At 65.8% G+C, this 57671-nt stretch carries 50 protein-coding genes (1 of these 50 running past the window's edge); 26 read left to right on the top strand and 24 right to left on the bottom strand.

Annotation, left to right across the window (positions count from 1 at the left end):
- The 10 genes from ACRCUN_RS14895 to ACRCUN_RS14850 form a co-directional block, all read right to left on the bottom strand.
- A protein-coding gene (locus tag ACRCUN_RS14895) for a diflavin oxidoreductase (RefSeq protein ID WP_462142420.1) crosses the window boundary here: on the bottom strand, positions 1-23 show its 5' portion. It extends 1711 nt beyond the left edge of the window; the window shows 23 of its 1734 coding nt (coding positions 1-23); the start codon lies at positions 21-23; its stop codon lies off the left edge, out of view.
- Positions 20-5563, bottom strand: coding sequence for a glutamate synthase-related protein (locus tag ACRCUN_RS14890; RefSeq protein WP_462142419.1), 5544 nt, complete (start codon positions 5561-5563; stop codon positions 20-22). Before ACRCUN_RS14890 ends, ACRCUN_RS14895 begins: the two co-directional genes overlap by 4 nt.
- Positions 5564-5789: 226 nt before the next feature.
- Complete coding sequence (locus ACRCUN_RS14885; RefSeq protein WP_462142418.1) at positions 5790-8657, bottom strand: MMPL/RND family transporter; 2868 nt, start codon at positions 8655-8657, stop codon at positions 5790-5792.
- A 118-nt stretch (positions 8658-8775) separates the two neighbouring features.
- Positions 8776-9537, bottom strand: coding sequence for an SDR family NAD(P)-dependent oxidoreductase (locus tag ACRCUN_RS14880; protein WP_462142417.1), 762 nt, complete (start codon positions 9535-9537; stop codon positions 8776-8778).
- A gap of 27 nt (positions 9538-9564) precedes the next feature.
- Entirely contained in the window at positions 9565-10578 is a 1014-nt protein-coding gene (locus ACRCUN_RS14875; RefSeq protein WP_462142416.1) for an acetamidase/formamidase family protein, read from the bottom strand.
- Between the two features lie 67 nt (positions 10579-10645).
- Positions 10646-11107, bottom strand: coding sequence for an SRPBCC family protein (locus ACRCUN_RS14870; protein ID WP_462142415.1), 462 nt, complete (start codon positions 11105-11107; stop codon positions 10646-10648).
- Between the two features lie 30 nt (positions 11108-11137).
- On the bottom strand, positions 11138-12166 hold the full coding sequence (locus tag ACRCUN_RS14865; protein WP_462142414.1) for a terpene synthase family protein: 1029 nt from the start codon (positions 12164-12166) through the stop codon (positions 11138-11140).
- Positions 12167-12193: 27 nt separating this feature from the next.
- Complete coding sequence (locus ACRCUN_RS14860) at positions 12194-13540, bottom strand: cytochrome P450 (protein WP_462142413.1); 1347 nt, start codon at positions 13538-13540, stop codon at positions 12194-12196.
- A gap of 382 nt (positions 13541-13922) precedes the next feature.
- Complete coding sequence (locus ACRCUN_RS14855) at positions 13923-15848, bottom strand: ABC transporter ATP-binding protein/permease (protein ID WP_462142412.1); 1926 nt, start codon at positions 15846-15848, stop codon at positions 13923-13925.
- Between the two features lie 227 nt (positions 15849-16075).
- A complete protein-coding gene (locus tag ACRCUN_RS14850) occupies positions 16076-16282 on the bottom strand; it encodes a hypothetical protein (RefSeq protein WP_462142411.1) in 207 nt (68 codons plus the stop codon).
- Between the two features lie 65 nt (positions 16283-16347).
- Here ACRCUN_RS14850 and fmdA point away from each other — a divergent pair, with 65 nt between their 5' ends.
- Both fmdA and ACRCUN_RS14840 read left to right on the top strand, forming a co-directional pair.
- Positions 16348-17604: a formamidase gene (gene fmdA, locus ACRCUN_RS14845; RefSeq protein ID WP_462142410.1), complete on the top strand. Its 1257-nt coding sequence runs from the start codon at positions 16348-16350 to the stop codon at positions 17602-17604.
- A 237-nt stretch (positions 17605-17841) separates the two neighbouring features.
- Positions 17842-19407 (top strand): serine/threonine-protein kinase, encoded by a 1566-nt coding sequence (locus ACRCUN_RS14840; RefSeq protein ID WP_462142409.1) that lies wholly within the window; start codon positions 17842-17844, stop codon positions 19405-19407.
- Positions 19408-19418: 11 nt separating this feature from the next.
- Here ACRCUN_RS14840 and ACRCUN_RS14835 read toward each other — a convergent pair whose 3' ends face one another.
- Positions 19419-19931, bottom strand: coding sequence for a GNAT family N-acetyltransferase (locus tag ACRCUN_RS14835; RefSeq protein ID WP_462142408.1), 513 nt, complete (start codon positions 19929-19931; stop codon positions 19419-19421).
- 244 nt (positions 19932-20175) lie between these two features.
- Here ACRCUN_RS14835 and ACRCUN_RS14830 point away from each other — a divergent pair, with 244 nt between their 5' ends.
- The 4 genes from ACRCUN_RS14830 to ACRCUN_RS14815 are packed head-to-tail and all read left to right on the top strand — an operon-like array spanning position 20176 to position 22887.
- Entirely contained in the window at positions 20176-21408 is a 1233-nt protein-coding gene (locus tag ACRCUN_RS14830; protein WP_462142407.1) for an aromatic ring-hydroxylating oxygenase subunit alpha, read from the top strand.
- Complete coding sequence (locus tag ACRCUN_RS14825) at positions 21401-21916, top strand: nuclear transport factor 2 family protein (protein ID WP_462142406.1); 516 nt, start codon at positions 21401-21403, stop codon at positions 21914-21916. Before ACRCUN_RS14830 ends, ACRCUN_RS14825 begins: the two co-directional genes overlap by 8 nt.
- A 12-nt stretch (positions 21917-21928) precedes the next feature.
- Positions 21929-22249: a hypothetical protein gene (locus tag ACRCUN_RS14820; RefSeq protein WP_462142405.1), complete on the top strand. Its 321-nt coding sequence runs from the start codon at positions 21929-21931 to the stop codon at positions 22247-22249.
- Complete coding sequence (locus ACRCUN_RS14815; RefSeq protein WP_462142404.1) at positions 22246-22887, top strand: SAM-dependent methyltransferase; 642 nt, start codon at positions 22246-22248, stop codon at positions 22885-22887. Before ACRCUN_RS14820 ends, ACRCUN_RS14815 begins: the two co-directional genes overlap by 4 nt.
- Here the strand turns inward: ACRCUN_RS14815 and ACRCUN_RS14810 are convergent.
- Entirely contained in the window at positions 22884-23540 is a 657-nt protein-coding gene (locus tag ACRCUN_RS14810) for a GntR family transcriptional regulator (RefSeq protein ID WP_462142403.1), read from the bottom strand. The genes ACRCUN_RS14815 and ACRCUN_RS14810 overlap by 4 nt on opposite strands.
- Before the next feature lie 153 nt (positions 23541-23693).
- On the opposite strand from ACRCUN_RS14810, the gene ACRCUN_RS14805 reads away from it, so the two are divergent.
- The 10 genes from ACRCUN_RS14805 (at position 23694) to ACRCUN_RS14760 (ending at position 33870) form a co-directional block, all read left to right on the top strand.
- Complete coding sequence (locus tag ACRCUN_RS14805) at positions 23694-24131, top strand: VOC family protein (RefSeq protein ID WP_462142402.1); 438 nt, start codon at positions 23694-23696, stop codon at positions 24129-24131.
- Between the two features lie 2 nt (positions 24132-24133).
- Positions 24134-25519, top strand: coding sequence for a gamma-glutamyltransferase (locus ACRCUN_RS14800; RefSeq protein WP_462142401.1), 1386 nt, complete (start codon positions 24134-24136; stop codon positions 25517-25519).
- A complete protein-coding gene (locus ACRCUN_RS14795; protein ID WP_462142400.1) occupies positions 25516-26280 on the top strand; it encodes an aspartate dehydrogenase domain-containing protein in 765 nt (254 codons plus the stop codon). Before ACRCUN_RS14800 ends, ACRCUN_RS14795 begins: the two co-directional genes overlap by 4 nt.
- Entirely contained in the window at positions 26277-27581 is a 1305-nt protein-coding gene (locus ACRCUN_RS14790) for an amidohydrolase (protein WP_462142399.1), read from the top strand. Before ACRCUN_RS14795 ends, ACRCUN_RS14790 begins: the two co-directional genes overlap by 4 nt.
- A gap of 122 nt (positions 27582-27703) precedes the next feature.
- Positions 27704-28516 (top strand): ABC transporter ATP-binding protein, encoded by an 813-nt coding sequence (locus ACRCUN_RS14785; protein ID WP_462142398.1) that lies wholly within the window; start codon positions 27704-27706, stop codon positions 28514-28516.
- A complete protein-coding gene (locus ACRCUN_RS14780) occupies positions 28513-29340 on the top strand; it encodes an ABC transporter permease (protein WP_462142397.1) in 828 nt (275 codons plus the stop codon). The genes ACRCUN_RS14785 and ACRCUN_RS14780 overlap by 4 nt, the downstream gene beginning before the upstream one ends.
- A gap of 59 nt (positions 29341-29399) precedes the next feature.
- Positions 29400-30446 carry an ABC transporter substrate-binding protein gene (locus ACRCUN_RS14775; protein WP_462142396.1) on the top strand — a complete coding sequence of 349 codons (1047 nt, stop codon included), beginning with the start codon at positions 29400-29402 and terminating at the stop codon, positions 30444-30446.
- A 7-nt stretch (positions 30447-30453) separates the two neighbouring features.
- Entirely contained in the window at positions 30454-32598 is a 2145-nt protein-coding gene (locus tag ACRCUN_RS14770) for a xanthine dehydrogenase family protein molybdopterin-binding subunit (RefSeq protein WP_462142395.1), read from the top strand.
- Positions 32588-33364 carry an FAD binding domain-containing protein gene (locus tag ACRCUN_RS14765; RefSeq protein ID WP_462142394.1) on the top strand — a complete coding sequence of 259 codons (777 nt, stop codon included), beginning with the start codon at positions 32588-32590 and terminating at the stop codon, positions 33362-33364. The genes ACRCUN_RS14770 and ACRCUN_RS14765 overlap by 11 nt, the downstream gene beginning before the upstream one ends.
- Positions 33364-33870, top strand: a complete 507-nt coding sequence (locus ACRCUN_RS14760; protein WP_462142393.1) for a 2Fe-2S iron-sulfur cluster-binding protein — start codon at positions 33364-33366, stop codon at positions 33868-33870. Before ACRCUN_RS14765 ends, ACRCUN_RS14760 begins: the two co-directional genes overlap by 1 nt.
- 4 nt (positions 33871-33874) lie before the next feature.
- On the opposite strand, the gene ACRCUN_RS14755 is transcribed toward ACRCUN_RS14760, so the two are convergent.
- Complete coding sequence (locus ACRCUN_RS14755; protein ID WP_462142392.1) at positions 33875-35455, bottom strand: adenylate/guanylate cyclase domain-containing protein; 1581 nt, start codon at positions 35453-35455, stop codon at positions 33875-33877.
- A 113-nt stretch (positions 35456-35568) separates the two neighbouring features.
- Here ACRCUN_RS14755 and ACRCUN_RS14750 point away from each other — a divergent pair, with 113 nt between their 5' ends.
- Complete coding sequence (locus ACRCUN_RS14750; RefSeq protein WP_462142391.1) at positions 35569-36387, top strand: universal stress protein; 819 nt, start codon at positions 35569-35571, stop codon at positions 36385-36387.
- A 13-nt stretch (positions 36388-36400) separates the two neighbouring features.
- Here ACRCUN_RS14750 and ACRCUN_RS14745 read toward each other — a convergent pair whose 3' ends face one another.
- Positions 36401-37039 carry a flavodoxin family protein gene (locus tag ACRCUN_RS14745; protein WP_462142390.1) on the bottom strand — a complete coding sequence of 213 codons (639 nt, stop codon included), beginning with the start codon at positions 37037-37039 and terminating at the stop codon, positions 36401-36403.
- The gene (locus ACRCUN_RS14740; RefSeq protein ID WP_462142389.1) at positions 37036-38082 is read right to left on the bottom strand and encodes a LacI family DNA-binding transcriptional regulator; all 1047 of its coding nucleotides are present in this window, start codon (positions 38080-38082) and stop codon (positions 37036-37038) included. Before ACRCUN_RS14740 ends, ACRCUN_RS14745 begins: the two co-directional genes overlap by 4 nt.
- A gap of 225 nt (positions 38083-38307) precedes the next feature.
- Between ACRCUN_RS14740 and ACRCUN_RS14735 the strand changes: the two genes are divergently transcribed.
- The 5 genes from ACRCUN_RS14735 to ACRCUN_RS14715 all read left to right on the top strand — a co-directional run bounded on the left by ACRCUN_RS14735 (position 38308) and on the right by ACRCUN_RS14715 (position 44684).
- Positions 38308-39570, top strand: a complete 1263-nt coding sequence (locus tag ACRCUN_RS14735; RefSeq protein ID WP_462142388.1) for a YlbE family protein — start codon at positions 38308-38310, stop codon at positions 39568-39570.
- Positions 39567-40949 carry a glutamine synthetase family protein gene (locus tag ACRCUN_RS14730; RefSeq protein WP_462142387.1) on the top strand — a complete coding sequence of 461 codons (1383 nt, stop codon included), beginning with the start codon at positions 39567-39569 and terminating at the stop codon, positions 40947-40949. The genes ACRCUN_RS14735 and ACRCUN_RS14730 overlap by 4 nt, the downstream gene beginning before the upstream one ends.
- Entirely contained in the window at positions 40946-41623 is a 678-nt protein-coding gene (locus tag ACRCUN_RS14725; protein ID WP_462142386.1) for a gamma-glutamyl-gamma-aminobutyrate hydrolase family protein, read from the top strand. Before ACRCUN_RS14730 ends, ACRCUN_RS14725 begins: the two co-directional genes overlap by 4 nt.
- A gap of 67 nt (positions 41624-41690) precedes the next feature.
- The gene (locus tag ACRCUN_RS14720; protein ID WP_462142385.1) at positions 41691-43160 is read left to right on the top strand and encodes a purine-cytosine permease family protein; all 1470 of its coding nucleotides are present in this window, start codon (positions 41691-41693) and stop codon (positions 43158-43160) included.
- 204 nt (positions 43161-43364) lie between these two features.
- Entirely contained in the window at positions 43365-44684 is a 1320-nt protein-coding gene (locus ACRCUN_RS14715; protein WP_462142384.1) for a glycoside hydrolase family 183 protein, read from the top strand.
- 7 nt (positions 44685-44691) lie between these two features.
- On the opposite strand, the gene ACRCUN_RS14710 is transcribed toward ACRCUN_RS14715, so the two are convergent.
- The 6 genes from ACRCUN_RS14710 to ACRCUN_RS14685 form a co-directional block, all read right to left on the bottom strand.
- Entirely contained in the window at positions 44692-44940 is a 249-nt protein-coding gene (locus ACRCUN_RS14710; protein ID WP_462142383.1) for a DUF1918 domain-containing protein, read from the bottom strand.
- A gap of 78 nt (positions 44941-45018) precedes the next feature.
- On the bottom strand, positions 45019-45756 hold the full coding sequence (locus ACRCUN_RS14705) for an SDR family NAD(P)-dependent oxidoreductase (protein ID WP_462142382.1): 738 nt from the start codon (positions 45754-45756) through the stop codon (positions 45019-45021).
- Positions 45757-45759: 3 nt separating this feature from the next.
- Positions 45760-47325, bottom strand: coding sequence for an ABC transporter ATP-binding protein (locus tag ACRCUN_RS14700; RefSeq protein ID WP_462142381.1), 1566 nt, complete (start codon positions 47323-47325; stop codon positions 45760-45762).
- The gene (locus ACRCUN_RS14695; protein ID WP_462142380.1) at positions 47322-48200 is read right to left on the bottom strand and encodes an ABC transporter permease; all 879 of its coding nucleotides are present in this window, start codon (positions 48198-48200) and stop codon (positions 47322-47324) included. Before ACRCUN_RS14695 ends, ACRCUN_RS14700 begins: the two co-directional genes overlap by 4 nt.
- The gene (locus tag ACRCUN_RS14690; RefSeq protein WP_462142379.1) at positions 48197-49153 is read right to left on the bottom strand and encodes an ABC transporter permease; all 957 of its coding nucleotides are present in this window, start codon (positions 49151-49153) and stop codon (positions 48197-48199) included. The genes ACRCUN_RS14695 and ACRCUN_RS14690 overlap by 4 nt, the downstream gene beginning before the upstream one ends.
- Positions 49150-50679 (bottom strand): ABC transporter substrate-binding protein, encoded by a 1530-nt coding sequence (locus ACRCUN_RS14685; RefSeq protein WP_462142378.1) that lies wholly within the window; start codon positions 50677-50679, stop codon positions 49150-49152. Before ACRCUN_RS14685 ends, ACRCUN_RS14690 begins: the two co-directional genes overlap by 4 nt.
- A gap of 143 nt (positions 50680-50822) precedes the next feature.
- Between ACRCUN_RS14685 and ACRCUN_RS14680 the strand changes: the two genes are divergently transcribed.
- Positions 50823-51341, top strand: coding sequence for a hypothetical protein (locus ACRCUN_RS14680; protein WP_462142377.1), 519 nt, complete (start codon positions 50823-50825; stop codon positions 51339-51341).
- Entirely contained in the window at positions 51317-52405 is a 1089-nt protein-coding gene (locus tag ACRCUN_RS14675; protein WP_462142376.1) for a glycoside hydrolase family 183 protein, read from the top strand. The genes ACRCUN_RS14680 and ACRCUN_RS14675 overlap by 25 nt, the downstream gene beginning before the upstream one ends.
- 3 nt (positions 52406-52408) lie before the next feature.
- Here the strand turns inward: ACRCUN_RS14675 and ACRCUN_RS14670 are convergent, their stop codons facing one another.
- On the bottom strand, positions 52409-53152 hold the full coding sequence (locus tag ACRCUN_RS14670; RefSeq protein ID WP_462142375.1) for an SDR family oxidoreductase: 744 nt from the start codon (positions 53150-53152) through the stop codon (positions 52409-52411).
- A gap of 55 nt (positions 53153-53207) precedes the next feature.
- Between ACRCUN_RS14670 and ACRCUN_RS14665 the strand changes: the two genes are divergently transcribed.
- Together ACRCUN_RS14665 and ACRCUN_RS14660 are read left to right on the top strand one after the other, a co-directional pair.
- Complete coding sequence (locus ACRCUN_RS14665; RefSeq protein WP_462142374.1) at positions 53208-54293, top strand: NAD(P)H-dependent amine dehydrogenase family protein; 1086 nt, start codon at positions 53208-53210, stop codon at positions 54291-54293.
- A gap of 64 nt (positions 54294-54357) precedes the next feature.
- Positions 54358-56133 (top strand): Hsp70 family protein, encoded by a 1776-nt coding sequence (locus ACRCUN_RS14660; RefSeq protein ID WP_462142373.1) that lies wholly within the window; start codon positions 54358-54360, stop codon positions 56131-56133.
- Here ACRCUN_RS14660 and ACRCUN_RS14655 read toward each other — a convergent pair.
- Positions 56130-56999: an alpha/beta fold hydrolase gene (locus ACRCUN_RS14655; protein ID WP_462142372.1), complete on the bottom strand. Its 870-nt coding sequence runs from the start codon at positions 56997-56999 to the stop codon at positions 56130-56132. The two genes, ACRCUN_RS14660 and ACRCUN_RS14655, sit on opposite strands and share 4 nt — an antisense overlap.
- Positions 56996-57421: a helix-turn-helix domain-containing protein gene (locus tag ACRCUN_RS14650; RefSeq protein ID WP_462142371.1), complete on the bottom strand. Its 426-nt coding sequence runs from the start codon at positions 57419-57421 to the stop codon at positions 56996-56998. The genes ACRCUN_RS14655 and ACRCUN_RS14650 overlap by 4 nt, the downstream gene beginning before the upstream one ends.
- Positions 57422-57671 lie beyond the last annotated feature (250 nt).

Here is a 57671-nt window from a genome sequence, read left to right as displayed (position 1 = left end):
TCGGGGATGTAGGCGATCTTCATGCGCTCGTCACGGGGTCCGTTGTGGTGGGTGTGGTGGCCGCGAAGGACGCCGCGATGACGGGAATCACCTGATGGGCGAACAGTTCCTCGAACGAGGGCAGGCGGCCGATCTTGTCGACGTTCTTGGCGTCCTGGTGCAGTATCCAGCCGTAGGTGCCCAGGCTGTCGGTCGAGAGCACGTTGCGCTGCGCGAGTGCCTGCTTGTAGTCGGTGATGCGTTTGTTGGCGATCAACACGGCGAGGTCTTCGTCGCTGAATGCGTCGATGGCCTCGCGTGCGTGCTTCTGCAGCTTCTGGATGAGGAAGAAGTCCTCGGTGAGGACGAGGTTCCGGACCGCCTTGCCGACGCGCGGATCGGTCACGTCGGTCACGCCGGGCAGCCGTGTCAATGCGAGCTGCTGCGCCATGTTGAGCACCGTGTAGGTGTTGAGCAGCGCGAACATCTCTTCGGTGTCGGTGTCGCCGTATCCGGGCACCGACCCGCCGAGGACGACCTGCTGATCGCGGTAGGAGCGCTTGAACTTGTGCACCTGGAAGGCCGCGAGCGAGGACGCCAGCTCGTCGAGCAGCTCCTTGCGGGTCTTCGCCGCGAGAATCGCATCGGAATCCTGGTACTGCAACAGTGCCCGAGGCATCACGTAGACGACGTGGTGGCGAGTTCGCTCCCAATCGTCGAGCAGCAGTTGGGCTTTTCTGGAACCTGTTGCCGCGGCGTGCCATTCCAGCATCGTGCGCGCGGCCACCTCGTGGAACGGCGCCTCGGTGACCGGCGCCAGCAGTGCGGAGTCGGTGCTGACCTTCGATGCCAGTTCGCCGGCCGGGTCGTACTGGTAGAGGAAGCCTCCGCTCATGCCATTGGCGACGCCCTTGCCGAATCCGCCGATGTTGAACACGGCGCCGTTTGTCATGTATTCGCAGAGGAATTCGCCGACGCCTTCGACGACGGCGGTCGCGCCGGAGTTACGAACCGCGAACCGGTCGCCGGCCTCGCCCTCGACGAACAACCGGCCGCCGGAAGCGCCGAACAGGGCGAAGTTCCCGATGAGCACATTGCCGCCGGGCGTGGCGGTGCCGCCGCCGGGGGACCGGACGACGATGGTGCCCCCACAAGCACTTTTGCCGACTCCGTCGTTGCAGGTTCCGGTGTGCGTCAGCGTCATGCCGTCGTTGCAGAACACGCCATAGCTCTGACCTGCCGAACCGGTCGTGGTGATCGTGACGCTGTCGGGCCGGAGGTAGCGCCGGCCGCGGTGGTCGGTCGCGATCGCCGATCCGGTCGCAGGACGGCCGCTCCTCTCATGGTTGAGCAGGCGTTCGATGTCGATGGCCAGCTGCCCGCCCACACTCTTGTTCTGGTTGGTCAGCTGCACCGGGGCTATCTCGACACCCCCGAAGTTCAGCTGGCGCAAGAACATATCGTCGACCGAGTAGTCCTTCTCCACGTAGATCGGCTCGTCGACCACGAACTCGCCGGCCACCGCGAGCATGGCGCGCAGGTCGAGCCTGCCGATGCTGGACGGATGGTCGAGTAGGTGCAGCAGGTCGCTGCGTCCGCGGGCGGCGCGCAGCGACGGCAGGCCGAGCGTCGCCAGGATCTCGCGGACCTCGTGGGAGATGTTGAGCAGATACTGCGCCAGCGCCCGCGGATCGCCCTCGAACGCTTCGGCATTCGTGGTCAGCCCGGCCGGGCACTTGATGTTGCAGTTCTTGGCCATGACGCACTTGAGCATCATGAGCGCGGTCGTCCCGAACTCGAAGCTGTCCGCACCCAACAGCGCGGATTTGACCACGTCGCTCGCGGTCTGGTGGGCGCCCGAACAGCGCAGTACCACCTTCTGCCGAATGCCGTTGGCGCACAGCGCCTGATGTACTTCGGCGATGCCGATCTCGGCGGACCGGCCCGCGTACTTGAGGCTCGTGACGGCCGCGGCGCCGGTGCCTCCGGTGTTGCCCGCGACGTTGATGACGTCCGCACCGGCTTTCGCGACGCCGACGGCGATGGTGCCGATGCCCTCCGACGACACGAGTTTGACGATCACGCGAACGCGGGCTGCCTTGCAGTCGTGGATGAGCTGGGCGAGATCCTCGATCGAGTAGGTGTCGTGATGCGGCGGCGGTGAGACGAGTTCGACGCCGGGCGTTCCGCCGCGGGCGGCCGCGATCTGCACGGTCACCTTGGGGGCCGGGAGTTGGCCGCCCTCACCGGGTTTGGCGCCCTGGCCGATCTTGATCTCTAGTTCGCGCAGCATCGGGTCGGCGAGATAACCGGCCCACACCCCGAACCGTCCCGAGGCGAACTGCTTGATCCGGGATCCGCGGATGGTGCCGTAGCGAGTGATGTGCTCACCGCCCTCGCCGCAGTTGGACAGGCCGCCCACCATATTGGTGCCGTGCGCGACGGCCTCGTGGGCCTGGGCCACCAGCGCACCGTGGCTCATCGCGCCGGATGCCAGGGTGGTGGTGATCTCGCTCGCGGGCTGCACGGACGACAGCGGGATCGAGTCCGGTGCCGTCCGGATGTGCGCCAGATAATCCAGAGCCTCGCCGACCGCGCGCAACCGCAGGCGGTCGCCGGTGATCTCGTGGTCGGCGATCTCGTCGCCGAACCGCTGCAGGAGCGACTCAAGCAGTGCCGTGAGCCGCTCGGGGCCGTGGCGCAGCTGCAGGGTGAATTGGTCGCCTGCCTGAACACACGTCAAGCCACGCACTTGGAAGTCGTTGTTGCCGAATCGCGCGAATTGACCCATCTCCGAGCGGAACTCGTCTGCGGTGTGCACGAAGTTGACGTCGGCGGGCAGGGCGAGCACGTCGCGCAGCGCGGCGGGCCGGCGTGTGCGCTCGGTGTTCATCGCGAACACGAAGTTGCGGTAACCCGGCGTGATGTCGAAGCTGTTGATCGCCCGCGGCGTCAGCTCGTCGAAGCTGTTGTTGCGGTAGGCGTCGTCGTCGAGGCCGAACGCACCTTCGAGCTGGTGCAGCGGGAGCCCCCGCAGGTACGCGGGATCGGCCATGTCGGGATTCTCGGGCCGGGCTTCGTCACCGAACGAGATGGACTCCTCGGTCATGTCGACGAACCCACGTACCGCCGTCGTCCCGTACGAATGTCCCGCGCCCTCGGCGCGCTCCTTGAACAGGCCGAGGAGCGGCACATCCTTCTCGCCGGTCACCGCGAGCGCGCGAGCGTGCCACTCGGCGACGGTGTCGGCCAGGGTGGCGAACCCGACGCCGGCGACGGGGGAGATGACGTTGGGAAAGTAGCGACGCAGTACCGGATCGCCGGTGTCGAGATAGCTCGGCTCGAAAAACTCACCGCCGATGTAGCTTTCGGCCGTGCACAGACCGACCCGGCCCATGGTCTTCATCAACGACTTCTCGGCTGCCTTGGCGAAACGTTTGAATGCCGCCGCGGTGCTCTCGTCGTCGCCCGTGCCGAACTTCTCCTCGGCGCGCATCTGCACGGCCAGCGGATACACGGCCGAGGCGCCGAAGCCAAGCACCGTGGCGATGTGGTGTGACGAGCACACCTGACCGCTTTCGGCGATCACCGAGACCCGCAGCCGCAGGCCCTCTTCGATCAGCCGCTGGTTGATCGCCGACACCACGACGGTCAGTGGCATTGCCGCGAGGCCGCTTTCGACGTGGCGGTCGGAGATGACCGCGATACCGCCGGTCTCCCGTGCGAATGCCTCCACGTCGTCGCACAGTCCGTCGATGGCCCGCACGAGCGCCCCCGCATTGGCGGCGGGGTCGTCGATGTCGACCGGGTACCGCATCCCGAAGCGCTGCACCGGAGTGTGCTGCTGGTCGCGGATCTTGAGCATGTCGAGGTGGGTGAGAATCGGTGACGGCACGACGATCTGCGGTGCGGGCTTCGCGCCGCTGTTGGGCTTGGCGCCCAGCGCGACGCGCAGTGTCATGCCGTCGGCCTCGCGGATGCTGTCGAGGGGCGGGTTGGTCACCTGGGCGAATCGCTGCGAGAAGTACCGGGCGATACCGCCTTCGTGGTTGGACAGCGCGTTGATCGCGGCGCCGTAGCCCATCGCCGAGATCTTCTCCTGACCTGTCGCCAGCATCGGGTCCATCAGGAATTTGAAGCTCTCCTGATTGAGTGAGTAGGCGACGTAGCGCTGGTGCCGGTTGAGGTCACCGTTGTAGCGCGCCGGTGAGAGTTGATTCTCGGGTGCCACGGCGGGCAGATCGCTCAGGTCGACCCGGGCTTCGGCGAGCATGGTCGGGTAGTCGGCTTGGGCCGCAAGCTTTTCGAGTGCTTCGGTGGTCGAATAGGACCGGCCCTCGGCGTGGTCGTAGTAGAGCATCCCGCCTGCTTCGATGCGCCCGCGCCTGATCACGTCCCGCGGTGGGAAGTACACCTGGCCGGCCTCGGACATCACGCCCAGGTACTCGGCGGTCTCGATGGTGCGCAACGGCCGCAGACCCAGCCGGTCAAGGCGGGCGCCGATGATCGTGCCGTCACCGAAGATGAGCGCGGCGGGGCCGTCGTTCTTCTCCTCGTAGAGGCTGAAGTACTCCAGCATGGCGCGCACCTGCGGCGACAACGTCGTGTCGTTCTCCCAGGCCGGCGGCATCATCGCGACGACAGCGGTCACCAGGTCGAGCCCGTCTTCGAGCACGCGGTTCTGCAGGGTCTGGTCCAGGCGACAGCTGTCGGACTGCCCAACGGGACGGATGATCGCGCGATTGCGGGCGCGCGCGATCGCGTTGTCCGAGAGGCGATTCTTCTTGTCGGTGTTGAGCTCGCCGTTATGGGCCATGAAGCGAAACGGCTGCGCCATCATCGCGTTGGGCGCGGTGTTCGTCGAGAACCTGGTGTGGAAGAACATCGAGTGCACTTCCATCCGCGGATCGGTGAGATCGCGGAAGTAGGGCACCACTTCGTTGGAGTTGAGCCGGCCCTTCAGGACCTGGGTGCGCGCACTCAGGGAGAGGGGGTACAGGCCGAGCAGTTCGGGACGGGTGTAGGCGACCGCTTCGATCGCCATTAGCGCGTCGTGGATCCTGGCGTCGGATATCGCACCGGATTCGGGTACAAACACCCACTGCCGGATGGGCAGCTGGTACTTGATCGCCGCGGGGCGGATCACCGAATCGTCGACGGGTACATCCCGTTTGACGAGAATGCCGAACCCCTGCGCGTGCAGCGCGTCCTCGATGACGGCTTCGGCCTCAGCGTGGAACGCGGCGTCGTTGGGCAGAAAGAAGTTGCCGACCCCGAATCGCCCGGGTTCCAGGTCATCGCGCCCGGTGAGATCGGCGAAGAACCGCAGCGACAGGTCGAGATTCACGCCGGCGCCGTCACCCACACCCTCCGAAGACATCCCGCCGCGGTGGGGTACCGCGCACAGGGCCTCGTGGAGTTTGCGGATGACCTCGTGGGTCTGGACACCATCCTTGCGGGTCAGGAAGCCGACGCCGCAGCTGCTCTTCTCCTGATCTGAGTCATACAGGCCGTTCAGACGCGTTCTCCTCAACCCCGCGCCGTGTGTACGGCGCCCATGGTGCGACAATGGGTGTCTCGTCATTGAGCGTTCGAGCAGCTTAGCCTAACCTAAGTGCTGCGGAATCCGGTGGTCGGGATCGGGAGTGGGGCTCAGATCACACTCGGTCGGCGCTCGCTGTGCCGATGCGCGCGCCGCTAACGCTGTGGCGGCAAAGTGCGCATCTGAGCGCCACCACGTTACTGGCGCGGTTGTGCCGCAAGGCTATCCGACGTTGAGCCGGGGGTTGCGGTCAGCGTCGTTGACCGCGTCAGGACCCGGAACGCTCCAACGCCCGCGCCACCACGCCGCGTGCCGGGCGGGTCCGCACCTGCTGTGGCCACCAGAACCAGCGACCCATCAACGCCGCGATGGACGGCGTCATGAACGAGCGGATCACCAACGTGTCGAACAGCAGACCCAGACCGATCGTCGATCCGACCTGCGCGACCACCGTCATCTCACTGACCACCATCGACATCATCGTGAACGCGAACACCAGGCCCGCGGCCGTCACCACCGATCCGCTGCCGCCCATCGCCCGGATGATGCCGGTATTGATGCCGGCCGACAGTTCCTCCTTGAGGCGCGCCACCAACAACAGGTTGTAATCCGCACCGACGGCCAACAGGACGATGACGGCCATGGCCATCACCATGAAGTGCAGCTCGATCCCTAATATGTGCTGCCACACCAGAATCGACAAACCGAACGACGCGCCGAGCGACACCAGCACCGTACCGACGATCACCGCCGCGGCCACTACACTGCGCGTGATGATCAGCATGATGATGAAGATCAGGCACAGCGCGGAGATGCCGGCGATGATGAGGTCGTAGTTGTTGCCCTCCTGCATGTCCTTGAAGGCTGCGGCGGTACCGCCGACGTAGATCTTCGACCCCTCCCACGGGGTGTTCTTCATGGCTTCCTTGGCCGCCAGCTTGATCTGGTCGATGAGCTTGATGCCGTCCGGCGTCAGCGGGTCACCCTCATGAGAGATGATGAACCGCACGGCTTTTCCGTCGGGCGAGATGAAGCTCTTCATGCCGCGCTTGAAGTCGGCGTTGTTGAAGATCTCGGGGGGCAGGTAAAACGTGTCGTCGTTCTTGGAATCGTTGAACGCCTTACCCATGGCGGTCTGGTTGTCCGACATCGCTGCCATCTGATCCTGCAGACCCTTCTGGGTCTGATGCATCGTCAGCATCATCGTCTTCATGGTTCTCATGGTGTCGATCTGGGGCCGCATCATCGACGCCATCTGAGGCATCAATTCGGCAAGCTTGTCCATGTCGGGGAGCAACTGCTGAATGCTCTCGGTCATGGTGTCGATCCCGTCGAGACCGTCGAACACCGACCGCATCGCCTGGCACATCGGGATGTTGAAGCAGTGCGGTTCCCAGTACAGATAGTTGCGCAGCGGTCGCAGGAAGTCGTCGAAATTCGCGATCTGGTCGCGCAGTTCCTCGATGTCGGCGACCATCTGGTGGGTCTTGCCCACCATGCTCAAAGTGATCGCCGACATCTGTTCCATCTGCCCGATCATCTGGTCCATGAGTTCGATCGTCTTCTGCATCTCATCGGCCTGCAGCAGCATGTCGTTGGCGCGGTCCACCTGATACTTGCGGTTCATCGTCTGGTTGACGCCGCCCATGCTCATCTGCGCGGGGATGGTGCTGAATTCGAGGGGCTCGCCCTGCGGACGCGTGATGGCCTGGACGCTGCCGATTCCGGGCACCCGGAACACGGCTTTGGCGATCTTGTCGATCACCAGGAAATCGGCCGAGTTACGGATGTCGTGGTCGGTTTCGATGAGCAGCAACTCGGGGTTCATCTTGGCCGGCGAGAAATGCCGCTCGGCGGCGGCGAAACCTTCCTGGGCGGGGAGATTGTCGGGCAGATAATTGCGGTCGTTGTAGTTCGTGCGATAGCCCGGCAGCGTGAGCAGCCCGATCAGCGACAGCAGAATGGTGGCCAGCAGGACCGGACCAGGCCAGCGGACCACGAACGCGCCCAGCCGCCGCCAACCGCGGATCCGCATGGCGCGCCGTGGCTCAAGCACTTTGCCGAACCGGCTCGCCACGGTGATCACCGCGGGCCCCAGCGTCAGCGCCGCGACGACGGCGACCACCATGCCGACCGCCATCGGGATGCCCAGGGTCTGGAAGTACGGCAGCCGGGTGAAGTGCAGACACAGTGTCGCGCCGGCGATCGTCATACCCGAGCCCAGCACCACATGGGCGGTCCCGTGGAACATCGTGTAGTACGCCTGTTCTCGGTCCTCGCCGACGGTTCGCGCTTCCTGATATCGCCCGATCAGGAATATCGCGTAGTCGGTCGACGCCGCGATCGCCAGCGTCACCAGGAGCTGGGTGGCGAACGTCGAGAGCCCGATCAGCTCGTAATAGCCGAGGAAAGCCACCACACCGCGCGCTGCCGCAAGGCAGACGACCACCATGAACAGCGTGAGGAGCACGGTGATGATCGACCGGTACACCAGCAGCAGCATCGTGATGATCACGATGAAGGTGACCATCTCGATGATGCGCACGCTGCGGTCACCCGCGAGTTGTTGATCGTTGGCGAGCGCCGAGCCGCCCGTTACGAAGACCTTGACGCCAGGCGGCGGCTGCATGCTCTTGACCAGGTCCTGGACCGCCTGGACGGACTCGTTGGCCAGGGTCTCGCCCATGTTTCCGGCCAGATAGACCTGCACGTAGGCGGCTTTGCCGTCGTTGCTCTGCGCCCCGGCCTCCGTCAGCGGGTCACCCCAGAAATCCTGGATGTGCTCGACGTGTTTGGTGTCGGCCTCCAGCTTGTCGATCATCTCGTTGTAGAACAGGTGCGCGTCGGCGCCGAGTGGCTGTTCGCCTTCGAGCACGATCATCGCCGAGCTGTCGGACTTGAACTCCTCGAAAACCTCGCCGACGCGTTTCATCGCGATCATCGACGGTGCGTCGTCTGGGCTCATCGAGACCGACCGCATCTGGCCGACGACTTCGAGCTGCGGCACCGAGACGCTCAGAACCGCGACGAGCGCGATCCAGCCGACGATGATCGGGATGGCGAGCCGGCGGATCCACCGGGCGATCCCCGTGGGCTGGTCGGTGCGCGCAGCGGGACTGTCGGTGGAATCGGCCATCAGGAACCCTTGGTGGTCGGTCGGAGTTTCGCGCGGCAGTCATGCGAATACGCGGTGGGTGATTTCCGACATAGTAGACGGCGCCACCGGCCGGCCGGACTCCTCCCTCATGAGACCGTCAGAACTGCACACCCCGGGTCAACGCGCCGTCGACGACGAGATTGGTTCCGGTGATGAAGCTCGCCGCTGAACTGCTCAGGAACACCACGGCGTTGGCCACCTCCTGCGGTGTGGCCATCCGGCCGGTGGGGTTGAGGGCAAGAGCGGCCTGGAACAGCTCCGGATTGTTCTCCTCGATCGAGGGCCATACGCCACCGGGGAAGTACGTGTTGCCCGGGCTCACGCTGTTGGCTCGCACACCTTTGCCCGCATAGTTGTACGCCAGACCCTGCGTGTAATGGATGATCGCGGCTTTGAACGTCCCGTACGGTCCCGCGGCGAAGTCGATCTCACGACCGGAAACGCTCGAGACCGTGACGATCGAGCCGGCGCCGCCGGCCACGAGGTGCGGTAGCGCCGCGTCCACGAGGCTCACGGTGCCCATCAGATCTACTTCGAAACTGGTTCGCCAGTTGTCCGCGCTCTCGGGGATGGCCAGCGCGCTCACATTCGCGACCACGCCGTCCAGCCCGCCGAGCGCGTCGGCGGTGCGCGACACCCAGTCCGTGACCGCCGCGGCGTCGCCGACGTCGACCGCGCTGCCGACCGCCTTGGCACCGTCGGCGGTCAGCTCCGCCTGGGCTTCGGAGACAGCTTCCGGGGTCCGCGCACAGTATGCGACGACTGCGCCCTCGGCCAGCAGCCCCTCGACGACCGCGCGGCCGATACCGCGGGTGCCGCCGGTGACCGCGAAACGCTTGCCCGACAATCCGAGATCCATGTTCGTCCCTTCGACGTAATAGCAGAATCAGTAGGAAATGGTGCCCAGTGCTTGCGCGGCACTTCGCAATTCGCGGTGAACGCCGCCGTATGCGGCAGCGGCGGGCAACAGCCGTTTGTCGATTTTGGTGACGGCGCTGTAGTTGACGTCGACGACGTTGGCGATCGGCACCTGCGAGATCTGGGTCAGCAACTGGTAGGCATCGAGACGGTCCAGCCCGTACAGCTCACCCAGCCAGTTGATCATCTCGACCTGACCGGCACGCCACGCTTCCTCCAGCGGGCGGCCCGAGCCGATGGCCATGAGATGCGTGTCGGTCTCCAGCCGCGGCCAACCCGGACCGCCGCCTTTGACGAGTTCGACGATCGCGGTGACGTTCATCGCGCCCTCGACCGCGGTGCCGCACGATTCGCCTTCGCCCTGCCGGTAGTGTCCGTCGCCGAGCGAGAACAGCGCCCCTTCGACATTGACCCGCAGATAACACGTGGCGCCCGCGGTCATCTCGGGTGTGTCCATGTTGCCGCCGAACGCGTCGGGAACCAGGGAGCTGCGCACCTCGCGGCGCGCGGGCGCGACACCGACCGTGCCCAGCATCGGGTTGGCGGGCAGGGCCAGCTCGAAATCGCTGCCGTGCGCCGCGAACCCCAGAGTGTGTGCGGCCGAATCGTATTCGTAGATCCACGTCCGCTCCGGCAGCGCCTCCTGCAGCGTCGGGCTGGCCGGAATGCTGGTCAGGCCACCGAAGAACGGGATCAGCGTCGACGCGCCCCAGGTGCGGGCCGGCGTGAGATCGACCAGGTGCACCGCCAAGGTGTCACCCGGTTCGGCGCCTTCGATCCAGAACGGACCGGTCTGCGGATTGAGATCCTCGGTGTCGAGTGCCACGGTCGCGACGCTGTCGCGGCTCGTGATCCGCCCGCCATAGGCGTCTTCGGTCCACAACGTCAACACCGTGCCCGGCTTGATGCGCATGACGGGCTCGGCACCCCCGAAGGTGTAGTTCAGCTGATCAACGGTCGGGGTGAAGGTGATGTGGTCCATGACAGCCATCCTGGTACCCAGACCGCTTCTGTGCCGGGCGAACCAGGATGGCGCACGACGCCGTCGCTCAGGAACTCGTCAGCACGAGTTCGGAACGGGACGCCAGATGGTCACGAAGGTTGGCGATCAACTCGGTGTAGATGCCGGTAAAGGTCGCGCGGAGATCGTCTTCCTGATCCGCATCGCAGTCGAACGCTCCGTACCACTCGATGAAGGTCCGATCCGACTCCGTCACCGGCAATATGTGGACAGTGCCGCGATAGGACCGAACCGGAAACGGCGGAGCCTCGGCATCGCTGAACTCGTAGGAATAGCTGCGCCCGGGACCGTCATAAGCGACCAGTCGCTCGCCCACGACACGACCGTCGACGAGAGACAAGCGCCGCGTCGATCCGACACCCTCACCACCTTCGGGTGTCGACGTTGCGATGATCTCCACCCAGGACGCCAACCCATGGAAGTCACCCAAAACCGACCACACCGTCGATACCGGTACCTCGAAGACGGAGCTGACGTACGCGTTGCTCATAATCGATCAATCCTCCTGTGCGGTAGGTGTTCAGAGAAGATCCTCGGTGAAGCCGGCCGGCTGCCGAGGCTTTGCACGGTCCATCTGAGACAGGCGACCGTTGGCTTTCAGATAGTGGACAGGGACATTCATCGCCCAGTCGTGCCATGCGTTCAGTGCCTTGGCGGCCCGGGCCTGCTGTTCGGCAGGCAAGGCCCTGCCTGCCGCGCGAACGTCGTCCATGCGCGCAGCCAAACCCCCGACCAGATCCGCGATCTCGGCGGTGACCGCCCGGATCGCCTCGTCGCGAGTGAGGTTGTCGACGTGTTGGCGTACCAGTACGAAGTTGTTCGGGTCGGCGTTGCCCGCGTCGTGGTCCACTCCCATCACGTCGTTGGACCAGGTGGTGAAGTCGTTGAGATCATCGGCGTACCGGCTGCAGGCGGCGCTGGCGCGGATCGGTGCGGGAATCTCCAAACCCTCACAGGCTTCGATGATGTCGAAGACCATGTCAGCGGCGCCGGCATCGCGCCGAACTCGCTTGAATTCCTCCGGCGCCGGGACGATACCGCTGAGCCGGTAGACGTTCTCCCGGCGCTGCGCGGCGAATACCTGTTCGGCGTGGTGGACGTACCTGTCCCACCAATCGCTCGACACGAGTGGCCGGGTGCGGCGGCACAGCTCGGCCACGGCCGCGCGCAGACCGCTTCGATGAGCGGCGGCGTCCTCGCCGTGCGTGTGCAAGATGCGGCGAAGATCGTCCTGCAACTCGCCGAACTCGTGGGTGCGGCCGGTGAGGACGGCCAAGTCCTGCTGATCGTCGAGAAGGAAGTAGTACGTGAACCACTGCGCGAACAGCGCCAGGCGATCCATGGCCGCGGTCGTGCAGCCGTACGCCAACAGGTGTGTGTAGCCGAGCTGGTCGAACTTGCGTTGCTGGTGTGGAACACCTAGTAGCCCATGGTCGTTCGCCCACTGCCTGGTCAGGATGTGTGCATCTTCGACGCGTTCGTTGCACGCGTCGGAAATGTCAGCCATGGAGATGCCGAACGACGTCATGATGTCCAGTTGCGTGTCCAACGGTTGTCCTCCTCTCTGGCGGATCGATCAGGGCGTGGAGCTGCGGGGTTCGGCGAACATGCGGAGTCCTTTCGGGCGGATGACGGCGGCAACGGCCGGACGCACCCGTTGGCCGGGCAGCGGCCGCAGATGCCACCTGGAGGCGATGGTGGCCAGCGCGAGTACGGCTTCGGTGACGCCGAAGGCTTCACCGATACACTTCCGCGCCCCGCCGCCGAACGGGATGTAGGCATGGCGCGGGATGCGGCCTGCCCGTTGCGGCAGCCAGCGGTCCGGGTCGAAGCGGTCGGCGTCCTCGTACAGATCGGGATGATGGTGGATGAGGTATGCGCTATAGACAAGCGTTGTGCCAGAAAGTATTTCATGACCACCGAGTTCCGTGTCCGCGGTGACGGTACGCGTGAACATCCAGCCGGCAGGCCACAGGCGAAGCGTCTCGGTGATGATCCGATGCGTCAGTTCCAGGCGAGGCACATCGGCAAGGGTGGCCGTCCGGCCGCCCAGTACCTCGTCGACCTCCGCATACAACGCGTCGCGGATATCGGGATGCTGGGACAACAGATGAAGCGCCCACGTGAGTGTCGAAGCGGTGGTATCCGTTCCAGCGAAAAAGAAAGACACGGCTTCGTCGAGAATCTCGCTGTCGCTCAGGCCACCACCGCTGTCGTCGTCACGGGCTGCCAACAACGCGGACAGCAGGTCTCCGTGGTCTGCGCGCGAAGCCCGGCGGTTGGCGATGACCTCGGCCAGGGTCTGCCGGAGGCGAGTGCTGGCCCTGCGGTAGCGGAGTTGTCCCGGGGTCGGCAGTCTGCTGAGCGGGCCGGGCAGCAGCATCTGTTCGAAAATGCCGGAGAGAACGGCGGTGAGGTCGCGCAGCGCCTGCCGGCGCATCTCGGGTGGGAGGGTATCGGCGAACATCGTCGCGGCTGTCGTCGCGGACGTTATGGTCGTCATCTCCGCGAGCAGGTCGAGCGCCCTGCCATTTTTCCAGGTGCTGGTGACCTCGCTGATCTGGTCCATCATGACCGCGGCGTACCCGGGCATCCGGTCATGATGAAATGCGGGCTGGACCAACCGGCGTTGCCTTCGGTGCAGCCTGTGCGGGCAGGTTCCCAGCCCATCGCCGAAGACTTCCCTGGCGCGTTCGATCAAGAGCCCACCCTTGTCGAAGAGTCGGTCGTGACTGAGCACTTCCCATGTCAGATCGGGATCGCAAACAACCACGGCTTGGGCGGGCCCCAGCCTGATTCGCACCAAATCCCCATACGCCGGAAGGCTTTTGAACAGTTCAAGGGGATCGCGCACCAGTGACGGGATGTGGCCGATCAACGGCCACCGCTCGGGTGCTTCCGGAACAGCGGAAAGAACCGTCATCCAATCACTCAATCCGTTCGGCCCGCGTTTTACTGCGTGCTGAGTCCAAGAATTAGTCGGCTTGCCGCGTTCGAACCGTTATTGAAAATGGCACGGCCATGCCGTGCACATGGTCATAATCGCAGTTCTTCCTTTTGAGACCGCCCGATATTCACGCTATTGGAGAGGTCGTCTCTGTCCTCAACCGATTGTCATCCTGGGTGCACCGAGACACTTTGTCAACCAGGGATTCAACGGATACGGCATCCGGCCGCCGGGGCGCTGTTGCAGCGAGATATCGCTGTGCGACTTGGCTGTTCGTGGCCGGTTCCACGACGAATGTGGCATGAAGTTGTCCACCTCGCGACGGAAAAGAACCCGTCGACTGCCGTCGGAAATTCTCCTACACCGGAACCTGTTCCTCGTCCTCGATGCTCCCCAATCGCCATTGCCCGGCGCCGAGTAATTCGAGCCGTCGTTCGTGATGCTTGTTGACCGTCGTGCGGTGGGTGACGCTGACGAATACGGTGTCGGGGAGTTCACGACGCACCAGGCCGTAAATCATGAATTCGAGCGGTTCGTCGAGCGCTGAGGTGGCCTCGTCCAGGAATACCGCCTTCGGTTTGGTCAGCAATACCCGGGCGAACGCGATGCGTTGCTGCTCCCCGGGGGAGAGCACCTTGGCCCAGTCGTTGCTCTCCGCCAACCGGTCGACGTAACGCGGCAGCGCGACCGCCAGGAGTGCCTTGCGCAGTGCATCATCGGGGATGTCACCCGGCTCGTGGGGGTAGGAAATCACGGTTCGCAGATCGCCCAGCGGGACGTAGGGCAGCTGCGACAGGAACAACGTCTCGTTCTCGCCCTGCGGGCAACGCATCGTGCCGGAGGAATAGGGCCACAACTGGGCCAGGCTGCGCAGCAACGTCGTCTTACCGGTGCCGGATTCGCCGGTGACGATCATCGCGTTGCCGGCCGCCAGGCTCAGGTTGAGGTCGCTGACCAACGGTTCCCCGGCGGGATTGCACACCTCGATGTCGTCGAGTTCGATGATGTTGCCGCGGTTTCCGATCACCGAAACCTTCGGCAGATCACGGCTTTCCGCGTTTGCGGTGACGAGGCCGTGCAGCCGGATGATCGACGCGCGGTAGCCGGCGAACGTGTCGTAGGAGTTGCGGAAGAACGACAGCGCGTCCTGGATGGCCCCGAACGCGGTCACCGATTGCGTGACGGCACCGAGCTGGATCTGGCCGGCGAACAACCGAGGCGCCTGCAGGAGCCACGGCAGCGGGATGATGATGTGGTTCATCGACAGATTCCAACCGGTGAACACGATGGTGCGGTTCACGAAGCGTTTGTAGTTGGCGACCACGGGCGCGAATCGTTCACGCAGCTGCAGGCGTTCGGCTTTTTCGCCGCGGTAGAGCGCCACCGATTCGGCGGCATCACGCAACCGCACGAGCGCGTAGCGGAACGCGGCGTTGAACTTCTCGTTGTTGAACGACAGCCGGATGAGCGGGCGGCCGAGCCAGAACGCGATGACGGTGGCGAACGCGACGTAGACGAACACCGACCAGAACATCGCGCGCGGGACCTCGACGCCGAACACGTTGAGGTCGCCCGAGAGGTTCCACAAGATCGACGTAAACGAGATGACCGAGACGATCGATGAGATGGCACCGAAAGGCAATGTGCCGTTGCTGGTCTGGTGCGGCGTGTTGGGTTGGGGGCCGGAAAGGGCTGTGAACACGTCGATGTCGGACTGGATACGTTGATCGGGATTGTCGATGGTCTGGTCGATGAAACGCGTCCGGTAGTAGGCGCGACCGTCGAGCCAGTCGCCCGTGAGTCGGTCGGTCAGCCAGGCCCGCCAGGCCAGCATGAACCGCTGGGTCATGAAGAGGTCGACGAGAACCCGGGTGACCAGGATTGCCGCGAGCACCGAGAAGATCAGCAGCGAAATCCAAAAGCCGCGTACGCCCGAGTCTTTCACGGCCTGATTGCCGGTCGCGAAGCCCTGGACGGCAATCTGCGCCGCCGAATACAGGTCGTTGCTCTGGTAGCTGAAGAGCACCGACAGTCGCACCCCGATGATGACCGACAGCAGCATCGCGCTCAGCAGGAGCCACGGTTTGACGCTGTGGCGGCCGGTGAAATACGCACCGGTGACAGTCCAGAACTGCCGGCCCCACGTGGTGTATCTGGCAAGGATCGTCAGCACGGCGAACGTGCACAGGGCCGCGATCGTCCACGCTTCGACCAGCCACACCAGCGAGTGGAGTAGTTCGTCGCTCCAGTCGATCGATGGGGTAAACGGCTTCAGATCGTTCACTGGACTTCTCCGGTCTGCCGACTGATTTGCCAGACGCTCTGCGTGAAGCTACCGCAGCACGCCGGCTGTCGGCGGTCACCCACGCCACAGCGCGCGCCCGGCAACAAATCAGTTTCAGATGGAAGTTTTTTCTCGAACTGCCGCGCCAACACGTTCACATATCGGTACTGTTGCATGCGTTCTCACTGCAACGGAGGAAAGCTGTTGGTTCTCTACGCATTTCGATGTCAGTCCGGCTGCGGCACGACGAAGCAGCTGTACTCGATGAGTTCTCGACCCGACGCGATCGAGTGTCCGACTTGTTCAGGACCTGCCCGCAGGATGATCGCCGCCCCGAGTCTTGGGCGCGGGAGCAGTCGCGCGATGGCACTGCAGGACGCGACCCGTGCCACGGCGGACAGGCCCGGCGTCGTCGCGGCACCGGCACCGGCCACGCGTCGACAGAAAGTCACCACCAACCCACTTCATCAAAAGCTGCCCCGGCCCTGAAGGAGTATCAATGCCAGACGTTGTTTTCCCACTGGATTCGACCAAGAAATTCACCGAGCAGGAGAAGTTGGGCCACAACCGGTGGCACCCGGACATCCCCGCGGCCGTGACGGTCAAGATAGGTGACTCGTTCCGCGTACATTGCCGCGAATGGTTCGACGGTGCCATCGTCAACGACGATTCCGCCGACGACATTCTCAACGCGCCGCTGACCACCGTGCACGTGTTGTCCGGCCCGATCGCCGTCGAAGGTGCCAAGCCGGGTGATCTGCTGATCGTCGACATCCTCGACGTCGGCCCCATCCCGCAGGAGGACTCCGGCCCGCTCGCCGGTCAGGGCTGGGGCTACACCGGCATCTTCCCGACGCAGAACGGCGGCGGCTTCCTCACCGAGCAGTTCCCCGATGCCTACAAGGCGATCTGGGATTTCTCCGGTCAACACGCCACATCGCGGCACGTCCCCGGCGTCGAGTTCACCGGTATCGTCCATCCCGGGCTGATGGGAACCGCGCCGTCGGCGAAGCTGCTCTCGACCTGGAACACCCGCGAGGCCGCGCTCATCGCGACCGACCCCGACCGGGTGCCGCCGCTGGCGTTGCCGCCCGAGCCGCAGGACGCGATCCTCGGCGGGCTGACCGGTGACGCGTTCACCAAGGCCGCCGCGGAAGCCGCCCGCACGGCGCCGCCGCGTGAGAACGGCGGCAACCAGGACATCAAGAACCTCACCAAGGGCAGCCGGGTGTTCTATCCGGTGTTCGTCGACGGGGCGAACCTGTCGGTCGGCGATCTGCACTTCTCGCAGGGCGACGGTGAGATCACATTCTGCGGCGCGATCGAAATGGGCGGTTTCATCGACCTGCGGGTCGACGTGATCCCCGGCGGCATGGAGACCTACGGCGTGAGCGAGAACGCGATCTTCATGCCCGGCAACACCGACCCGCAATACTCGGAATGGCTCGCGTTCTCGGGGACCTCGGTCACGCTCGACGGTGAACAGCGTTACCTCGACTCACACCTGTCGTACCAGCGGGCCTGCCTGCACGCGATCGACTACCTGACGAAATTCGGCTACAGCCCCGAGCAGGCATATCTGCTGCTCGGTGCCGCACCCATCGAAGGCAGGCTGTCCGGCGTCGTAGACATCCCCAACGCGTGCGCCACGGTGTACATCCCGACCGCGATATTCGATTTCCCGGTGGCCCCGTCGGTGGCCGGGCCGGTCAAGATCGACCCTGGTATCGGCGCGCCGCATTCGTCGTTCGGCTGACGACCCGGTCCGCGGTGGTTGCCGCGGTGGTTGCCGCGGTGGTTGCCGCGGTGGTTTCGAAGACCGGGCCGAAGTCCATCTATCCTCGTCACCGAGACCACCGCGTGCCCACCCCCGCCCGGGGCTTGGAGAACTGTGTCGCGACACCACGTCCGTCTGGCTATGCGGGAAGCGTCACTGCCGACGCTCCTTGGACGGTGGTCTCACGCGAGCCAGGCGGGCTGAAAGGATCGTGGAATGGCCCCGCCCAACGGCGCATCACGCCTCGGCACCCGGTTCGGGCCCTATGAGCTGAGGTCGCTGATCGGCATGGGCGGAATGGGTGAGGTCTACCGCGCCTACGACACCGTCAAAGAGCGCACGGTCGCCGTGAAGCTCCTGCGTCCCGAGGTCGCCGCCGATCCGAGCTTCCAGGCCCGGTTCCGGCGCGAGTCCCGGGTCGCGGCCCGGCTGCAGGAACCGCACGTCATCCCGGTCCACGACTTCGGGGAGATCGACGGCGTGTTGTTCATCGACATGCGCCTCGTCGACGGGTCCAGCGTCAAGGAGCTGTTGCGGTCGAACGGGCCCCTCGAACCAGCACGGGCCGTGTCGATCATCACGCAGGTGGCGGCCGCGCTGGACGCCGCGCACGCCGACGGGCTGGTCCATCGCGACATCAAGCCGGAGAACGTGCTGCTGACCGCCGACGACTTCGCCTACCTCGTCGACTTCGGTATCGCTCACGTCGGGGGTGAGGCCAGCGTCACGATGACCGGCGTGCTGATCGGGTCGAGCGCCTATATGGCGCCGGAACGATTTTCCGGGGGACCGGTCGGCCCGTCGGCCGACATCTACGCGCTGACGTGTCTGCTGTACGAATCGCTGATCGGCAGGCCGCCGTTCGAGACCGGCGATCTCCGGCAGCTCATGAGCGCCCACATGTTCGCACCGCCACCACGGCCGAGCATCATGCGCCGTGGAATCCCGCGCGCATTCGACGACGTCATCGCGGTGGGGATGGCCAAAGAGGCCGCCGCGCGGTTCGCGACCGCGGGTGAACTGGCCAAAGCCGCTCGCGAGGCCGCGGCGCCGGGTGCGGCCAAGGCGGCTGCCACCGAGGAGCCTCCGACCAGGCCCGCGCCCGCCATCCCCGCGCTGCCTGCCGCCACTCCACCGCCCGCGCCGCCGCCGCGCAGCACACGGCAGTTCTCGTCGGTCTATCCGAATCCCGACCACACGGGCTATACGCCGTATCCACCGGTGCCCCCGCCGCCACCGGCCCGGCCTCCTGAGCCGGCGCCACGCAAGTCCCGGTTCACCCGGACGCAGTTGATGCTCGCGGTCGCGACCGTCGTCCTGTTCGGCGTGGCGGCGGTACTGGCGTCGATGTTGGCCAGTGGCGGCGACGACAGTGGTGCGACGCGTCAGACTCCGTTGTCGGCGCCACCCGCCACGACGAGCGAGCCGTCAGCGGAGTCGACGACAACGACCACGACGACACCGACGGACGCGCCGAGCGGTACCGACGCCCAGGGCTTCGTCGGGCATACGGCGCGATGTGACTCCGGCAGTACACCCGCGGTGATGATCCGTACTGCGACGTCACTCGCGGTGATCTGCCAGACGGGGCCCAACAGCTTCTACTACCGCGGTGAGCGGCTCAGTGACGGCGCGAACCTGGAGATCGCGAATGCGGTGCGTTCCGGCGACGGATTCGTTGCCGTCAATCCGGCCGACGGCGCGCGCTATGAGGTGAGCCCGGACAATCTGACCATCAGCAGCAACGGGCGTATCGATTCGTCAGAGCCTGCGCTGGGGTAGCGCCCGGAATTTCAAATGTCGTCGAATGCCGGCGCATAACGGAATGTGCCCTGCCGATCGGGCGTCCACGACGTGAGGGTCCGGATCTGAAAGTGTTCGGCCCATTCCTCGACGGGCGGGCGGACGCCGAGCGGCGGCGCGGGCCGGAATCCGAACCGGCGGTAGTACTCGGGGTCGCCGAGGAGGACGGCTTCGGGGAAGCCGAGCGCGTCGGCCGCCGCCAGGACGGCATGCATGAGGGCTGAGCCGACGCCGTGCCGTTGGTGGGTTGGCAGCACACCGAGCGGCCCGAGTGCCAACGACGGCCTGCCGTCGAGATGGGCGCGGCTGCCGAGCACGTGGCCGGCGACAGCGTCGTCGATCTCGGCGACCAGTGACAGTGCCGGGATGCTGTCGCCAGCGGCGCGGAGCCGGTCGACCAGCGTGGCTTCAACCGACTCCGTCCCGGCCTCGGTCGCGAATGCCGCGTTGTGCACGTCGCGCACCGCTGGTCTGTCGTCGGGAGTGTCACGCCGAATGAGCACAAGCCGACTCTGCCGGTCCGCTCACCGACCCACAACTGATTTATCGACGGCCGTTGGATACAAGATGCGAAACTATGCCACCCTCGGAGAGACGTACCGTGCTGTCTTCCGCGGACCAACGCACCGGGGAGTCCGTCAAACCTCGCACTGGTCAATGGCTTTTCCTGACCGTGACATGACGTGATCGGGTGGTAACACCCGGCGGATAGCTTGGATCCAACATCCTTTGGAAGGAGCGCGATCCGTGCCGAGGTCACTCAGTTCTCGTGCAATCGAAGCGGCGAGAAGGGTTTTGGACGACGTCGACCGGTGCACCGATCCGGTGGCGACAGCCAGGCTGCTTCCGCCCGAGGTCTACACCAGCGACGACTTCTGGGAGTTCGAGAAGGAAGCCATCTTCGCGCGGGAGTGGCTGTGCATCGGTCACGTCAACGAGATCCCCGAGCCTGGGGATCAGTTGCCGCTCACCATCATTGACGAGCCCATCGTCATGCTGCGGGATCTCTCCGGCGATGTGCGTGTCATGTCGGCGGTCTGCCAGCACCGTGGTCAACCGCTGTTCGGCGGGCTGGCCGGGGAGAACCGCGGTGCAGGCAGCGGGTGCGTCAACACCAGAAGAATGGTGTGCCCGTACCACAATTGGCAGTACGGGCTGGACGGTTGCCTGGTGGCAGCGCCGTCGATGACCGAGACCGTGCCCGTCAAGCGGCTGCGTGAGACGGTCCGCCTTCCTCAGATTCGACATGAGATATTCCACGGTCTGGTCTTCATCAACTTCGACGACGACGCCGCACCGCTGGCGCCGGCCGTTGCCCGTATGGACGAGGAGCTGTCGACCTTCGGGATCGAGGACCTGATCGCGCTGCCTGCCCAGGTTTTCCCGAATCAGGCTTGGAACTGGAAGATTCATCACGACAACGCGTTGGAGCCCTATCACACCAGTTACGTGCACCGAGGCGTGCACGAGGCGGCGCCCGCGAAGAACGCGCGGTTCTACGAGTTCGGCGAAGGCGACGGCCAAGTCATGCACCCCACGTATCTGCTGGACGAGAACGCGGGCCTGGCGAGCACCGACGGCAAGCGCACGACATCCATCATTCCCGGCCTCACCGAGGAACAGCGCAAACGGGTCATGTTCGCCTCGATACCGCCCATGCTGTTCAGCATCCTTCAGCCCACGTTCGTTCAGCTCGCGATGATCCACCCGACCGGGCCAGGGTCGATGGACCTGCGGCGGGTGAACCTGTACCCGAAATCCGCTGTGGAACAACCCGGTTTCCACGAGGCGTACGAGCGGTTCATGGAGCGCAAGGCGCTGGCCATTCATCAGGATGCCGTGACGACCGCCGCACTCCAGCAGGGCCTGCGTTCGCGCTACGCGCCTCGTGGACCGCTGTCCTGGTTGGAATCGAACATTCCGCAACTCAACCAATGGCTGATCGAGCGTTACCGAAAGGCACTCACCGTCGATGTCTGAATCCACCACCGTTTCTCCCACTGAGCTGACCGCGTTGCTCGCACGGTTGGACGGCCTGGAGTCCCGCGAGGCCATTCGCGCGCTGATGGTCAGCTACATGGCTGCCGCGGATGCGAAAGAAAGCAAGGGGGACAAGGTCGCCCGGCTTTTCACCGAGGACGGCAAATGGCAGAGTGTCGGGCCGCACGGAAATCCCGGGTGGGCGGCCGAGGGTAGGGCGGCGCTCGTCAAGAAGTTCGATCGCAACGTCGAGCGCATGCCGTTCTCGGCCCACTTCGTCACCAATCCCGCTGTTCAACTGTCGGGAGACACCGCGCGCGCACAGTTCATGTATTTCCAGGCGTGCACCTATCGCGGCGATCAGCCGTTGTGGATAGCCGGCTCGTACGACAACGACTTCCGCCGCGTCGACGGCCAGTGGCTCATCTCGCACATGCGGGTGCACAACTTCTTCACCACGCCGTACGACAAAGGCTGGGTCGCCGTCCCGCACATCGATACCCCTTGAGTGGAGTGAGCCGTGAGCTACCGTCATCAGATCCTGCGCAACTTGAAATTCGGCACTCTCGCCGACTTCGTGAGCGCCGAAAAAGAAAAGAACACCTTGCGGATTCAGGCCGGGCTCACGCCTTATGCGATCTGGTCGCCAGCGTTCGGAGGCTTGCACCATCTGGTCCTGGAAGCACATTTCGAGTCGATGGCGTCATTCGAGGCCGAGCATCTGGCGGGGAAGGCGATCGACGGCATGGCGGCGCTCAACGCACGCCAGCTCGAGTGCGTGATCGAGGGAACCGCGCAAGACCGCCTGCAACGGCTGAGCCTGGAGGCCGGGCCCGGGTGACGCTCACCTCACCACGCTGGTATCAGTGGCACGCTCAATACGACGAACTGCATTCGCCCGACAGCGATCGCCTCGAAGTCGTGCAGGAGTTGCTGTTTGCCGCGATGGACCGAGCGCCCGCGGGTTCGCTCACGGCGGTGAGTGCGTGCGCCGGGCAGGCTCGCGACCTGCTGCCCGTGCTGATCCACCACCCGCGTGGCCCCGATGTCCGCGCCCGCATGGTCGAACTCGATCCGCTCAACGCATCGTTTCTCACCTCGGCACTGGGCAGCACGAACCTCGGCGGCGTCGAAGTCGTGATCGCCGACGCCGGAACCACTGACGCCTACATCGGAGCTGTCCCAGCGGATCTGGTGCTGCTGTGCGGGGTGTTCGCGAATATCGACCTCGCTGACGCCCAGCGCACCATCGACACCGCGACTGCGCTGTGCCGGCCGGGCGGCACCGTGGTGTGGTCGAGCTACGGCCCGCGGCTGGCTTTCGCCGATGACGTTGTTGCGCTGTTCGAGGACGGTGCGTTCGAGCGAACGGCGTTGCACCGCAGTGCCGAACGCGAATTCGTCGTCGCCGCACACCGATATGTCGGACCGCAGCGCCGCCTGCCCGCGCGCCACCGGTTCTTCGACTTCAGCGACTAGGGCGCACCATCGGGGTGGGCACCGCCTTGGTTCGCATGGCGATTGGTCAGATGCCTGCGCATCAACATCATTGCCAGCTCGGCGTCGGCGTCGAGCACCGCCCGGAGAATCGCGGCATGCTCGTCCCACGAGTTGCCCACCGCCGTGCTCTTGCCACCGACGAGATGGTGCGACTGGTTGCGCACGGCCCGCAGCGTATCGGCGAGAAACCGCGAACCGCTGCCCTCGCTCAGCGCGACGTGGAACTCTTCGTTGAGTTCGTCGAGTTGCGTGTCGTCGCCTGCCTCGGCGGCACGCTGTCCCTCATCGAGGATCCGGCGCAGCCGCGCCCGCTCGTCCGCGGTGAACCGGTTTACGGTGTGGCGCACGGCGATCAGTTCGAGCGCGACCCGCATCTCGCGTACCACCTCGAGCTCGTGCTGGTCGAGTTCGACCACACGGACACCGCGCCGGGGCAGGGACTCGACCAGTCCCTCCGCTTCGAGTCGCCGGAACGCCTCCCGCACCGGAAAACGCGACACCCCAAGCCGTTCGGAGATACTGAACTCGTTCAGCCGCTCACCCGGCGCCAACTCGCCGTCGAGGATCAGCCGCCGCAGTTCGTCGACCGTTTCGGTGCGCAGGGACCGATGTCGGCTTCCGATGGAAGACATTCTGGCGAACCCCCGTGGCGAGTCACTGGCTATTGGATACGAATAACCGTATTACCAGGACAGTACACGTCGGTATGGTGACCCGCCCGGCTGAAACTTACCTGTAATTGGCTGTGCCGCGGCCGGTAACAATCTTTGGATACAACATACTTCGTGACTTCCACTTACTCCCATATCGCCGCAACGGGCATGGGCGCCGTGACCGTCAAACAGTTCGACCACATCGTGCTTCGCGTACGTGACCCAGAAGCGTCCGTCCGGTGGTATGTCGAGAAGTTCGGCTTCCTGGTGCACCGTTTGGATGAATTCCGGGCCGGCACCGTGCCGTTCCCTTCGGTAGAGATCTGCCCCGGCGCGATCATCGATCTGGACGGCAGGCACGCTGCGACGGGAACCAACGTTTCGCACTTCTGCATCGAGATCGAATCCACCGACATGTATGCGCTCGTGGGGTCGGGCGAGTTCGAGACCGCAGACGGCCCCTATCGGCGTTGGGGTGCACGAGGTCTGGCAGACCTGGTTTACGTTCAGGATCCGGACGGCCACGTCATCGAATTGCGACACTACGGGCCGAGCCAGATCGAGGTCTGACGGTGCTCGATGTGCTCGCCCGGCGGGCGGTGGCGTCGGGAAGCCTCGGCGCGGTGTCCGCAGGGTCGAGGGCCGCAGCCGCGGTGGGGGTTTCGGCGCTCCTCGCGGGAGGCAACGCATTCGACGCAGCGCTTGCCGCCGCACTGTCCGAGACCGTTGCCCTGCCCTCGAAATGCGGCTTGGCCGGTGATGTGGTGGCGCTGTACGTGACCGCCGGTGCTTCGGCGCCCACGTCCCTCGCGGCCATCGGCGGGGCGTCGGCAGGTTTGTACGCGGCGGCGGACGGTGCCGGCTGGCAGGTTCCGGCCACCGGTCCGCTGTCGGTCGGAATCCCCGGCGCGCCAGCGGGGTACAGCCGCGTCGCCGAGCTCGCACGGTTACCGCTGGAGAGGCTCGCCGCCCCGGCGGTAGAACTGGCCCGCCGCGGCGCGTGGTGGTCTCCGATGAACGCGAAGCTGGAGTGCGAGGCGCGTGCGCTCCTGTACCGATATCAACCCGATGGCTGCGTCTACTCGCCACGAGATGCTCCACACACCATGGGCGACATGGTGCGCCTGCCCGGGCTCGCCGATGCGCTGGAGGAGTTCGTGGCACGCGGTGCCGGTCTTTTCGCCGGTCCGGTCGGCGATGCGGTCGTCGAGTGCGTGCGACGGCACGGCGGCACGCTGACCGCGACAGACCTGGCTTCGGCTGATGTGGTCGAGGAGGCCGCACACTGTGTGCAGACACAGTCGGGGCGGCTCTGGGCGACCAATGCGCCCACCTATGGGCCCGCGCTCACACGTGCCATGGCCGGCCGCGCCGTCAGCGACGTCGAGCCCGCCGATGTGCGGCAGAGCTTGGCCGATTTGGCGGACACGAAAACGGCCACCGCCGAGGGCACTTCGACGGTCGCTGCCGTGGATGAAGCTGGCAATGCGATCGTGCTCGTTCATTCGTTGTCGTTTCCCCAGTACGGCAGCGGCCTGGTGGTCGGCGACTATGACTTGATCCTGTCCAACCGGGCCGGACGTGGGTTCACGTTCGAACCGGGGCACCCGAACGCCCCCGTCGCGGGCCGGCGGCCGCTCACCACACTGCACGCGTGGGGTATTCGGCACCGTGACGGCTGGGTCCTCGGGGCGACGCCGGGTGGCAGGCAGCAGGTGCCGTGGAACGTCCAGCTCGTCGCGCAGCTGTTGGGCACTCCCGACCACGGCGAGCAGGCCATGGGCGACGCACTCGTAGCACCGAGATGGCAGCTCGACGCGGCAGGCGATGTTCAGCACGAGGGCCGAGAACTCGGCCGATTGGAGGCGCGGTCCAGCCACACGCTGGTGCGTACCGCGACGGGCCGGTGTGCGGCTGCGGCCGACCCCCGGTGGGACGCAGCGGCGGTAGCGGTATGACGGCTGTGACGGTGATCGGCAGGGGCGCGATCGGTGGTCTGGTTGCCGCCGGGCTCGCGCGTGGCGATGTGCCGGGGTGCAGCCTCGTCACTTCTCTCAACTCACGTAGTGACCGGACACAGGTGCTCGCCGCAATCCGTGCCTGCGATGTGGTGGTCGAGGCCACCACGGTGGAAAGCGCACAGTCCGTCATCGGTCTGACCGTGGCGATGGGCCGAGACATCGTCGTGTGTTCGGCCGGGGCGTTGGCCGAGCCGGATTTCCTGCCGCAGTTGTCCGGACCCGGTCGGATCATCCTGCCGGCAGGCGCCATCGGAGGTTTCGACGTTCTCGCCGCCGCGGCCAGAGCCGACCGCGGCGAAGCCCGGGCACAGCACATCACGGTCAAGCGGGCCGCGGCGCTCGGCGCGGACCCGACCCTGGCCGAGCCCGTGGAGGTCTTTCGCGGCTCAGCCCGCGACGCGGCCCTGCGATACCCACGCACCTCGAACTCGTCGGTCGCGCTCGCCCTTGCCACCGTGGGCCTCGACCGCTTGGAGGTCGTTGTGATGGCCGACCCCGCAGCGGCTTTCACGCGCCATACGGTGCGGTGGTCGTCGGCGGTCGGCAGCTACGAATTCCGCTTCGACAACGCCGTCGACCCGGCCTCCGGCGGAAAAACGTCGGCCATCACCGCGTGGTCGGTCCTGGAGACCGTGTCGGGTCTGCACTGCGGAGTCGGACCCGGCGTGGTGGTCCAACCGGGCGGTGACGGCTCATGACCGTTGCGCGGCAAGCCGTCGACGACCGGGTGCGTGAGCTGTGCGGGCAGTTCTCGACGGGTGCGATGGCCGAAGCTGTCGACCTCTACCGCGATCTGCATCGCCATCCCGAACTGTCCATGCAGGAGCACCGGACCCAGAAGGCTCTGCGCGCCGCGCTGAACCGGACGTCGGCCGAGGTACGCGAGTGCGCGGGCACGGGCCTGGTCGCGGTGCTGCGCAACGGTCCGGGGCCGGTCATCGCCATGCGTGCCGACATCGATGCTCTTCCACTGCAAGAGCTCACCGGCCTCGGATACGCCAGTCGAGCGGTCGGCACGCTGCCCGATGGCAACCGGACACCGGTGATGCATGCGTGCGGGCACGATGTGCACGCCAGTGCGCTCGTCGCCGCGCTCGGGTATCTCGACAGGCGTCGCGACACGTGGTCAGGAACCCTGGTGGCGGTCTTCCAGCCCGGCGAGGAGACCGGTGCCGGCGCCGCGGCCATGATCGAGGACGGCATCTTCGGCGACACCGGGATGCCCGAGGCGATCTATGCACAACACGTGACAACCGGACCGATCGGCCTGCTCATATGTCGTCCGGGCTTCTTTCTCTCCCATCAACGTTCGTGGCGCATCACGGTCGACGGCCATGGGGGACACGCGTCACGACCGCACCTCGCGCGGGATCCGGTCGTGGCCTCGGCGGCCATGATTTTGCGGCTGCAGGCGATCGTGTCCCGCGAGATCGACCCGTTCCGGATGGCGGTGCTGAGTGTCGGGTCCATCCACGGCGGGACCGCGCCCAACGTCATCCCGGATCGCGTCACCTTCACGGTGACGACCCGTAATTACGAACCCGCGGTGGGCGATCGTCTGGTGGCGGCGATGCACAGAGTCATCGCGGCCGAGGCCACCGCATCCGAGGTGCGGGCACGAGTCGACGCTGTCTCCGAGATTCCCGCGTGCAACAACGATCCGGACGAAACCGCGACGGTGCGCCTCGGCTTGGCGAGTCTGTTCGGTGCCGCGGCCGTGCACTCACCCGACGATCCACTTCCGGCGAGCGACGATTTCAGCCAGTATGCCCGCCAGCTCGGAATTCCTTCGGTCATGTGGAATTTCGGCTGTCAGGACCCGTCATTGTTCAGTCGCGGTGGTGCCGTCCCGCGCAATCACACGAGCCGGTTCGCGCCACACCTCGACGCCCTGACGGTCGGCGCCGCGGCGGCGGTCGCCGTATTGCGGCACCGGTTCGCCATCGCGGGATCCAAGATGCAATCTCTTCGAGATGGAGCGGAGGCTCGGCAGCAGTGATGGCGGGAATTCACCTCGTGCAACGCGAAACACGGCGGAAACGTCACACGACGTCAGTCGTAAAAGTCAGCCGCTACAAATCTCTTGTGGATACAAGATGCAACCGACGAGGCGCCTGATCGATGCCGTCTGACACGAAGTCCGATACGGGGGCTGCATTGTTGTCCGACCGGGTCACCCTGCGCGACGTCTGCATCGTCCACGGCCGGGGCGAGGGTGCGGTCGTGGCCGTGGAGGGCATCGACCTGACGGTGCGCCCGCGTCAAATCGTCTCCGTCGTCGGGCATTCGGGATGCGGCAAGTCGACGTTGCTGCGCGCGATTGCCGGCCTGCTGCCCGACGCATCGGTCCAGGGCAAGTTGTCCATCCTCGGCAAAACGCCTGAGGAGGCCCGCAAGTCGGGTCTCATGAGCATGGTTTTCCAAGATGCCGTGCTGGCGCCATGGCGGACGGTCGAGGCCAACGTTCGGCTGCCGATCCAGGTCGCGCGCGGGCGCACGCGGCCACCGGCGAAGACTCCGCGCGAACAACTCGAAGTAGTGGGTCTCAAGGGCTACGAACGGCGTTACCCGAAACAATTGTCGGGTGGGCAACGCCAGCGGGTGGCACTGGCCCGTGCATTGGTGATGGAACCGCAGGTGCTGCTCATGGATGAGCCGTTCGGCGCGCTCGACGAGATCACCAGGGACGAGATGCACACCGAATTGCTGCGGATCTGGGCGACTACGGACGCCTCGATCATCCTGGTGACGCATTCGATCGCCGAGGCGGTGTTCCTGTCGGATCAGATTGTGGTCATGGCCGCCCATCCCGGCCGGGTCGCCGATGTCATCGATGTCGACTTCCCTCGGCCACGGCGCAGTGAGCTGAAGGACTCCGCTGAATTCACGCGAATCCAGCACCGAATCCGGGCTTCGTTGGAGGAGAACAGATGACGGCAGTGCCGTTCACGGACAAGCCGCGCGTCAGCGCGGTCATCCCGCCAGCGGAGCGCGCAGGCTGGCTGTTGTCTACCTTCCGCGTCACCCGCGCGTGGCTTGTGCTCGCCGCAGGTCTGGTGCTGTGGGAAATCGTGGTGCGCTGGTTGGCGATCCCTCCTTACGTGCTGCCCGCACCGTCGGCCATCATCGACAGTTTCTTCGACCATCCCGCCTTGTTCCTGTCCGGTATGTGGGTGACCGCGAAGATGTCGCTCATCGGCTTCGGTGTGGCGATCGTGATCGGGGTCGCGTTGGCCGTACTGATGGCGCGCAGCGCGATCTTCGAAGAACTGTCCTATCCGTTCCTCAACATCATTCGCGTGATGCCCACAGTCGCCATCGCACCGCTTCTGATCATCTGGTTCGGCCGCACCGGCCTACCGATAGTCATCTGCTCGTGCCTGATCGCGATCTTCCCGATCATCGTCGACGTGACCCATGGCCTGACATCCGTTGAGCGAGACCTCATCAACATGATGAAACTGTCGAACGCCAGTGAGTTCTCGATTCTGACCCGGATCAGGATTCCCAACTGCCTGCCGTATCTGTTCTCGTCGTTCCGGGTCGCCGCGCCGGGTGCCGTGGTCGGCACGCTGCTCGGTGAGTTCATCGGATCGAAGACCGGACTCGGTTACCTCATAACCGTTTACAGCGCGCAACTCAACACGGCAGCCGTCTTCGTCCTGGCCTTGCTCTCGTGCCTGCTCGGGATCCTGTTCTTCAACATCTGCGTCTGGGCCGAACGAATTCTCGTGCCGTGGAAGACCGTCGTTCGCTGACGCGCAACACCCGAAATTTCCTGACCGAAACCGTCAGGCCGAAACCGTTAGGAGTCATCATGTTCCACATCTCCGGCCGCGCCCGGTGCGCCGCGGTGCTCGCATCGTCCGCCGCATTACTTCTCGGTGCGTGCTCATCGACCGAGGCGGCATCGTCGTCCTCAGCCTCGGACGGTTCAGTGCCGGTGAAGATGGCGTTCGAATGGACCTGCGCAGGCGACTGGGCTGTGGTCAACGAGGGCATCGAGCAAGGCATATTCGAGAAGAACGGTGTCGACCTGTCCTATGACCGCGGTCAGGGTGGAAGCGACACCGTACCGCTCGTGGCCGCACGGGAATTCGACCTCGGCATCATCTCCGCACCTCCTGCGGTGATCGGCGCGGGCCAGGGCATGCCGCTCACCATCATCGGAGCCGCGTCGACCGTCGGCCCGGTCACGATCCTGGCTGACCCGTCCATCAAAGAGCCGAAGGATCTCGAGGGGCGCAGCCTCGCCGTCCAGACCGATCAGTTCGAGGGCGCCGTCTGGAATGCGTTCGTGACAGCGACGGGTATCGATGCGGGCAAGGTCCGGGTGGTGCCCTCAGACGACGCCACCGAGGCCGAGTTCCTCAACGGCGACATCGACGCCTACGTGGTGTTCTATCCGACCGCGAGCACCAAGGCCATCCTCGACCAGCGTCCCGGCCTCACGGTCATGCCGATGCAGGATTACGTTCCGACCTACGGGCACACGATGTTGGCCAACAACGCGTTCCTACAGGAGCACCCGGATGCCGCGAAGGGATTCGTCACCGCGTGGGCCGAATCGGCGAAGTACGTGCAGGACAACTATCAGCAGTCCTACGACCGGCTCGTGGCGAAGTGCCCCGAGGTGGATCCAGGTGCGCTGAAGTTCAGCATGGACGCCTATTTCGACTCGTACAACGGTGACTACTCCAAGCAGCACGGCTTCGGCAGTTTCTCGGTCGACGGCATCGAACAGACACAGAAAGTTTTGGTCGACGCGGGCTTGGCGGAGTCGAAACCGGTGGCGGAGTTCACCAGTGAGGACTACCAGCCTGCCGAGCCCGTGCTGCCCAGCGCCGGTGCAGCCCACCCCTGAGCGGCCGATGGCCCGGCGGAGCGTTCCAGCAGCGATCGGCGGCACCGCGGTTCGCGTCGATGCGATCGACAAACTGACAGGCCGGTTCCGGTACGCGACTCAGGTACACGCCGTGGCCGAACTGCATGCCGTGACTGTCCGCAGCCCCACCGCAAGCGCCAGGATCGACCGCATCGACACCGCGTCCGCCATGCGGGTCCCCGGCGCGGTCGAGGTGTTGACCGGTGCCGACATACCCGGCAGGCGGCTCGGCTCGAAGGTGGCCGACCAACCGGTTCTGGCCGACGGGCAGGTGCGCCACCACGGCGAGGCGGTTGCGCTGGCCATAGCCGAGACAGCCTCGGCGGCCCGGAGAATGGCCGAACTGATCACCGTGCGGCTGACCGGTCTTCCCGCTGTCACGGATCCCGAACTGGCCCTTGACCGGTCGGCTCCCGCGGTAGGCCCCGACGGTAATCTGGTCGCGCGGCACCAGACCAGGCGCGGCAACGACCGTGGCGAAATCGCGGTCGCCCGTCGCTGGTCGACGGGACGGCAGGATGCGGCGTTTTTGGCGCCGGAAGCGGGTGTCGCGGTTCCGCAACCAGACGGCACTGTCCACCTCACGCTCGCGACGCAGGACATCCACGGCGATCATGCGCAGGTGACTCGTGCGCTCGGTATCGAAGCCGAGCGGCTCGTCGTGCACAACAGCGGTGTGGGAGGAGCCTTCGGCGGCCGCGAGGACATCACCCTGCAGGCGCATCTGGTTTTGGCGGCCATGCGTACGGGCCGCCCCGTGCGGATGATCTACACCAGGGCGGAATCGCTTGCCGCACATCCCAGCCGCCATCCGATGACGACCGATGTGGAGCTCACGTGCCGTCCGGACGGCGAGTTCGTCTCGCTGTGCGTCCGCACGGTGCTCGACGGTGGCGCATATGCGTCGACGTCGGCGCCGGTGTCGGCCATCGTCCACGACTTCAGCGCGGGCCTCTACCGCTTTTCCGCAGTGGATATCGAGACCAGCGTCGTCTACACGAACAATCCGCCCGCCGGTGCCATGCGGGGATTCGGCGCGACCCAGGCCTGTTTCCTCATCGAATCGACCGTCGATGCGGTCGCCGCCGAACTCGGCCGCGATCCCGTGGCGCTTCGGCGTCAAAACCTCTTGCGCGCAGGGGAACCGCTCGCCACGACCGGCCAGCCGCTGACCGGATGCGCCGACCCTCGGGACGTCCTCGACGCGGCACTGACGGTTGCCGCACCGGCCGTCCGCCCCGGGACGACACATCGCCGCGGTGTGGGCGTGGCATTGGGGATCAAGAGCGCCGGGCTGGGCCATGGCAAACCGGACCCGGCCACCGTCGCGGTCACCTTGTCCGCCGCAGGCGCCGACGTGGAGTCATCGGCAGCCGAGGTCGGACAGGGTGTCACCGAGGTGCTCATGCGGATCGTCGGTGCGCAACTGCCCGGCATTGCGGTCAGGGTCGTGTCGACACCCACGACCTTTCCCACCGCGGGCGGCAGCAAGGCCAGTCGGCAGACGATGGCGAGTGGGGGCGCGGCACATCGCGCCGCGGCCGAGGTGCGCCGCCAACTCGACGAGCTGTTGGGCCGCGGTTGGACGGCAGCCACCGTCGCCTCGGAGATGGGTAGCCGCACGCTCCGGCACGAGGTCACCTACGACGGTCCGGCAACCGACTCCGCGCGGCCGCACAAGGCATTCCAACTGATGGCGCACCGGGTGACGGTCGACGTCGACACGGTGACCGGCCAGGTCGAGGTCGCTCAGGCCGTCTGCGCGCAGGACTGCGGGCGAGTCATCGACCCGGTTTCAGTGCGGGGACAACTGATCGGCGGCACGGTCCAGGGCATCGGGTTCGCACTATGGGAGGAGCGAAAAGTCGACGTCGCCGGGATCCAGACGACCACCGGCTTCGGCGATTATCTACTCCCGACGGCCATAGATGTCCCCGAGGTGGTGGCCGTTGCGCTCGAGGTACCCCATCCTGATCTGACCTTGGGGGCGAAGGGAATCGGGGAAGGGCCACTGGTTTCGTCGCCGGCGGCGGTGGCCGCTGCCGTCCGGTGCGCGACCGGGCGGCCGGTGAGCCGGATTCCGCTCTGGCGCACGGAGACATCAGGCGTGAGGACAGTGCGTGACGGCTGAGATCCATCCGACGAGCTGGTCACAGGCGGCCGAAGAGCTGGCCGATCCGGGCGCGGTGGTCGTCGCGGGCGGTACCGGTGTCCAACCGTGGCTCACGACGAGCGGAGCCGTCCCGCAGGGGCTCGTGCACCTCGGAACCATTGGCGAGGCATGGGATGTCGAAGCCGTCGCCGACGGGCTGCGACTCGGCGCAATGGTGTCGGTGGACCACCCGGAACTCGCAAGCTGGTTCGGTGACGAGGGCGCCGCATGGTTCGCCACGCCTGCCGTTCGCCGGCGCGCAACGGTGCTGGGCAACGCGGTGTCGCGTATCGGGCCGCGTGAGCTGGGCCCCATACTGGTCGCCACCGGTGCCAGGATCCTGACCACGACCGGCCGCGCTCTGCCGGATTGGCAATGTGTCGAACAGGTGCTGCAGCACGGGCTTTCGCCAGGACGGCTGGCGATGAAGATCGAGTTGCGCAGACCGGAACGGATCAGCTACCGGCGCGTCTCGGTCCGCAGCCGGATGAGTCGGGTCGAGGTCGGTCTGTGCGCCGCCATCGGGCCCGGATGCAGCGCGGCACTGGTCGTCCGGACCGGGGGACCGGTACACCGATTGACCGACGCGGCCATGTCGTCGGATCGCGTCGACTTCGTCGCGGCGGCGCGTGACGCACTGGTCGGTCTCCCGCGTGCGGCGGGTACCGGTGACGAGATCCTCACGATGGTCACCGGACTTGCCGGGCGGGTGCACCACGACCTGCACGGCCCGAGAGCGGCCTGATGGCCTCGGCGAACATCGACGGTACCGAGATCGCGCTGCCGAACGGCGGGACAGCCAGCCTGTGGGACGTACTCGAGCGGGCAGCCGCCGCACCGCCGTTCGGATGTGGAACCGGCCATTGCGGTGCGTGCACAGTCCTGATCGACGGGGTGCCTGCGCCATCCTGCGTGGTCCCCTCCGGGGCTCTGCGCAACGCGGCCGTCAACACCGTCGCGACGGCAGCGCTTCGCGAGCTCGTCGACGCGCTCGCCGCCGAAGGAGCTGTGCAGTGCGGCTTCTGCTCGCCCGGGATGGTTGTGACTCTGTCGTGGGCGGTGTGCCGTGCGGTCGCCGAACATCGGGTGCTGACCGCCGCCGATGTGAGAGAGCTTCTCGTCGGCCATCTCTGCCGCTGCACGGGTTACCAGTCGATCGTCACGGCGACCGTCGCAACGTCGCGGCATCTCGCGACCGCGTCGTTGGTGGCGGCACCTGAATCAGTTCCCGAGCGGCCCCGTTTCGAGTAGTCGACTACGCGAGCCCGGCAAGCTTGCGCGGGTGGGCCTTGACCGCGACCGGGGCATAGATCGCCACGGGTGCGGATCTGCCCCTCAGCTTCAATCCGGGACGCTGGATGAAGCAGACCTGAGCGTCTGCGAGCATCCCGAGTGTTCCTGCGGTGAGCAGCACGGCATCGCCGGTCTTGCGGGTGGCCTGCTCGACGCGGGCGGCGACGTTGACCGCGTCGCCGATCACCGAGAACTCGAAACGCCCAGCGCCGCCCACATTCCCGGCGACCACCGGGCCCGAGTTCAGTCCGACACCCACCGACAGCGTGTCGCCGAACTCGTCGCGCACCGCCGTGGCCATCTCCAGCGCGGCCGCGAGCGCTTGATCGGCGTGGGCGGCCTGGCGGCGTGGCGCGCCGAACACCGCCATCAGTCCGTCGCCCGCATACTTGTCCACGTGGCCGCCGTGCCGGTGCACGAGCGGCACGATTGTCTCGAACAGGCGGTTGAGGGTCGCCACCACTTCGGTGGGATGGAGTCGCTCGGCGAACGTGGTGAAGCCGCGCACGTCGACGAACATCAGCGTGACATTCATCTCCTGGCCCCGCAGTGAGCCGCCCGCGTCCAGGATGTGCTCGGCGACAGCGCGATCCACATAAGTACCGAATGCGTGGCGGATGCGTTCGCGCTCGGCGAGGCCTTCGGCCATCGTATTGAATCCGGCTTGCAGACGCCCGATCTCGCTGGCGTCGTCGACGGCGACCCGGGCCGCGAAATCGCCGTCCTGCACCCGCGCCAGCGCGGCCCTCAGGGCGCCCACTCGGTCGGTGACCGAGCGCACGGCGATCAGAATCGTGAACAAACCCACCACGATCGCGACTGCGACGAGGACCAGAATCGCGGCGAACGTGCGTTGGGCACGGAAGCCGACGTCGACCAGATAGCCCAGCGCGAGCATCGCGACACCGAACAGCGGCACGCCCGTCGCCAATGTCCACGCCATCATCAGCCGGCGCTCGATCGTCGGTCCGACATGGCGTTCGGGTGTGGCGCCCGCGAGTGCCCGCGCGGACACCGGCCGCATGACACGCTCGACGATGAGGTACCAGACCGCGCTCGTCGACACCCCGCCGAGCGCGATCACGCTGAAGATGTACAGCGACGTGGACAGCTGCTCCGTCACGGCGAGGGAGGCGAAGACAACGGCGCTCAGCGCCCATACGGTGCCGGACAGCCGGACCGCTTCCCCCGGCGCGCTCAGCGTCATGTCCTGCTCGTCCGGGGTCGGCAGGCGACCTTCGCCAAGCCATGCCGTGCTGGCCGCGAAGCGGCGACGGCGGACCCACACCATGATCGGGACGGCCACCGCGAGGAAGATCACGAGCACTGTTCCGCCGCGCACCAACAGCCGCTCCGTCGCGTCCTGGCTTAGCACGATGGGTGCGGCGAACGCCAGAAATGCGGCGACGATCCCGCCGCCCGCGACGCTCACGCCTGCGGCGCCCCACACCCAGTGCCGGAAGGTCCTCGAGCGCAGCGTCGTGCCGGCCTCGGCGGCGATCGCCTGCCCGAGGTAAGGCGTTCCGGCGAACGTTGCGTCCATACGCATGAGCTTGGCGGTGTGTCGAACCCGCGACGAGCGTAGCGCGCTACCTGCTTATTTTCGGCTTGCGGCAAACTAATCTAGAACGACGAACGGACGAGAAGAGGACGCACATGAAGGTTGTGGTCGGATATGACGGGTCTCCTTCCGCGAACGCGGCGATCAACACGGGCAGCCAGCTGTTCCCCGGCGCACAGGCAGTGATTCTGTACCTGTGCACACCCCCGTTCGGCAGCAAGGGTTTACGGGCGCGGTTACGTCACTCGGCGCGCAACGTCGACGAATTGATCGACCTCGTCGACCGTGAAAGTGACGGCGAGGCCGCGCGACTGGTCGAGACCGGCGTGACGCTGGCCCGCGCCGTCGGCTGGACGCCCGAGCCGCTCGTGAAGCGCACCTGGGCGGGCGAAGGCCTCGGTCTGGCGCAGGTGGCCGAGGAGCTGCAGCCCGACGTCGTGATCGTCGGGGCCCGCGGCATCGGCGCGACCGAACACAAGATGGGCAGTGTGTCCGATCTCGTCGTGCACCACGCGACGCGGCCGGTTCTCGTGGTGTCGAAGCACATGGTGTCGGCCGAACACGAAGCCGTGGTCGACGGGCCGATCGTCGTCGGCGTCGACGGCTCCGCCGGCGCGGACCGGGCCGTGGAGGCCGCCGAACGGCTGTTCGGCAACCGAGAGATCCTGACGGTGGCCGTCGAGGACGGGGACACCAGCGACGTGGAGGCCGCCCATCACGTTCGGCGGTTCCGCGGATCGGGGGCGGGGGCCACCGCCGATGCGCTGGTCGCGTTCGCCGACGAACACCGGGCCGCGGTGTTGGTCGTCGGCTCCCGCGGACAATCCGCCGTGCGCAAGATGCTGCTCGGCAGTGTCGCGGCAGCGACTTTGCAGCGGACCTACCGTCCGGCTCTCGTGGTGCCCGCGGGATAAGTCAACTGCTGAATCACTCCTGGGCTTCCCACACTTTGTTGGACCGAACCGTGGTCAGTCGGTAGTCGGTCACCCGGATGTCGAACAGCCGGGCTCCGAGGTCGCGTGCGCGCGACAGCGGATCACTTGGATCGCAGGCGATCTCACCTCGGCTGTTGGCGTTGCCGACCACGACCCCGGCCAGGCTCTGGTCGAGATAGCGGGTGAGTTCCTGGAATTGCGCGATAACGCCCGCCGTGGCGCCGACGTAGCTCTCCTCGCACGAGATCAGCACGCCCACGGTCTTGTCCGTGATCCCGCCGACTACCTGCTCCTGTTGCGGTGCGCTGTTGGCGGTGTAGCAGAACAGCCGGTCGAACACCGACTTGAGCCGCGCCGGCATGCCGTAGAAATACAGCGGCATCGCGTAGATGATCCCGTCGGCCGGCAACATCTTGTCCAGCAGCAGTGTTTCGTAGCGGTCGTCCAGCGAGCACAGGCCGCTCGGCGTCCGGCAGCGTCGGCAATTGTCGAGCATGCGGTGGACGTAGTCGTCGAGGAACACATGGTCCACCTCGTGGCCGGCCAGCTTCGCACCTTCACACGCGGACTCGGCAAGGAGATGGGAATTGCCGTCTTCGCGCGGGCTCGCGCTGATCACCAGAACTTTCATCGATTCGCTTCCATGGCTGTTGACGCGCGCACCACCAGTCGCGTCGGGATCAGGGTTCGAGTGCTGTCCAACGGTGGCAGTTGGCAGTCCGGGTCCTTTCGTGCGATGAGGTCGGTCAGGCTCTCCACTGCCCGCGCCCCGATATCTCTGGGATGCAGGAAGACTCCGGTCACCGGTGGATTGGTGACTCGCAGGATCGAGCTGTCCACGGCACTGGCGAGCGCCAGATCGCCGGGCACCGAGATGCCGGCTTCGCGGGCGGCATCAAGTAGCGCGATCGCACATTCGTCCGAGCTTGTGTAGATCGCGTCGGCGGGGGAGTGCCCGCTGCGCAATGACGACAGCGCCTTGCCCATCTCGGTGGGCGAGGCCTCGGCCACCGCGACGATGGCGGGCCGCACGTCGTGGAGGTTGCACCATTCGCCGTAGGCATGCTGAATATCGCGGATGTAGGACCGCGAGGTGGTGTCGACGATGATCGCCGGCTGCGAACAGCCTTGCGCGACAAAGTGGTCGAGCATCTCTCTGGCGGCCGCCTCGTGGTCGTTGTCGACCACGAAACAGGGTCGCGCCGCCGCCACGACCGGTTCACCGGTGGTGACGACGGGGTACTGGTCGGCGAACGAACCCTGGAGGAACTGCTCGGAACCCTTCGGGTCGACGATGATCATGCCGTCGACGCCGAAGCTGCGCATCGAGGAAGCGTCGACGCCCGACGACACCACGATCAGTGCGTACCTGGCGTCGGTGGCAGCCGCGGCGGCGCCGTTGATCAGCTCGAGGAAGTACTCGGATTCGGACTTGGGAACTAGTGCGGTGCCCCGGCCGCTCACGTCGAGGTCGGGCATCTGGATGGCGATGATCCTGCTGCGCCGGGTCACGAGTTGCTGGGCATGGGCGCTGGCCGTGTAGCCGAGCCGCTCGGCCACCTCCAGGACTCGATCCCGAGTTTCCTGCGCCACCCGGCCACGACCGTTGAGCACGTGCGACACCGTCGTCGGGGACACGTTGGCGTAGCGCGCCACGTCCTTGATGTTTGCCATTGATCGCTCCGTCTCCCGGTCGCGGGGTGGTGTGCCTGCCGTCACATCTGGGTCTTGACCCATCGCAAGTCACTGCGCTACGGTTCCATACCAGCACAAGCCAAAACGTTTTGTCAAGTCCGATCTCGATTCATGTCGGCGATCTGCCAGGCAAAAACGGTCCATGGCGTCCATGCTGCCCATCTTATGCCAAAAGGTTTTTGCACACGTCGAATGGAGGTATCCATGAGCACTCTGGTCCAGCCGGCCGTGGCGAACGCGAACGTCGCGGCGCTGGAGAAATTGTTCGGGTGTGAACCGCACCTGGTGGGCGTCGCGCAGGCCGCCGATGTGGTCCCGGGGATGCGGAAAGGTCTGGTGCTGACCTCGGGTCCTACGTTGCCCTTTAGTGCCTACTCGGGTGGCCAGCGCGACGGCCTGCTCGGCGCGGCGATCTACGAGGGCTTCGCCACCGATCGGGACGGGGCGGTAGAGGTTTACGAACGGGGTGACCTCACCGTCGCAGGCTGCCAAACGCTCGGTGTGGTGGGCTCCCTGGCCGGCCTGACGACGGCATCCATGCCCGTCCTGGTTGTCGAGGATGTACGCACCGGTCGACGCGCTTACTGCACGCTCTACGAAGGCGACACCGCCGACCGGCTCAACTACGGCACCTACACCGACGCCACCCGCGCGAACCTCGACTATCTGCGCGATCGGATCGGCCCCGCGCTCGATCGTGCGGTGCGCCAACAGGGCGGTGTTCCACTCAAACCCATCATCGGCAGGGCCCTGACCATGGGCGACGAACTGCACAGCCGCAACACCGCCGCGACGGCGTTGTTCACCCGTACGCTGTTGCCCGCCATCGCCGATGGGGCTTGCGCGGACGCGCGCGTGCTGGCGGACTATCTCGCCGGCGGGGACTACTTCTTCCTGCGGCTGGCAATGGCTGCGGCCAAGGTGATGGCCGACACCATGCGCGGTGTCGCCGGCAGCACTTTGGTCACGTCGATGGCCTTCTCCTGCAAGGAGTTCGGCATTCAGGTCGCCGGGACCGGCGACCGCTGGTTCTGCGGTCCGCTGCCGACGTTCGAAGCGGTCCGGTTGTACCCCGGCTTCACCGAAGACGACATCGAATTCATGGGTGGCGAAAGTGTCATCACCGAGGTCGTCGGACTCGGGGGAGTTGCGCAGGCGGCGGCACTGCCGTTGCAGCGCTCCAGTGGCGGCAACGCCGCCATCATGATCGGCCGCACCGTGCAGATGTACGACATCTGCGCCGGCGAGCATCCTGACCTGCGTATCCCCGCGCTGGATTACCGCGGCACCCCGGTCGGATTCGATGTCCGGCGCATTGCCGAGACAGGTATCACGCCGTACCTCGACATCGGTATCGCCGGTGCCGGCGGCGGCCAGATCGGCGGTGGTGTGGCTCGTGCCCCGCTCGAACCGTTCACGCAGGCCGCCGAAGCACTCAACCACCCCAAGAAGGAGAGAAACGCATGACCGACACCATATTCGAACGCAACGACACGTTGTACAGCCTCGATCCCGAGCACACACAGGTTGCGAAAGAACTTGGCGCCCAAGGTGTCAAGTACGCGATGGCGAACTGGATCGACGTCCTGGGCCGGTCCAAATCCAAGATCGTCCCGATGACGCACTTCGCCGATCTGGTCGCGGGCGCCGAGCGCTACACACCTCGCGGTTTCGGCGGTATCGGCAACATGAACCCGACCGAGGACGAGGTCGTCGGCGTGCCCGATCTCTCGACTCTCAAAATCCTGCCCTGGGACCGTCGTTACGCGTGGATGATCGCCGACATGAGCTACGGCGGGCGGGAGCCGTTCGCGTTGTGCCCACGCAATGCGCTTCGAACACAGGTCGAAGCGGCCGCCGCGCAAGGCTACTCGGTGCACCTGGGCGTCGAGCCCGAGTTCTACGTGTTCCGGCCCGAATCGCTTGACGGCGGACACGACCGGCTCATCCCCGTGGCTCGCAGCGGATCGCTCAAGCCCTCACCGGCCTATGATGTCGAGGCGACGCTGGACGCGTCGGAATTCCTCGACACACTCGTCGGATACCTCAGTGAACTCGACTTCGGTGTGTATGCCTTCGGGCACGAGGGCGGTGACGGTCAGTACGAACTGAGCATCGGACACGCCCCAGTGCTCGAAATGGCCGATCGGATGACGCTGTTTCGCTTCGCGGTGAAACAGATCGCCAAAGAGTGCGGACTGCTCGCGACCTTCATGCCCAAGCCGTACGCGAGCATGTGGGGCTCCGGCGCGCACCTCAACATGAGCTTGGTGAATCTGGAGACCGGACGAAACGCGTTCCGGCGGGGTGACACCGCAGGCGAGTGGACCGAGACCACCTACCAGTTCATCGCGGGTGTGCTCAAACACGCGCCGGCGTTCACCGCACTGGGCAACCCCACCACGAATTCCTACCGCAGGCTCACTCCCCGGCTGGCCGACGGTCAGATATCTTGGGCGCCAACGCGAGTCAGCTACGGTTCCAACAATCGCTCGTGCACGGTGCGGTTACCGCAGAACCGGGCGTGCATCGAGTACCGGGCCGCCGACAGTGCGGCGAACTACTACTTCGCCTCGGCACTGATGATCGCCGCGGGCCTCGAAGGTATTCGCGAGGGTCTCGACCCGGGCAAGCCGTTGGAGCAGGCCTCACACAACTCCGATGCACCGGCGCTGCCGCGCACACTGCTGGAAGCCATCGAAGCGTTCCAATCGGATCCATTGGTACACAAAACATTCTCACCGGCATTCGTCAGCGAGTACACGGAGATGAAGCTCAAGGAATGGAAGGCCGATCACCTGCTGGTCTCCGACAACGAACGTAGAAGGTACCTGCTCGAACTATGACGGTCGTCGGCGTTGTGTGTGGGCTCGGCACCGATGGCAATCTCGCGAGCCATCGGAACTACATCGACGCGGTCGTCCGCGCGGAGGGCTCGCCGGTTCTGATCCCGGCGACGCTCGACCCCGCACGGGCACTGCGTCTGGCCGAACGTATCGACGCGCTGCTGTTGCTGAGTGGCGGGGACATCCATCCCCGCCGCTACGGCGAAACGACCAGGGCCACCCTTATGGGAGTCGACGAACAGCGCGACCTGGTCGAACTCGCGCTCCTCGAGCGGGCGATGCGGCGAGGTATCAAGGCTTTCGGCGTGTGCCGCGGCGCGCAGTTGCTGGCCGTGGCGCACGGCGGGCGATTGCATCAGGACCTGCCTGCTTACGGCGTGCGAAAACACATGGTGGACACCGTCGACGGCGGCTACGCCTCGATCCGCCATACCGTCGAGATCAAGGAGGGATCACTCGCTGGAGAGCTGTTTCCCAATCTCACTGAGGTGAATTCCCAGCATCACCAAGCTATTTCCGACACCGGATCGCTCACGGCGACCGCGTGGAGCCCCGACGGAATCGTCGAGGCAATCGAAGGTGAGACCTGCTTCGGAGTGCAGTGGCATCCGGAGTTGATCTACACCGAGAACCCAGAACACCTGAAGCCATTCGAATGGCTCGTCCGAAAGTGACAACCGCATGGTCGGCATGGAGATAGATAAGGACTCAGAGACTGCATACCGCGGACGCCTCCCGCGGGTGGAGCGACACGGCATCGATTACATCCCCGAAGACGAACGCCGATCCAGGCCGGGCAACCTGTATGTGCTGCTGCTCGGCGGCAGCATGACATTCGGGGTGTTCATCATCGGCTGGTATCCGATCGCCTTCGGCCTCGGTTGGTGGTCGGCGGCCACCTCGATCATGGCCGGATCAGCGGTGGGTGCCATCTTCCTGGGCCTGTCAGGGCTACTCGGGCCGCACTCGGGAACCAACAACCCAGTGTCCAGCGGCGCCTACTTCGGTGTCGCAGGGCGATTGATCGGATCTGTCCTCGAAGGGACCGCCAGCCTGGCGTTCGCCGCGATCTCGATCTGGACCGGCGGTGACGCGCTCGCCTCAGCCCTGATCCGGTTCTTCGCCATGCCGGACAACGAGGCGGTGCGGCTGGTCGCCTACGGCGTCCTCAGTATCACCGTCACCGTCATCTCCGTGTACGGGCATCACAGCATGATGGCCGCATTGCGATTCATCCTGCCGACCGCGGGCCTGTGCATGATCGTCGGATTATTCGTGTACAGCAAGGATTTCGACGCGTCGTATGCGGGCACCGGTGACTATGCGTTCGGCTCACAACTCAACAGCTGGCTGGTGTCGGCACTGCTGTGTGCGGCCACGGTCTCGTCTTACGCGGCCTACTCGGGTGACTGGACGCGCCACATCTCGCCCAGGAAGTACTCCGACCGCCGCATCGTCCTCACCCTGTTTCTCGGCGGCATCTTCGGTATGGGGGTGTGTTTCCTGTGGGGCGCATTCGCGTCGGCGGCCGCATTCAACGCCGGTGCCGCCGATGCGGACACCCCGTTCGTCTTCGGAGTCGTCGACATCGTGCCGCTGTGGTACATCCCGGCTCTGCTCTACCTCGGCCTGGCCTCGGGCACCACACAGGCGGTCATCAACACGTACGGCACGGGACTCGACACCAGCGCGATCTTCCCGCGGTTCAGCCGGATTCAGGCGACGCTGCTGGCGTGCGTACTGGCAACAGCACTGGTCTACGTCGGGCACTTCTACGACCGGATCGAGAGCGGGATGGCGATCTATCTGCAGCTGCTGGTGTGCTTCTCGATCCCATGGGTGGTGATCGTGGTCTACGGCCACGTGCAGCGGCGCGGCTACTACAACGTCGACGACCTGCAGGTGTTCAATCGGCGCCTGCGGGGCGGAATCTACTGGTACAAGGGCGGTCTGAATCCACGCACGTTGATCGTGTGGTCGGTCGCCGCGGTCACCGGCATGCTGTTCTCGGTCAATGACGCCTACACCGGGCCACTGGCGCCGATGATCGGCGGCATCGACGGGGGTCTGATCGCATCGGGCCTCGTCGCTGTGATCGGGTGCCCGATCATCCACGGGTTCTGGCCGGACAAGCCCGACGTGTTCGGTCCTGCGCCGGTCCCGGAACCATCCAGCGCTGCGCAGCCACCTGCCGCCACACTGGAGCACTGAGGAAGACCTCGCCGACGGGCGGCCCGCGCACCGCGTGGCCGCCCGTTTCCGGGTACGGCGAGCGACCGGTCTCGAAGCGATCACGGATGGATACCGGATCATCACCGGCAAACCACATGCGCCTCTGTAGCAACTATTGTCACAGTTGTTCGCGCTCCGGGGTTCAGCGCAGATGTCCGCACGCGTCAGCCCGAAAGGTGTGTCATGCCGGCCTTCCGTCGACTGGCATCGGTAACCCTCGCATCCACTGTGGCAGTGGCGCTCGTGCATTCGTTGGTCACCGCGCCGCCCGCGGCAGCCGATCCATGTTCGGTCCCGCCCGCGGGTGCATCGGCGCGCAGTGCGACACCGACGACCCCGCGACTGCCGATCCTGCACCTGCCGATCGGCCGTAAACCGGCGAGTACCGCAAGCACATCGGAGGCGGCCAAGGACACTGCCGTCGCGCCGAACACCGCCGCTCGGGCCGCGGCCGCACCAACGGCGTCGGCGGCCACCACGGTCGACTGGGTGACCGGACCCAACACCGACAGCTATTCCCGCTTCGGCATCTCCGGCGCCGACCTCGGGATCATGTGGGACAACGGACAATCCGGTGCCAACAACCAGGTGCTCATCGCATTCGGCGACACCTTCGGCAACTGCGGTGTGGCAGACCAGGAATGGCGCAAGAACACCCTGTTCCGCAGTGCCGATCGCAACCTCGCCGACGGGGTGACCGTGCCCGACCCGGTGCCCGGCAACATCTACGCCGGATCGCCCGTCGACGCGGCCCGGCCCAACTTCTCCAAACAGGTGATCCAGAGCCTCGGGCTGGCAGCCACCGAGGTGACCGTCATACCCACTGCCGGGATATCCGTCGGCACAACCCAATACGTCAATTTCATGTCGGTGAGCCAGTGGGGCGCGCCAGGGCAGTGGTCGACGAACTTCTCCGCCGTGGCCGTTTCGGCCAACAACGGCGAAACCTGGACGGTGCCCGTCACGAGCATCCGGCCGAGCTGGTTCAACACCGTTCCCGGTGTGCCGTTCGTCTGGGGTGACCAGAACTTCCAGATGGGCGCCTATCTGCGGTACGGCGGCTACGTCTACGCCTACGGCACCGGGGCAGGACGGGGCGGCATGCCCTTCCTGTCACGCGTGGCCGAGAACGCGGTCGCCGACAAGTCGGCCTACGAGTACTTCACCCCGTTCGGCTGGCTGAGAGGCTTTCCGTTCCTGGCCGTACAAGTGGTGTGGGCCCCGGGCAGCGAGATGTCGGTGTCCTACAACGACTACCTCAAGAAGTTCGTCATGCTCTACACCAACGCCGCTTCCGCAGTGGTGATGCGGACGGCGGACAAGCCGGAAGGTCCGTGGAGTCAGGCGAAGACCATCGTCAGTTCGACCGCGATCCCCGGCGGCATCTATGCGCCCTATATCCACCCGTGGTCGAAGGGCAGCGACCTGTACTTCACGCTGTCGCGGTGGTCGGATTACAGCGTGATGCTCATGCGGACATCGCTGGCGACAACCAGCAGTTGATCCGCAGTCAGCTCACCGTGCCCGGCCGGCTCGACCGCTCCGCCGCGCGCTGCGCGGCCCGATTGTGTTCGTCGGCCGACACGACCACTGCGTCGGTGCCGGGATAGACCGTCGCCTCGTGCCCGGTCACGAGCCAGCGCACCACATATGGGGGAGAGCCGTCCTCGGCCCGAACCCCGATGATCTCGGCATGCTGCTCGTGCTGGTCGGTTGTCGTGCCTTTGACCACAAGGAAATCGCCGACGTGCGCCTTCATCGCCTGCTCCCTTCGCCTGCTCGTCGGACACCTCCATGGTGCGCGCATCGGGCGGCGGTGGGAACGGGTCGGCGAAGATTACCCCGCCGTCTTACCGGCGTCGACGATGTAGACCGCGCCGTGCACGGCCGCCGCGTCGTCACTGGCCAGAAACGCGATGGTCTTCGCGACGTCGGCGACGTCCATCATTCCGCGCGGTGCCGCGATGCGCATGATCAGATTCCAGTCGGCGTTCTCCGGCGCGGCGAACTCGGTGGTCTGCGGCGTCAGCATGCCGCCCGGACAAACCGCGTTGACCCGCAGCCGGTTCGAGGTGAACTCGATCGCCAGCGCCCGCGTGAGGCCAACGAGACCGTGCTTGGCCGCGCAGTAGCCCGCGGAATAGACCTCGCCCTCGACGCCGGCGATCGACGCGACGTTGACGATGCTGCCGCCTGCGTCGAGCAGATGCGGCAGCGCCGCGCGGCACAGGTAGAACGGTCCGTTGAGATTGACGGCCAGGTCCTTGTCCCAGTCGTCATCGGTGACCGAGAGCGTATGCCGCATCTGGTGAAAGCCCGCGACGTTGATCAGCGTATCGAGCCGGCCGAATTCCTCGACGCAACGCGCGACCGCCTGCCGGCAGGCCTCCGACGACGAGATGTCCACCGACGCGTACTTGCCGCCGGGCACGTCGTCGAACACCGTTGCCATCCGCTCCGCGTCGCGGGCAACACCGAACACCGATGCGCCCCGCGCGGCAAACAACTGAGCAACCGCCGCACCGAGGCCCGACGAGGCGCCCGTCACCAACGCGACTTTCCCATCAAGAGTCATGCGCTAGACCTTCTCATGCGGCCGCGTGGGCGGAACCGCCGCCAGCAGTGTGCGCGTGTACTCGTGCTCGGGCGCGGCGAACAACTCGGCCGCGGGCCGGTACTCCACCGCTTCACCGTCCCGCATCACCAGCACGTCATGGCTCATGCGGTGCACCACCGCAAGGTCGTGGGCGATGAACAGGTACGCCAACCCGAGTTCGCGCTGCAGATCGGACAGCAGGTCGAGCACCCTCGACTGCACCGAAACATCAAGGGAAGCCGTCGATTCGTCGAGGATCAGCAGATCGGGTTCGGTGGCGAGCGCCCGCGCGATGCTGACCCGCTGCCGTTGGCCGCCCGACAGCTCGTGCGGATAGCGTGACGCGAAATCTGTTGGCAGGTCGACAAGCTCGAGAAGCTGTGCGACCCGTTCCGTACGTGCCCGCCGGCCCTTGGCCAGCCGATGGACCTGCAGCGGCTCACCGATGGCAGCGCCCACCCTGGCGCGCGGATTCAGCGACGCGAACGGATCCTGGAACACCAGGCTGATCCGCCTGCGCAGATCCCGTCCACCGGCGAACACGTCCGCCCCGTCGAGGGTGGCGATGCCCGCCGACGGTTCGGTGAGCCCGGTGAGGGCCGCCGCCACGGTCGACTTGCCCGAGCCCGATTCACCGACGACGCCAAGGGTGGTCCCGCGCCGGATCTGAAACGACACGTCGCGCACTGCGGGAACGCCCGAGTAGTGCACGGTGAGGCCCCGCACATCCAACAAGGTCGGCGCGTCGCCGGGTGCCGGGGCGGGCCCGACGCCGTCGACACGGGGTCGGGCGGCAAGCAGCCCGCGCGTGTATTCGTGCTCGGGCCGGTCGAATACGTCGAGGATCGGCGCCTGCTCGACGGCTTCGCCGTCGCGCAACACGGTCACGTCGTCGGCGACCTGGCCGATGACACCGAGGTCATGACTGATCCAGACCACCGCCGTCCCGAAATCGCGTTGAAGATCGGCGACCAGATCGATGATCTGGGCCTGCGTCGTGACGTCGAGCGCGGTGGTCGGCTCATCGGCGATCAGCAGCTCGGGATCGCAGGCCAGGGCGATTGCGATCATCACCCGCTGCCGTTGACCACCGGACAGTTGATGCGGATAGGAGTCCAGCCGGTCCTGCGGCAGCCCCACCGCATCGAGCAGCTCACCGGCCCGGATTCGAGCCTGGCGCCGGCTCATGTTGCGATGCGCCTCAAGCGTTTCGGTGATTTGCCGGGCGAGCGACAGCAGCGGGTTCAGTGAGGTGCCGGGATCCTGGAACACGAACCCGATGCGTCCACCGTGTACCGCGCGCAGCAGCCGGGCCGACGCACCCACGAGCTGCGATCCGTCGGCAAGCGTGCTCGTGCCTGCCACCACCGCGCCCGGCGCATCGAGCAGACCGGTGGCAGCCAGCACCGTCATCGACTTGCCGGATCCGGATTCGCCGACGATGCCGACCGTCTGCTCACGGTGCACATCGAACGACACGCCGCGCACGATCTCCCGTCGGCCGATCGACACCCGCAAATCCTGAACATTCAGCACAGGTGTGGTCATTGCCGGCCCCTCCTGGCTTCCATCAGCGTGCGCTGCTTGGGATCCAACACGTCGCGCAGCCCGTCACCGAACAGGTTGAACGCCAGCACGGTGACAAAAATGGCTGCCCCCGGGAACACCGCCATCCACCAGGCCAGTGTCACGAAACCCTGCGCGTCGAAGATCATCCGGCCCAACGACGGCTGCGGCGGCTGAATTCCGAGGCCCAGGAACGACAGTGAGGCCTCGGCCAGGATCGCGAACGCGAGCGACAACGACAGCTGCACGATCAACGGCCCGGCGATGTTCGGCAGGACGTGTCGCGTCAGGATGTAGCCGCTGCCGGTACCCATGGTGCGCGATACCGCGACGAACGGTTCCACCCGCACGCCCAGTGTGCTGGCGCGGGCCACCCGCGCGAAGATCGGGGTGTAGACGATGCCGATGGCCAACATCGTGGTGGTGATGCCGGGACCGAGGATCGCGACGATCGCGAGCGCCAGCAACAGTACGGGGAAGGCGAACATCACGTCGACGACCCGCATCACGATCGTGTCGAGCCAACCGCCTCGGTACCCGGCGACCACGCCGGTCGTCACACCGATCACCGCGGCGAGCGCCACGCTGACGACCGCGACCCGAAGCGACGCCTGGACGGCCACCAGTACCCGCGAAAAGACGTCGCGCCCAAGCTCGTCGGTGCCGAACCAGTGCGATCCGTTCGGCGCCTGCAACGCGTTCGGCACATCGATGTCGTTGACGCCGAACGGGATGATCCACTGTGCGGTCAACGCCACTATGACGACCGCGAGCAGCACGACGGCGCTGACAGTGGTCACCGGGTTGGACAGCAGGAGCCGCCACGACGCCACGCGGCCTTCGGTCGGTGTGGTCATGACAGCCGGATCCTCGGGTCGACGACCGCGTAGAGCACATCCACGATGAGGTTGATGAGCAGAAACAACGCGGCGATCAGCAGGACCGCGCCCTGGATCACCGGGTAATCGCGCGCGGCAACGGAATTGAACACGAGCCGGCCCAGGCCCGGCCACGCGAACACCACCTCGACCACGATGACACCGCCCAGGATCGTCGCGAGCTGGATGCCCGTGATCGTCAGCACCGGCAGCAGCGCATTGCGGACGATGTGACGGAACGTGACCACGGGAGGTGGCAGACCTTTCGACCGCGCGGTGCGGACGTAGCCCATCGCTGCGACCTCCAGCACCGCCGACCGCACATACCGTGTCATGATCGCGGCCGCGACCAGACCCACCGTGAGCCCCGGCAGGATGATGTGGCGCAGCCAGCCGCCAGGATCGTCGAGCAGCGGCCGGTATCCCGAGGTCGGCAACCAGCCCAGCGTCGAGGCGAACAAACCGATCAGCAGGATGCCCAGCCAGAAATCGGGGATCGACACACCGAATTGGCTCGCGACCCGGACGATCGCGTCGCTGGCCCTGCCCTCCCGCAATGCCGACCAGATACCGGCGGGCAGCGCTACCACGAGCGCGATGACGATGCCGACAAGACCGAGCGACAGGGTGGCGGGCAGCCGCTCCAGCAGGGTCACGGTTACGGGATCGCCGTTGCGGAAGCTCACGCCGAGGTCACCGGTCAGTGCTGAACCGAGATAGCCGAAGAACTGTTCGACGATCGGCCGGTCCATGCCGCTGGCCGCACGCAATGCCTCGTACGCCTCGGGCGTGTAGCGGGTGCCGAGCGCGATACGCACCGGGTCGCCGGGCACCAGATGGACGAGGGCGAATACGACGATGAGTACTCCGATGAGCACCACAGCCGAATGCAGCAGCCGCCGCGCGAGAAATCGTGCGATGCCGAGCTTCATTCCCTACCACCCGCATTCAGTTCCGCACCGCGGAAACGGATCGCCCCGTCGCGACGCGCATCGTAACCGGACAGGTTGTTGGCCCACGCCTGGATGACCGAGGGGTTGTACAGATAGATATAGCTCACCTGGTCGGCGATACGGGTCGCGGCATTGGCGTAGACGTCTTTTCGCTTGGCGATGTCGGTTTCGACACGCCCGGCGTCGAGCAGCCGGTCCACCTCCGGATCGGAGAACTTCTGCGCGTTGCTGGTGCCGTCGGAATGATGCTGCGCGTAGTAGAAGTCGTCGGGATCGATGCTGCCGAGCCAGCCCATCATGAGCATGTCGAAGTTGCCGGTGTTCTGCTCGTCGAGCCACGTCGCGAAGTCGACGGTGCGGATGTTCACCGTGATACCAAGGGGCGCAAGGTTGTCGGCGATGATCTGGGCCGCGGTCACCGTCTCGGGATACTCGCTGGTGACGAGCATGTCGAGGTTCTGCGGAGCGGCGCCTGCCTCGGTGAGGAGCCGTTTCGCCTCATCGAGGTCGTAGCGGTACCGGTCATAGCGCGTGTACCACGGGTTGCCTTCGGGGATCGCGAGCTGATTGGTCGACGCGGTGCGGTAACTCGTGGCCGCGGCGATCGCGTCGCGGTCGATCGCGTATGCGATCGCCTGGCGCACCCGCACGTCGTCCCACGGTTGGCGCGCCTCGTTGAGGGCCAGATACCAGTAGTCGTTGCTCGGGGTCACCGCGAGCGTCAATGAGTCGTCGTCACGTAACTGTGCCACGCGCTGCGGCGGCACCGAGTCGGTCCAGTCGATCTCACCGGCCTGCAGCGCCGACAGCGCGGTCGAGGGCTCCGAGATGAAGCGGAACGTCACCCCCGAGACGCCGGGTGCGCCGCCCCAGTAATCCGGATTGGCCTTGAGCGTGATGGAGTCGCCGCTCTTGCGTCCTTCGAACGAGAACGGTCCTGTGCCGATCGGATGGGTGGCGATCTGCCCGCTCTCGACGTTGCTGCGTTGCACGATCGCCATGCCCTTGAACCCTCCGAGATTGGTCAACAGGTTGGGCGTGGGGTGCTCGACGGTGATGCGGACCGTGGCCGGATCGGGGGCGCTCACGTCGGTGACGGCACTGAACTTGTCGACGTTGGTCAACTGTTCGTCGATGATGCGGTTGTACGAGTAGACGACGTCGTCGGCGGTCAGCGGACTGCCGTCGTGCCACGTGACACCGTCGCGCAGATGGAACGTCCACACCCGCTGATCGCCGCTGACCTCCCACGACCGCGCGAGTGCCGGGCGCATGTGCAGGTTCTCGTCGGGTTCGACGAGTGTGTCGAACACGTTCTCAAGCACTTCGAACGAGAAATATGCGCTGGTCCGGTGGGGGTCGAGTTGGTCTGGTTCACCGGCGATTGCGGCGATCAGGTTGCCCGAGGACTCGTCGCCGAGATCCACGCGCTCGCCGGTCGAGCACGCCGCAAGGAGGCACACCAAGACTGCGAGTAAGGCTTTAACCGCTGGTCGTGAGGTCACGATCTCTCCAGGATCACCGCGGGTGATCTGCCTGTTCGCTCACCCGCTACGGGTCGTCACCGGGACCGGGAAACGCCTGACGGACAAACCGGTGACGACGCTGATGAAGACTGCGATACTCACCCATTGTGACCTTCAAGCGCATGGCTGTTGCGACCGCCCTGGTGTTCACGATCGGATTCGGCGCGGGCCTGGGATTTGCCGGCCCGGTTCAAGCCGAGCCCGTCATGAACGGTGTCTACACCTACACGCAGGAGGGTTTGGAGCCTCAGACGTGGTCGATCTACCCGTCCTGCGTGCCCGTGGTCGGGGATCTGCGCGAGCCGCTGGAGTTGGCCGTGGCGTGCCGGCTGCACGTCGAGGCGTCGCGCGGCACGAGCGGTGGTGACGCCCGGCTGGCCGACGGTCAGTGGCAGTTCATCACGTCGAAGATCGAAGGCATGCAGTGCCCGGACGGTAGCTGGGCGCCGATCACCGAGACCTATCGGTTCAACGACGTGACGCTGACCGGCACTCGATCGGTGGCGCACAACGCGGTGTGCGGCCTGGCCCCGTCGATTCACACCGTGCCGTTCACGCTCGCCTACCAGAAGCCGCTGCCGCTGCCGGTCGAGGCTTATCCGCTCGACTGTGAGCCGTGGGGCTTGCGGTTGTGCACGTAGCCGGCCGCCGAATCCCGCTGCGCGACGGCAAGGTATGTGATCTCACCGGCCCCGGCCTGACCGACCGGTTCGGGGTGACCTGCACCGACCTCGGTGCTTCGGTCCTCGCGCCGAACGGAAAGTTGGTTTCGGTTTTTGGTGACACCTTCTCCGGCCGCCGGGTTGGGCAAGGTGACTGGCGTTCGCCGGTGGTGCTGATCGGCACGGGCGACGCGAATCACGAGATCGTCTACGAACACGCGGGCGGACCGGACCCGCGGTACGCGCGTCAACTGTGGCATTACGTGCACCACATCTCCGGCTGGCGGCGCAATGCCATCAGCACTGTCATCCCGAGTGACCTGTTGCGCGTGGGCGATTCGTTGTACCTGCACGCGATTGTCAACCGCGGATTCGGCAACGTCATCTGGACCGAGATCTGGCGTTCGGATGACTGCGGTGTTTCATGGGAGCGCTTCGGCTCGAAATTTCCGGCGGATCTGCACGGCGGCCACGCACAGTGCTGGTCCTGGGACTACGAACCCGGTGATGGCTGGGTGTACGTGACTGCCACCGGTTTTCAGCGCAACAAGGGCATCATTTTGATGCGCGTGCGTCCGGGCCGCATCGGTCAGCCCGAGTCCTACTGGAGCTGGGGCCATACCGGCACGGGTTGGGAATGGGGCCGACGTGCCACGCCGATCACTCCGGCCACCGAGCGCTGGGGTGAACTGAGCTTTCGCCGGGTCGCACCCGGGAAGTGGGTCCTCGGTGGATTTCTCGCCTCCAAGTACGCGCTGGGATACCGCGTGGTCGACTCGCCGGTGGCCGACATGCACACCACACCCGTCCAGATGCCGATCTTCGGATCGGCTTGGGAAGACGAAGACCATGCGCAGAGCCGGGTCGCCCAACTCTACGGTGGCTACGTGCTTCCCGGCTCACGCTTGGACATCCCCGGTGGTGTCGGACTCGTGGTGTCGCAGTGGCGCACGGACTCCGGATGGCCTTACCGGGCAATGCAATTCAAAGCCCACCTGAAGGACACCGCAGAGCCGCAGCCGCTGGATCCTGTCGACCTGTGACCGTCAGGCGGTGAAGCCGCCGTCGACGTTCCAGTTCGCCCCGGTGACGTAATCCGATTCCGGTCCGGCCAGGAAGCTGACCACTGCGGCGATGTCGCCGGTGCGCCCGTAACGGCCCAAAGCTGTGGTTTGCCGTACCACGTCGGCGAACTCGCCTTCGTCAGGGTTCAGATCCGTCGCGATCGGACCCGGTTGCACGTTGTTGACGGTGATGCCGCGCGGTCCCAGTTCGCGGGCCAGCGCACGCGTCAGCGACGATACGGCGCCTTTGGTCATCGCATAGACGGCGGTTCCGCCCGTCGGTACGCGATCGGCATTGATGCTGCCGATGTTGATGATTCGTGATCCCTCGCCGAGATGGCCGACCGCGCTGCGGATCGCCGAGTAGACGCCGCCGATGTTGACGGCCACGACTCGGTCGTACTCCTCCTGCGGGAACTCGTCGATGGGTGCCATATATGCCGTTCCGGCATTGTTGACCAACACATCCAAGCCGCCGAGGTCCGCAACCGCCTGCTCGACCGCCGCCGCGACCTGGGCCGGTTCGGCGGCGTCAGCCTGGATCGCCACTGCTTTCGCGCCGTCGGCCGTCAACTCGGCTACGAGCTTCTCGGCTTCGGCGGCAGATGCCCCGTAGGTGAAGGCCACCGCGGCCCCGTCGGCGGCCAACCGTCGCACGATGCCCGCGCCGATTCCGCGTGAGCCGCCGGTTACCAGTGCGCGCCGTCCCTCAAGTGCTGAAGTCATGGACAAGACAAAGCCGTAAGCGGCCCCGTGATTCCCGGTGTGACGGGTATCACTTATGGTGATTTCCGTGGCGAAACGAGTCGTGGTCTGGGGCACCGGTTTTGTGGGCAGCATGGTGATCGCCGAGATCGTCAGACATCCGCTGTTCGAGCTCGTCGGTGTCGGCGTCAGCAATCCGGAGAAGGTGGGCCGCGACGTCGGCGAGATCTGCGGCCTCGGCGCGCCTATCGGCATCGCGGCATCCGACGATGTGGACGCGCTCATCGCGTTGCGGCCCGATGCCCTTGTGCACTACGGGCCAACGGCTGCGCACGCCGACGCGAACATCGCACTCATCACCCGGTTCCTGCGCGCGGGCATCGATGTCTGCTCAACGGCGATGACGCCATGGGTGTGGCCGAAGATGCACCTCAACCCGCCCAACTGGATCGAACCGATCACCGAGGCGTGCGAGGTCGGCGGCGCGTCATGCTTCACCACGGGTATCGATCCCGGCTTCGCCAATGACCTGTTCCCGATGACGCTCATGGGTTTGTGCTCGGAGGTGCGCCGGGTTCGCGCCTCGGAATTGCTGGACTACACGAACTACACCGGCGACTACGAATTCGAGATGGGCATCGGCAAGCCGCCCGAGCACCGGCCTCTGCTCGAGAGTCCTGACATTCTCATCTTCGCTTGGGGCGCAACGGTTCCCATGATTGCCCACGCGGCGGGTATCGAGCTCGACGAGATCACCACCACGTGGGACAAGTGGGTCACGCCCGACGAGCGCAAGACGGCCAAGGGCATCATCGCCCCTGGCAACGTGGCCGCCGTCCGATTCACCATCAACGGCGTCTACCGCGGCGAGACCCGAATCCAACTCGAGCACGTCAACCGTATCGGCCTGGATGCCGCGCCGGACTGGCCGTCCGGAAACGACAACGACGTCTACCGCGTCGACATCGAGGGCACCCCGAGCATCTCGCAGGAGACCGCGTTCCGGTTCACCGACGGCTCCGGCCGCGACGCGGCGGCCGCCGGCTGCCTGGCCACCGGGCTGCGGGCGCTCAACGCCGTCCCCGCGGTCAACGAACATTCGCCAGGATGGGTGACTACCCTCGACCTACCACTGATTCCCGGTGCCGGCACCATTCGCTAAGTAACACCAGCCGCGTCAAACGAGATTGAATACCGGATAGGGTTTTCTCTCGAGACGGGACGATATGGCTGACGGGATCGGGCTGTCGGTTGGCGCGACCAACCTGACCGCGGTAGTAGTGGGCCGGGCTGCGGTGACGCGGTCGCCGGTGCTGACGCTCTATCCACATCGCGCCTCAGAAGTGGGCGTGCCCAGCGAGAACCCCAACCTCACCGAACGTGGCCTCATCCTGACCGACTTCGTCGACCGGGTCGGCGACCCGGTCGGCATTCTGGCACCCGACGGCTCGTCGCACCGCGGCGAGACGCTCGTCGCGGATGGCCTCGGTGCGCTGCTGGACACGGTGACCGCCGGACGTCCGGCGGGCGCACCCGTCGCAATAACCCATCCGGCGCACTGGCGGCCCAACCAGGTTGAGGCGCTTCGCGCCGCGCTCGCCGCCGTACCCGAGTTCCGCGACACTCCGACGGTCGTCTCGGACGCGACCGCGGCGTTGACCGCATTGCAGGACGAGCCGGGCGTGCCGACCCGCGGCGTGATCGCGGTCTGCGACTTCGGCGGCAGCGGCACCAACATCACCCTCGCCGATGCGGGCAACGGGTATCACCCCATAGCGCCGACCGTCCGCCACCCCGACCTGTCCGGCGACCTCATCGACCAGGCCCTGCTCAGTCACGTCGTCAACGATCTGTCCGCGGCGGGCACGATCGACTTGGCCAGCACGTCTGCGATCGGCTCACTGGGCCGACTGCGCGGCGAGTGCCGCCGCGCCAAGGAACGGTTGTCGGTCGAGTCGGTCACGGCACTCGTCGCCGAGCTGCCCGGCCACCGCAGCGACGTGCGGCTCAACCGCAACGAACTCGACGACGCCATCCATGAGCCCCTTGCCGAATTCGTGTCCGTCCTGCAGGACACGGTCGAACGCAGTGGGCTGCGTCCCGGTGATCTGGTGGCGGTGGCGACCATCGGCGGCGGCGCACGGATTCCGGCGATCACCACGACGCTGTCCGCGCATTTCCGCGTCCCGGTGATCACCGGAGCGCAGCCCGAACTGACTGCTGCCATCGGAGGCGGGTTGACCGCTGTGCGCGGGACGGTCGAGGAAGGGGTGACCGCGTTGGCACCCGCCTCTTCGGCCGCACCGCCGACCGCGGCGGCGGCGCTGGTGGCGCCCGAGCCGCCCGCTGCCCCGAAAGCGTTGGCGTGGTCGGACGCCCAGGACATTCCCGATGTCGCGGAAGTCGACGACTACGATTTCGAGTCTGAGCCGGGCACGCGCACCACGGCGCGACCGCAGTTGCAGTTCGGCGAGCGCGAGCTGACCGAGCACGAAGAATCCGTCGCACAACCCTGGTATCGCCGCCGTGCGGTACTGGCCGGCGTCGGTGGGGCGGCGGCGCTCGCAGCTGTCGCCACAGTGCTTTTGATGAACAACCGCGACAGCGGCGACGTCGCGGTTCCGGCGGCGACGACCGCACCGGTCACGACCACCACCGCACCTCCCGAGGCGCCGCCACCAGCGGTGCCCGTCGATGCGCCGGCGCCTGAGCCGCAGCAGACTCACGTCGTGACACACGAGGCTCCGCCGCCGCAAACGGTGACGCAGACAGTCCCGCCGCCACCCGCCGCGGAGCCACCGCCGCCGGTGACCGAAACACCGTCGCCCACAACGGAAACCCCGCCGCCACCGCCAACGACGACCGAGCCGCCGCCGCCCACAACTCAGGCGCCGACCTCGACGCAGCCACCCTGGAGCCCCGCCGCTCCTTACCCGACCATCCCGGGCCTGCCGTGGGTGCCCGCGCCGGGTGGCGGGGGAGCAGGCGGCACTGGCGGCTAGGCCTGCAGGCCGCTCAACGTCTTTGGGTCTTCATTGAGGAAAGCCTGTATATCGTCCCCGTCGTCGAACACGCCGTGACCCATACCTGCGATGAGGTTGATCGACGCCGAGGGCTGTAAGCGTGCCAAGCGTGCGGCCGTGTCCCGTGAGTCGAGCAGGCGATCACCCGCGCCCAGTGCGACGTACAGCGGTGCCGTGATGGCCTGTAGGAGTTCATCGGAAAAGATGGGCAGCGTGTCGCGGCGGGGCCGGTAGTTGCGCTGGATCAACAGCATGTAGTCGATGACGGGGTCAGGAACCGTGCCCGGTCCGAGGGCAATCCGCAATGCCGTTCGGGTGCCGCGACTTCCGAATGGTGTGAGAGCCAGAGCCGCGAGGATCGCACCGTAGCGTTGACGGCCGATACCGCCAGGGGCCCGCAGGGCCAGGCGTTGCACGCGGCCGGGCCGGCGGATCGCGTAATCGGTTGCCAGCCAACCGCCCAACGACACGCCAACCATGGCGGCGGTATCGATGCGCAGTGCGTCGAATACGTCATCGAGCCACAGCGCATAGGCATCGGAGTTCAGATCGGGTCGAGCCGGGGCACTCAATCCGGGCTCGCCGATGACATCGACCATGTAGAGCCTGTGTGTCAGTGACCAACGCGGGGCATCGGCCTGCCAGATCGCACTGTTGCTTCCCGCGCCGTGCAGCAGTACGACCGGTGGCGCGTCAGCGGGTCCACAGTCCAAGACGAACGTATCGCCCTCATACGTCGCGACCGTGCGCTGTCGCAACGGTGTGGGCCAATGCCGAAGATGCTCGCGGTAACTGTGCTCGACGGTGTTCTGGCCTGCTGACGATCGGTAGACGAGGTCTCTCACTTCTCTTCCTGATCTATCAAGGCGTCGATCAATCCGATCAACGCAGACGTGGATGCCGGGTCACCGTCAACGAAAATGGTGAGGCGGCAGGCGGTTTCGTCATAAGTCGAATGAACATTGAGCGGAGTTTGCCGGCTTCGGTCGCCGACCGCGGCGGCCGTGAGATGTGTGGTGACGCGGTCCATCATGAGGCGGTCGACGTTATGTACGTGCGCGACCGCCGAGACGTGCGCGTGCGGCTTACCGGCTGGCTTGTCGGCAGTCGCCCCGGTGAACGCGCGCAAGTCCTGCTCGGTGATGCGGTACTGCTTGCCCATCCGGACGGCGGGCAGGCGACCGTCGCGGACATATGCGCGCACGGTGCGTACGTGCAGTCCGAGGATGTCGGCCACTTGTTCTGCTGAGTACACAGTGACAGTCATGTCTGCAAACTACCTTATTTGTCCATTCATGGCTGCAGATAAGGATTGATGAAGCGCTCGCGCAGGTTGTGGAAGAACTTTGGTCCCTTTGTTCTCAGTAGCCACAAGCGGGGCCGATTTGTCGGTGGTTCGAACTAGTGTTCGAAGTGTGGATGGTCGGGTCGTTGCCAAGCTCGCCGCGTTACGCGCGGCGCTGGCCGGGGTGCGCGACCTGCCCTGGGAATCGTTGCCCGAAGCCGACCTGTTGGGG

This window comes from Mycobacterium venezuelense (assembly GCF_054919535.1).
The sequence above is the reverse complement of the archived record's forward strand: the minus strand, read 5'-3'. Positions and strand labels throughout refer to the sequence as shown.

Bases quoted from the DNA above. Each gene is read 5' to 3' on its own strand.
- ACRCUN_RS14890 (WP_462142419.1), bottom strand. From the start codon at position 5,563: ATGACGAGACACCCATTGTCGCACCATGGGCGCCGTACACACGGCGCG.
- ACRCUN_RS14885 (WP_462142418.1), bottom strand. From the start codon at position 8,657: ATGGCCGATTCCACCGACAGTCCCGCTGCGCGCACCGACCAGCCCACG.
- ACRCUN_RS14880 (WP_462142417.1), bottom strand. From the start codon at position 9,537: ATGGATCTCGGATTGTCGGGCAAGCGTTTCGCGGTCACCGGCGGCACC.
- ACRCUN_RS14875 (WP_462142416.1), bottom strand. From the start codon at position 10,578: ATGGACCACATCACCTTCACCCCGACCGTTGATCAGCTGAACTACACC.
- ACRCUN_RS14870 (WP_462142415.1), bottom strand. From the start codon at position 11,107: ATGAGCAACGCGTACGTCAGCTCCGTCTTCGAGGTACCGGTATCGACG.
- ACRCUN_RS14860 (WP_462142413.1), bottom strand. From the start codon at position 13,540: ATGACGGTTCTTTCCGCTGTTCCGGAAGCACCCGAGCGGTGGCCGTTG.
- fmdA (WP_462142410.1), top strand. From the start codon at position 16,348: ATGCCAGACGTTGTTTTCCCACTGGATTCGACCAAGAAATTCACCGAG.
- ACRCUN_RS14840 (WP_462142409.1), top strand. From the start codon at position 17,842: ATGGCCCCGCCCAACGGCGCATCACGCCTCGGCACCCGGTTCGGGCCC.
- ACRCUN_RS14825 (WP_462142406.1), top strand. From the start codon at position 21,401: ATGTCTGAATCCACCACCGTTTCTCCCACTGAGCTGACCGCGTTGCTC.
- ACRCUN_RS14810 (WP_462142403.1), bottom strand. From the start codon at position 23,540: ATGTCTTCCATCGGAAGCCGACATCGGTCCCTGCGCACCGAAACGGTC.
- ACRCUN_RS14795 (WP_462142400.1), top strand. From the start codon at position 25,516: ATGACGGCTGTGACGGTGATCGGCAGGGGCGCGATCGGTGGTCTGGTT.
- ACRCUN_RS14790 (WP_462142399.1), top strand. From the start codon at position 26,277: ATGACCGTTGCGCGGCAAGCCGTCGACGACCGGGTGCGTGAGCTGTGC.
- ACRCUN_RS14785 (WP_462142398.1), top strand. From the start codon at position 27,704: ATGCCGTCTGACACGAAGTCCGATACGGGGGCTGCATTGTTGTCCGAC.
- ACRCUN_RS14780 (WP_462142397.1), top strand. From the start codon at position 28,513: ATGACGGCAGTGCCGTTCACGGACAAGCCGCGCGTCAGCGCGGTCATC.
- ACRCUN_RS14775 (WP_462142396.1), top strand. From the start codon at position 29,400: ATGTTCCACATCTCCGGCCGCGCCCGGTGCGCCGCGGTGCTCGCATCG.
- ACRCUN_RS14770 (WP_462142395.1), top strand. From the start codon at position 30,454: ATGGCCCGGCGGAGCGTTCCAGCAGCGATCGGCGGCACCGCGGTTCGC.
- ACRCUN_RS14760 (WP_462142393.1), top strand. From the start codon at position 33,364: ATGGCCTCGGCGAACATCGACGGTACCGAGATCGCGCTGCCGAACGGC.
- ACRCUN_RS14755 (WP_462142392.1), bottom strand. From the start codon at position 35,455: ATGGACGCAACGTTCGCCGGAACGCCTTACCTCGGGCAGGCGATCGCC.
- ACRCUN_RS14750 (WP_462142391.1), top strand. From the start codon at position 35,569: ATGAAGGTTGTGGTCGGATATGACGGGTCTCCTTCCGCGAACGCGGCG.
- ACRCUN_RS14745 (WP_462142390.1), bottom strand. From the start codon at position 37,039: ATGAAAGTTCTGGTGATCAGCGCGAGCCCGCGCGAAGACGGCAATTCC.
- ACRCUN_RS14740 (WP_462142389.1), bottom strand. From the start codon at position 38,082: ATGGCAAACATCAAGGACGTGGCGCGCTACGCCAACGTGTCCCCGACG.
- ACRCUN_RS14735 (WP_462142388.1), top strand. From the start codon at position 38,308: ATGAGCACTCTGGTCCAGCCGGCCGTGGCGAACGCGAACGTCGCGGCG.
- ACRCUN_RS14730 (WP_462142387.1), top strand. From the start codon at position 39,567: ATGACCGACACCATATTCGAACGCAACGACACGTTGTACAGCCTCGAT.
- ACRCUN_RS14725 (WP_462142386.1), top strand. From the start codon at position 40,946: ATGACGGTCGTCGGCGTTGTGTGTGGGCTCGGCACCGATGGCAATCTC.
- ACRCUN_RS14715 (WP_462142384.1), top strand. From the start codon at position 43,365: ATGCCGGCCTTCCGTCGACTGGCATCGGTAACCCTCGCATCCACTGTG.
- ACRCUN_RS14710 (WP_462142383.1), bottom strand. From the start codon at position 44,940: ATGAAGGCGCACGTCGGCGATTTCCTTGTGGTCAAAGGCACGACAACC.
- ACRCUN_RS14705 (WP_462142382.1), bottom strand. From the start codon at position 45,756: ATGACTCTTGATGGGAAAGTCGCGTTGGTGACGGGCGCCTCGTCGGGC.
- ACRCUN_RS14700 (WP_462142381.1), bottom strand. From the start codon at position 47,325: ATGACCACACCTGTGCTGAATGTTCAGGATTTGCGGGTGTCGATCGGC.
- ACRCUN_RS14695 (WP_462142380.1), bottom strand. From the start codon at position 48,200: ATGACCACACCGACCGAAGGCCGCGTGGCGTCGTGGCGGCTCCTGCTG.
- ACRCUN_RS14690 (WP_462142379.1), bottom strand. From the start codon at position 49,153: ATGAAGCTCGGCATCGCACGATTTCTCGCGCGGCGGCTGCTGCATTCG.
- ACRCUN_RS14680 (WP_462142377.1), top strand. From the start codon at position 50,823: ATGGCTGTTGCGACCGCCCTGGTGTTCACGATCGGATTCGGCGCGGGC.
- ACRCUN_RS14670 (WP_462142375.1), bottom strand. From the start codon at position 53,152: ATGACTTCAGCACTTGAGGGACGGCGCGCACTGGTAACCGGCGGCTCA.
- ACRCUN_RS14665 (WP_462142374.1), top strand. From the start codon at position 53,208: ATGGTGATTTCCGTGGCGAAACGAGTCGTGGTCTGGGGCACCGGTTTT.
- ACRCUN_RS14660 (WP_462142373.1), top strand. From the start codon at position 54,358: ATGGCTGACGGGATCGGGCTGTCGGTTGGCGCGACCAACCTGACCGCG.
- ACRCUN_RS14650 (WP_462142371.1), bottom strand. From the start codon at position 57,421: ATGACTGTCACTGTGTACTCAGCAGAACAAGTGGCCGACATCCTCGGA.